The following is a 56,730-nucleotide window of genomic DNA, read 5'->3' as shown; positions in this document are numbered from 1 at the left end:
CGCACGCGATCCAGACCCAGGGCGATGTTCTGGGGATGCAGGCGCTCGCAATAAGCCAGCCAGGCATCCAAGGTGGGAAATATGGTGTGCATACTGGGCGCTATTGTCGCCCACTGTCAGAGGCCCTATGGCTGCCGGCACTTGGCAAATGCGTTACATCTGACTCCAACAGTTTCACAGCTACCGAACACCATGAGCAAGATCACCACCGTCTACGGCATCCCCAATTGCGACACCGTCAAGAAAGCACGCAGCTGGCTCAGTGAGCAAGGTATTACTTACGAATTCCACGACTTCAAGAAACAAGGCGTTCCCGCCGAGCGTCTGCCCCAGTGGATGCAGGCTCTGGGCTGGGAAAAGCTGCTCAACCGCCAGGGCACGACCTGGCGCAAGCTCGATGACGCGACAAAGGCCTCTGCCGTGGATGCGCCCAGTGCCGCCGCCGTGATGCAGGAGCACGCCAGCACCATCAAGCGACCCGTGGTGGAATGGGCCGACGGGAAAATCACCGTTGGTTTCAAGGCCGATGAATGGGATACGCTGCAAAACACATAAGCAACCGCTCACATTTACACATGGCTTTACCTAGTTTTACGGTGCCGAGTGCTTGAATTTACGCAGATCCCCTAAACTTTTTGGTGATCTGATGCGTTAAAGCTTCAGAGACAGGAGAGATGTTGATGAAAACTCTGGCAGTTTTGACTTTGACCGCCGTGGCCGCCACCGGGGCCTATGCCCAGGAGCGCGGCCGCGTGCTGTCCTCGACCCCCATCACCCAGCAGGTCGCCGTGCCACAGCAGGTCTGCAGCGACCAGCCGGTGGCGGTCGCACCTCGCCCCACCGGTGCGGGTGCCGTGGTCGGAGCCATTGCCGGCGGCCTGATCGGCAATGCCATCGGTGGCGGCGGCGGCCGTGCAGCAGCCACGGCAGCCGGCGTGGTCGGCGGTGCCATGCTGGGCAATCAGGCCGAAGCCTCCGGCCCGGTGCAGTACCAGAACATGCGCCAGTGCAGCACGCAGACCTTCTACCAGAACCGTACCGTGGGCTACAACGTGACCTATGAGTACAACGGTCGCAACTACACCACGCAGACCGCCAACCCGCCCGGCCAATGGATTGCGCTGAATGTGCAGCCCATGGCCAACGACCCGGTCTACAGCAACGACGGCTACTACAGCACCCAGACGCCTCCCCAGGGCGCCTACAGCACCAGCTATCCGCAGAACTACGACAGCGGCTATTACGCCCCTCAGCCCGTGGCGCCCACCTACTCGGCGTCTGACTATGTGGCGCCGCTGCTGATTGGCGCAGCCATTGGTGCGGGGGCCTATTACGCCACCCGCCCCCATTACTACCGCCCTGGCTACCGTCCGGGCTGGCACGGCGGCCACGGCGGCCATGGCTGGCGCCGCTGACCCAAGCCGATCCGGCCTTGCAGGCCGCTCAGGAGCCCCGTCACGGGGCTCTTGTTTTTCCTGCCTTTGCCTGGCATTCGCACAGGTGCAAATCCCGTGGCCTAAAATCAATGCTTTTGATCTTCGACCACGCACAGCGTACTTCTTCCATGACCACCGAAACCATCGCAGGCGTCAGCCTCACCACCAAGGCCAATGTTTACTTTGACGGCAAGTGCGTCAGCCACAGCTTCACGCTGGCCGACGGCACCAAGAAGTCGGTGGGCGTGGTGCTGCCTGCAACGCTGACCTTTGGCACCGCAGCCGCAGAAATCATGGAATGCGTGGGCGGCTCCTGCGAATACAAGCTCGACGGTAGCGACGAGTGGAAGAAGTCCTCGGCCGGCGAGAGCTTCCAGATTCCCGCGAACTCAAAGTTCGACATCCGCGTGACCGAGGCTTACCACTACATCTGCCACTACGCGTAATCCGCGCCTGGCCCGGCTTCGGGCCAGACCCGAGAATTTCAAGCCTTTCCAGCCCCAATCGCTTACCCATCAAGCGCTTGCAGCTATCACTTTGAAGAGAAATCTCATGGAAACCATTCTGCAACATGTTCCCGTCGGCCAGAAGGTCGGCATCGCCTTCTCCGGCGGCCTGGACACTTCTGCCGCTCTGCGCTGGATGAAGAACAAGGGTGCCCTGCCCTACGCCTACACGGCCAACCTGGGTCAGCCCGACGAAGCCGATTACGACGAAATCCCCCGCAAGGCGATGGAATATGGCGCAGAAAAGGCCCGTCTGATCGACTGCCGTCCCCAGCTGGCAAACGAAGGCATTGCCGCCATCCAGTCCAGCGCCTTCCACATTTCCACCGGCGGCATCACCTACTTCAACACCACGCCCCTGGGCCGTGCCGTGACCGGCACCATGCTGGTGGCTGCCATGAAGGAAGACGACGTCAACATCTGGGGTGACGGTTCGACCTTCAAGGGCAACGACATCGAACGCTTCTACCGCTACGGCCTGCTCACCAACCCCGCGCTGAAGATCTACAAGCCCTGGCTGGACAGCAACTTCATCGACGAGCTGGGCGGCCGTGCAGAAATGTCGGCCTTCATGACCAAGGAAGGTTTCGGCTACAAGATGTCGGCCGAGAAGGCCTACTCCACCGACTCCAACATGCTGGGCGCCACCCATGAAGCCAAGGATCTGGAGTTCCTGAACTCCGGCATCCGCATCGTGAACCCCATCATGGGCGTGGCTTTCTGGAAGCCAGAAGTCGAAGTCAAGGCAGAAGAAGTCTCGATCACCTTCGAAGAAGGCCGTCCCGTGGCCATCAACGGCAAGGAATACACCGATGCCGTGGAAGTCTTCCTGGAGCTGAACCGCATCGGCGGCCGCCACGGCCTGGGCATGAGCGACCAGATCGAAAACCGCATCATCGAAGCCAAGAGCCGCGGCATCTACGAAGCCCCCGGCATGGCCCTGCTGCACATTGCCTACGAACGTCTGGTGACCGGCATCCACAACGAAGACACCATCGAGCAGTACCGCATCAATGGCCTGCGCCTGGGCCGTCTGCTGTACCAGGGCCGCTGGTTCGACCCCCAGGCCATCATGCTGCGCGAATCCTCGCAGCGCTGGGTGGCCCGCGCCGTGACCGGCACCGTGACGCTGGAACTGCGCCGCGGCAACGACTACTCCATCCTGAACACCGAGTCGCCCAACCTGACCTACGCTCCCGAGCGTCTGTCCATGGAAAAGGTCGAAGATGCGCCTTTCAGCCCCATCGACCGCATCGGCCAGCTGACCATGCGCAACCTGGACCTGATCGACACCCGCGCCAAGCTGGCCATCTACTCGCAAGCCGGCCTGCTGAGCGTGAGCAGCGCCAACGCCCTGCCACAGCTGGGCAACGACAAGAAGTAATTCGGTTCGCCTGCGCGAAAAAGCCGCTGCACTGCAGCGGCTTTTTTCATGCCGAATACGCCTCAATCGCTTGCAGGCAAATCGATTGAAGCTATCAGTATTGAGGCATCAGCGATTGATCTGATGCACCTGCTGCTCCAGCTGCCCCACATAGGCGGCCGTGCTGTTGTCCGACTCCTGGGCACGCTGCACCAGATGTGCCTCCAGCACATCAAGCCGGGCCATCACCTCTTCCTTGTCCCTGGCATGCAGTGCTTCCAGCACACCGCGCAGCTCGGTGAAGCGCGAAGCCTCGGCCTTGTCGGCCAGATCGCGCTGGGCCTGCATCTCCTTGGCGTGACGGCGTGCCTCCAGCAGCACCGAGCCCTGCATCCACAGCACATAGGCGATGAAAAACACGCTCAGCAAAATCGTCAGCGCCAGCATGAGCACGCCCAGCGGTGCCTGGATTTCGGTCACGCCCAGCGAAACTGCGGCAGGGGCCGACAGCGCCGTCCAGTTGAAGGCGGCCAATACGGCAATCAGGGCCACGATGATGGCAATGCAGATGGTGCGAAAGTTCATGCTCTTCTCCTTGTACTCCGGGATGCCTTGTTTTAACCCAAGATCGCATCGGCTTGCGTCAGCAAGCGCCAGAAATGACAAAGCCGCTGTTGCCAGCGGCCCTGTCGTCATGATGCGTTCAGATCAGCGGCATGCGCCGGCTCAATTGGTCTCCGACAATTGCTCGAGGATCGCGGGATTCTCCAGAGTGCTGGTGTCCTGGGTAATCGCTTCTCCCTTGGCCAGCGAGCGCAGCAGGCGGCGCATGATCTTGCCGCTGCGGGTCTTGGGCAGGTTGTCGCCGAAGCGGATGTCCTTGGGCTTGGCAATCGGGCCGATCTCCTTGGCCACCCAGTTGCGCAGCTCGGTCGCAATCTGCCTGGCCTCTTCGCCCGTGGGCTTGCCGCGCTTGAGCACCACAAAGGCGCAGATGGCTTCGCCGGTCAGGTCGTCGGGACGGCCGACCACGGCGGCCTCGGCCACCAGATCGGTCTTGGCCACCAGGGCCGACTCGATTTCCATGGTGCCCATGCGGTGGCCCGAGACGTTGAGCACATCGTCGATACGGCCCGTGATGCGGAAATAGCCGCGGTCTTCGCTGCGCACGGCACCGTCGCCAGCCAGGTAGTAGCCCTTGAGCTCGTCGGGGAAGTAGCTCTTCTTGAAGCGCTCAGGGTCGCCCCAGATGGTGCGAATCATCGAAGGCCAGGGATTTTTCACCACCAGGATGCCGCCGGCGCCATTGGGGATCTCGTTGCCGGCCTCATCGACGATGGCAGCCGTGATGCCGGGCAGAGGCAGGGTGCAGGAGCCGGGCACCAGAGGCGTGGCACCGGGCAGCGGCGTGATCATGTGGCCGCCGTTCTCGGTCTGCCAGAAGGTGTCCACGATGGGGCAGCGCTCGCCGCCCACATGCTTGTGATACCACATCCAGGCCTCGGGATTGATGGGCTCGCCCACCGAGCCCAGCAGACGCAGGCTGGACAGATTCCAGTTCTTCGGGTGGACGCTGGGGTCGGAGTCCGCGGCCTTGATCAGCGAGCGGATGGCCGTGGGTGCCGTGTAGAAGATGCTGCACTGGTGGCGCTCTATCATCTGCCAGAAACGGCCCGCATTGGGGAAAGTCGGCACGCCTTCGAAGACGATCTGCGTGGCACCGGCCGCCAGCGGGCCATAGGCCACATAGCTGTGGCCGGTGATCCAGCCGATATCGGCCGTGCACCAGAAGACATCGCTGTCCCTGACATCAAAGGTCCACTCGAAAGTCTGCTTGGCCCACAGCACATAGCCGCCGGTGGCATGCTGCACGCCCTTGGGCTTGCCAGTGGAGCCACTGGTGTAGAGGATGAAGAGCGGGTGCTCGGCATTGACAGGCACGGCTTCGCACTCGGTGGATTGACCTGCCAGCGCATCGGTGAAGCTGATGTCGCGGCCCGCGACCATATTGCAGGCAGTGGCCGTGCGCTCGTAGACCAGCACGCTCTTGACGGCTTCGCAGCCGCCCAGCGCAATCGCGTCATCGACGATGGCTTTGAGCGGCAGCTCCTTGCCGCCGCGCATCTGGTAGTTGGAGGTGACGACCAGACTGGCGCCCACGTCCACGATGCGCTCCTGCACGGCCTTGGCCGAGAAGCCGCCGAACACCACGGAATGTGTCGCACCGATGCGTGCACAGGCCTGCATGGCCACCACGCCCTCGATGGTCATGGGCATGTAGATCAGCACACGATCGCCCTTTTGCACGCCGCGCGCCTTGAGCGCATTGGCGAACTGGCTCACGCGGGCGAGCAACTCTTTGTAAGTAACCTTGGTGACCTCGCCGCCGTCGGCTTCAAAGATGATGGCCGTCTTGTTCTCCACGGGCGTGCCCATGTGCTTGTCCAGACAGTTGGCGCTGGCGTTGAGCTCGCCGTCGGCAAACCATTTGTAGAACGGCGGGTTGCTCTGGTCCAGCACCTGGGTGAAGGGCTTGGTCCACTTCACGTTCTCGCGGGCCAGCCGTGCCCAATAGCCTTCATAGTCACGTTCGGCTTCGTCGCACAAGGCCTGGTACTGCGCCATGCCCGAGATGCGGGCCTTGGCGGCGAAATCCGCCGGGGGCGGGAACACTCGGTTTTCCACCAGCACGGATTCGATGGTTGATGTCGCAGCGCTCATCGTTTTGTCTCCTGATGCATAAGCAATGAAATAATTGTGGGTGTACTGTCAAGGCTCGGTCTTACACCCCACTGACTGAAATTGACAAGCGGCTTTTGCGTGCCGTCAAATCTGTCATTCGCTCCCATTTTTGCAGCAGAAAGTGCCTGCTTGGTGTTGATTTGCTTGCACTTTTTTCAAAACACCCTGGAACAAACCCTTAGAATCGCGCACCTGCTGCTGCAGAGGCCAGGGCCCACATTACGGCCTGCTCTCGAAGGCGCAGGCAGTCCGGGACGCGGCCCCAGCAAAACCAGTCTTACAAGGTGGCGGCATCCCGTTGCCCACCCATCGCATCCAGTCCGCCCCGAGCACACATCATGAGCCGCACCCCTTCCGACGAAGCAGGCAACTCCACCCACCACACGCCGCATGGCGGCTTCCAGCCCTCTGGCGCATTGCGCCCACTGCCCTCGCTGATCTTTGCCAGCCGCTGGCTGCAGTTGCCGCTGTACCTGGGTCTGATTGCCGCCCAAGGTGTCTATGTCTGGCATTTTCTGCTGGAGCTCTGGCATCTGGTGGAGGCGGTCTTCGGCAATCAGGAAGCCCTGCATGCCCTGATCACCAATATTGGCTACAAAAGCGATGTCCAGATCACCCATCTGAACGAAACCATCATCATGCTGGTGGTACTGGCCTTGATCGATGTGGTCATGATCTCCAACCTGCTGATCATGGTCATCGTGGGTGGCTACGAAACCTTTGTCAGCCGCATGGGCCTGGAATCCCACCCCGACCAGCCCGAGTGGCTGAGCCATGTGAATGCCTCGGTACTCAAGGTCAAGCTGGCGCTGTCCATCATCGGCATCAGCTCCATCCACCTGCTCAAGAGCTTTATCAACGCCGGCAGCTATGAAGTGCAGGTGCTGATGTGGCAGACCATCATCCACGTGGTCTTCCTGCTCAGCGCCCTGGCCATTGCGCTGACCGACAAACTCACCCAAAGCGCTCATCATTGAGACAGCACGTCCTCCCCAAAAAGCCCCGCATGGTTGACCATGAAGGGGCTTTTTTCATGCCCGTGGCAGCGGCAAAACGCGTCAAAAGCTGACAACCGGCAAAAAAAGCCCTCGATAAGCTGCCACGCCTTATCTATCAAGCACTTGCGCCTCCTGTTTTTGCGTATGCAAATGTTTCAATGGCGCGATTTCCGGCGGATGCGGGCGGCAAAGCTTACAGTTTGATTTGACGCATAAAACCCAATTCGATATATTAAAAAGTCATTTACAACCTGCCGTGCAGGTCGTCACCGCATTGTTGAGATGCGGTTGACTCACTTCCCGGCGGATCGTTGTGTCAATTCATGAGCGCTTGCCGCTCTTTGGCGCAGCCCCGTCAACCGGGCCGAAACACGGCCCTGATGTAGGGGGCTCTCCCCGGCCGATATTGCCGGGGTTGGCCTGACAAGAAGCCGTGCAGACGCGTGCCAGTCGGTACCCGCTCTGCCAGCCAGCTGCTTCTTCCAATTTGCCAGCTCTTGCGCACACCTGGATGTGCCATCCGGGCTGAAAACTCGGCGCCATCGCTGCGCCATCTGCATTGCGCAGCCCTGTCCACAAGGCCGGGCTGAGCTGCGGCATCAGGGCTTTTATTTTGGCTTGTGCGCCAGCGCCCACCGGCATTGCCGGCTGTGGGCGCTGGACTGTGTTCCATCTCATCAAAAAGGAGAACGCCACAGTGGCCAAGCAAATCGCTATCGATCATGTCTTCAAGGTCTTCGGCAACGATCCGAAAACCGCGCTCAACCTGGTGAAACAGGGCCGAAGCAAGCAGGAGATCCTCGCCCAGACCGGGCAATCCATCGGCGTGTTCGACGCCGACTTCACCATCGAGGCCGGTGAAATCTTTGTGGTCATGGGCCTGTCGGGCTCGGGCAAGTCCACCCTGGTGCGCATGCTCAATCGCCTGATCGAGCCCACCAGCGGCCGCATCCTGGTCGACGGCCAGGACATCAATACGCTCAATGACAAGGAACTGCGCGCACTGCGCCGCAAGGACATCTCCATGGTGTTCCAGTCCTTTGCCCTCATGCCCCACCTCACGGTGCTGGACAACACGGCCTTTGGTCTGGAGCTGGCCGGCGTGGACCGCGCCACACGCCAGCAGCAGGCGCAGGATGCCCTGGAGCAGGTAGGCCTAGGTGCCTGGGGCGCCTGCTATCCAGACGAGCTCTCCGGCGGCATGCAGCAGCGCGTGGGCCTGGCCCGCGCGCTGGCCTCCGACCCGTCCATTTTGCTGATGGACGAGGCCTTCTCCGCGCTGGACCCCATCATCCGCACCGAGATGCAGTCCGAACTGTTGCGTCTGCAGGAAATCAAGCGCCGTACCATCGTCTTCATCTCTCACGATCTGGACGAAGCCATGCGCATTGGCGACCGCATCGCCATCATGAAGGACGGCATGGTCCAGCAGGTCGGCACACCCGACGAGATTCTGCGCAATCCGGCCAACGACTATGTGCGCACCTTCATTCAGGGTGTGGATGCGGCAGCCGTGTTCAAGGCCTCCGACATCGCTCGTCAGGCGCTGACCGTGATTTCAGAGCACAGCGACCGCGGTTGCCGCGCCGCGCTTCGCCTGCTGGAGGACTCCGACCGCGATTACGCCTATGTGCTCAATGCACGCAAACGCTTTCTGGGCGTGGTCTCGTCGCAGTCGCTGCGCGATGCGCTGCACGGCCACGAGGGAATGCTGGGCCTCAAGCACGCCTTTATCTCCGATGTGCAGCCCATCGCCAGCAGCACGCCGGTGGCCGAACTGTTCGGCACCGTGGCCACTCCAGCCTACCCGCTGCCTGTGGTGGATGAAGAGGGCAAATACCTGGGCGTTATCAGCCGCACCACCATGCTCAAGTTCCTGGATCGTGCCACCCCGCCGGTGCCGCCACCTCAGAAGGAAATTCCGCCCATCAAGCTGGATCAGCACTTCCAGCCCAAGCCCAACACGCAAGCTGCCCAGCACGCTGCGCATTAAAAGAAGGGAGCCGATTTGAACGATAACGCACTGAACAACCCCAACACAGAAACCACCAGCACGGCTTTTGACGACCCGTGGGCCGCAGCCTCTGCGCCCGCCACCGAGCCGGCCAGCGCCAATGTCACTAGCTCGGCGGCAGATGCCGATCCCTGGGCTGCCTCCTATGCCGATGCGGATGCCGGCTCAAGCACCGATGCCTGGAGCAGCGGCGATGCTGCCAGCCAGGCCAGCAGCACCGACTGGCTCAGCGCTCCCTCGCCCACCGATGTGCCCGAGCATGACGGCGGCATAGGCCAGCTCTGGCACCAGATCACCACCGAAGGCCTGCCCGTGCAGGACTCGATCAACAACGGCCTCACCTGGGTGGTTGATCATTTCCGCCCCTTCTTCCAGGCTGTTCGTACCCCCATCGACGCCACGCTCAACGGCGTGACCGATGTGCTGCAGACCATCCCCATGCCCGCACTGGTGCTGCTGATTGCCCTGCTGGCCTGGCAGTTTGCAGGCCGCAAGCTGGCCATTGGCTCGGCAGTTTCGCTGCTGATTGTGGCCCTGCTGGGTATCTGGTCCGAAGCCATGGTCACGCTGGCCCTGGTGCTGACCTCGCTGTTCTTCTGCATCGTGATCGGCCTGCCCGTCGGCATCTTGCTGGCCAGCAGCGACCGAGCCCAGCGCTGGACGCGCCCGCTGCTGGACGCCATGCAGACCACACCGGCCTTCGTCTATCTGGTGCCGGTGGTCATGCTGTTCGGCATCGGCAATGTGCCCGGCGTGATCGTGACCATCGTGTTTGCGCTGCCGCCGCTGATCCGCCTGACCAATCTGGGCATTCGCCAGGTACGCCCCGACCTGATCGAGGCCAGCCGTGCCTACGGTGCATCGCCGGCCCAGTTGCTGTGGAAAGTCCAGCTGCCGCTGGCCATGCCCTCCATCATGGCCGGTATCAACCAGGCGCTGATGCTGTCCCTGTCCATGGTGGTGATCGCTTCCATGATCGCCGTCGGCGGTCTGGGCCAGATGGTGCTGCGCGGCATCGGCCGTCTGGACATGGGTCTGGCCACCGTCGGCGGCCTGGGCATCGTGCTGCTGGCCATCGTGCTGGACCGCATCACCCAGGCCATGGGCGAGCCCAAGCGCGGCAGTGCCCGCTGGTGGGCCACCGGCCCAGCTGGTCTGGCCGTGCGTCTGCTGAGCAACAAGCGCTCGGCGCCGGCTCCCAAGCCCGGCAGCGAAGCCACCAAGCCAGCAACGATCTGAATCAAGAACAAGGAGAACGCATGAGTACAGCCACCAACACTGCCAGCATCCGCCACGGCCTGAGCCACTGGCTGCTTGCCAGCACAGCCGCAGCCTCCATGGCCTTGTCCATGGTGAGCACCGGCGCCTTCGCTGCCGACGAACTGCCGGGCAAGGGCATCAAGGTCCAGCCGCTCAAGAGCTCGATTGCCGAAGAAGCCTTCCAGACCCAGCTCGTCATGAAGGCCCTGGAAAAGCTGGGCTACGAGGTCCAGCCCATGAAGGAAGTGGAATACCCCACGGCCCATATTGCACTGGCCAACGGCGATGCCACCTTCATGGCCAATCACTGGAACCCGCTGCACGCCGACTACTACAAGAATGCGGGCGGCGACGCCAAGCTCTACCGCAAGGGCGTGTTCTCGGCCAATGCGGCCCAGGGCTATCTGATCGACAAGAAGACGGCCGATGCGTACAAGATCACGAATCTAGGCCAGCTCAAGAGCCCCGAAATTGCCAAGCTCTTCGACACCGACGGTGACGGCAAAGCCGACCTGACGGGCTGCACGCCGGGCTGGGGCTGCGAAGCCATGATCGAGCACCAGCTTGGCGCCTACAAGCTGCGCGACACCGTCACTCACAAGCAAGGCACCTATTCGGCGCTGATGGCCGACACCATCACGCGCTACAAGGCCGGCAAGCCCATCCTCTACTACACCTGGACGCCCTACTGGGTGAGCAATGTGCTCAAGCCCGGCAAGGATGTGGTGTGGCTGGAGGTGCCGTTCTCCGCGCTACCCGGCGAACAGTCCGGCACCGACACCAAGCTGGCCAACGGCAAGAACTACGGCTTTATTGCCAACAACCAGCAAATCGTGGCCAACAAGGCCTGGGCCGAGCAAAACCCTGCGGCAGCCAAGCTGTTTGAAATCATCAAGCTGCCCGTTGGCGACATCAACGCCCAGAACTACATGATGAGCCAGGGCCAGAACAAGGCCTCCGACATCGAGCGTCACACCGACGGCTGGATCAAGGCCCATCAGAAGACTTTCGACAGCTGGATCAGCCAGGCGCTGGCGGCTGCCAAGAAGTCCTGATCACAATCTCCGAATCACGGCGACCGCTTGCGCGGCCGCCGTTTTTTTATCGCCGGGCCACCCCAAGATAAAAACGCCCCTCCTGGAGGGGCAGCGAACCACACGCAGTGGGGAGCGTGGGGTGTCATTTTCAATCGGGCCGCAGGCCCACCCAAGCCAAGGAGAGACAAGAACAATGAGCAAGTCTGTGCAGACCCAGACCACAAACCGACGCACCAGGCGCCAGCTGCTGCTGGGCACGGCCGGCGCCGCAGCGCTGAGTCTGGGCCAGTCACCGAGCTGGGCAGCCGGCCAGAATGTGCCTGGCGATGCGCTTCCGGGCAAAGGCATCACCGTGCTGCCCGTCAAGAGCGCTCTGGCCGAGGAGAACTTCCAGACGCTGCTGGTGATGAAGGCGCTGCAGCAACTGGACTACACCGTCAAGCCCTGGGAAGAGCTGGACTACCCGCTGATCCACGTGGCCGTGGCCAATGGCGATGCCAGTTTCATGGCCAACCACTGGAACCCGCACCACGCCGAGTTCTATCAGCAGGCCGGCGGCGACGCCAAGCTCTCGCGCAAGGGCGTGTATGCAGCCGGTGCGGCCCAGGGCTACATGATCGACAAGAAGACGGCCGACGAACACAAGATCACCCATCTCGACCAGCTCAAGGATCCTGGACTGGCAGCCCTGTTCGATATCGACGGCGACGGCAAGGCCAATCTGATCGGCCCCAACGCCGGCTGGGGCGGCGAGGCCGTGGTGGCCCACCAGATCAAGGCTTTCGGTCTGGAAAGCACCGTCAGCTACACACAGGGCAACTATCCGGCCCTGATTGCCGACACGCTGGCGCGCTTCAAGGCCGGCAAGCCCGTGCTGTACTACGCGTGGACACCGTACTGGCTCAGCAATGTGCTGCGCCCCGGCCAGGAAGTGGTCTGGCTGCAAGTACCGCGCTCCTCCATGCCCGGCGTGCAGGCCGGCACCGACACCCGGCTGCCCAATGGCCGCAACTACGGCTTTCCGCTCAACAACGAGTACATCGTGGCCAACAAGCTCTGGGTCGAACAGAACCCGGCTGCCGGCAAACTGTTCGAGATCATGCAGATTCCCATCAGCGACATCAGCCGCCAGAACCAGCTGCTGCGCGAAGGGGAAAGCAAGCCCACCGATATCCACCGCCATGTGGACGCCTGGATCAAGGGCCACCAGAAGACTTTTGACGCCTGGATTGTCCAGGCCAAGGCCGCAGCCCTGAAATCCTGATTCGCCAACGGCGCACCGAACCAAGTTCGGGCGCCGTTTCTTGCATCAACCCTCTCGCTTTTTTCATGCCGATTTCGGGGTAGGCACCCAGCATCCAAGGAGTATTCATGCACCGCGACACGCCCGCACATTCCCCTCTCCCAACCCTGCAGCCCCGATGCCGCTATCTGGTTGCCATCGCCTTGCTGAGCTTTGGTGCTGCTGCCGCTCAAGCGCAAACGAGTTCTGGCGATCTGCCCGGCAAAGGCATCTCGGTGCAACCGCTCAAGGGCACGGTGGATGAGGAAATGTTCCAGACCCTGCTGGTTTCGCGTGCTCTGGAGAAGCTGGGCTACCGGGTACAGCCCGTCAAGAGTCTGGAAAACGGCACCCAGCATGTGGCCGTGGCCCAGGGCGACGCCACCTTTACCGCCACTCACTGGATGCCGCTGCACCGTGCCTTCTATGAGAACAATGGCGCAGACAAAGCCTTCTATCGGGCCGGTACCTATTCGCGCAATGCAGTGCAAGGCTATCTGATCGACAAGGCCACGGCCGAGAAGTACCACATCACCAGCATCACACAGCTCAAGGACCCCAAGCTGGCAGCGCTGTTCGACACCGATGGCGACGGCAAGGCCGATCTGACGGGCTGCAACCCCGGCTGGGGCTGCGAGCTGGCCATCAACAAACATCTCAAGGGGCTGGATCTGGAGTCCAGCATCACCCACAGGCAAGGCAATTACCAGGCCTTGATTGCCGACACCATCACCCGCTACAAAAGCGGCAAGCCCATTCTCTACTATGTCTGGACCCCGTTCTGGGTGAACACCGTGCTGCGCCCGGGCAAGGAGGTCAGCTGGCTGGAGGTACCCAATGTCCCCGGTGCCCGGGGGGAAGACCAGACCCAGCTACCCAATGGCAAGAATTATGGCTTCCAGCTCAATCAGCAGTACATCCTGGCCAACAAGGCCTGGGCCGAGAAAAATCCGGCAGCTGCCAAGCTGTTTGCCGTGATGCAGCTGCCTATAGAGGACATCAACGCTCAGAACATGCGCATGCGCCAGGGCGAGAGCAGCTCGGCCGACGTCAGCCGCCATGTGGACGGCTGGATCAAGGCCCATCAGCAGACTTTTGACGGCTGGCTGGAGCAGGCGCGCGCCGCTGCAAAATAAGGATCAAAAACGGCTGCAGCGCTTTATGGCAAAGCGCTGACAGCCATCAAAAGTGGTTTCGGCAGCGGGCCGCAGCCTACCAATTGGCCTTGGCATTGCGGCAGGCCGCCTGACTGGACAGGGCGACAAAGCGCTCCACCCGCAGCGCCAGCATCTTGCGCCCCTGTCGGGCCAGCACCGGATCAGCCACGGCTCGCTCCACCACCCTGCCCTGCACCTCGGCCAGCATGGCGACGGTGGCGCTGCTGCGCGTGTTCAGATAGGCCTGCTCCAGCAGCACGCTGTCTCCCTCGGGCAGCACGCCGATGATCTGGCCGCTTTCACATTCCTGAAACCGGGCCGTCTCGCCGTCCAGGCTGTACAGGCCCTGCCAGCGCCCGCTTTCCTCGCTAGGCTTTAGGCCTGCGGCGGCAGGGCCGGCCTTCTTGACCTCGGTCTGGGCCTGGGCCTGCTTCTTGCCGGTCAGACCGGTCCAGGTCTTGTCCCAGGTCTGGGAAACCTTGTCCGTCATGCCGGACAAGCTCGAACAGGCGGTCAAACCCGTCACCACAATGACACTGGCCGCCAGGCGCCACAGCTTGCTCTGCATGAATACCTCTGATTTTCCAAAAGCAGGCACGTTAACAGACAGCGGCAGCCTTCAATTGCTGCAGATATCTCTATGCAACAAAGTGTTGCATACATAATCAGCAATCTCTTGAACCAATGCAGCCATGAGCCAACCCACCGCCCCCATCGTCCACGGCACCGAAGATGTGCTGATTGCCCTGTGCAACTCCGTCTCGCGCGTGCTGCAGGTGGCCACCCAGTGCCCGATCCAGTACTCGGGCATGGTGCAACGCATCACCAAGACCAGTCTCAAACCCGATATCGGCTGCTTTGTGCTGATCGATGGCGGCTTTTCTGCGCTCATCATCATCAACTTCTCGGCCGATGCGGCCATGGAGCTATACCGCAGCTATCTGCTGTCCATGGGCATGGCCGAGAGCGATCTGGCCAGTTCCTATACCTCGGACGATGTGAGCAACGTCATGGGCGAACTGATGAACCAGGTCGTTGGCGACTTCACCAGCAAGGTGCAGCGTGAGCTGCAGACCCATATCGCGCAAAGCCAGCCCAAGATGATCCGCCTGAACAAGCAGGTCAATCTGAGCGTGGATGCCAATCTGGATGCCCCGGAAGCGCGCCGCGTGACCTTCTACACAGGCAACAACAACATCTTCTATCTGGAGATGGCGGTGGATCACATGGAGTTCATCAAGATCAAGGACTTCGAGGCCCAGGAAAAACCGGACCCTGATCTTGTCATGGCCCAGGCCCGTGAAGCCCAATCTGGACAAGCGCCTGCCGCTATCAATACTGCTGTAGCCTCCAGCGATACAGACGACCTGCTCAAGTCGCTGGGCCTCTAAGACAAGAGGCCTGCCGTGCCAACGACGGCCCGGGAGCTCGCGTTTGTACGTGATCGGTCTTGCGTCGGCGGCGCTTACCGGCCTTTTTCTGCCGGCAGGCCCGGTCTTACTGCATCTGCCATTGCGAGAATAAAGGCGCGTAGCTTTTGCACATCGTCATCGCTGAGCTTGCCCGCAAAATCGGGCATGCCACGCGAGGTGGCCGGGCCGTTGATGATGAAGCTGCCCAGATTGTCAATCATGGCCACAGGCAGATAGGTCAGGCTGGGCAGGGCTCCGCCCTTGCTGATGCCAGGATAGCCGTGACAGGCAATGCAGTTGCTGTTGTAGAGTGCGGCCCCGGCCGGCACCAGTTGCTGGTCGTACTTGAGCCCACCGATCAGGGCATTCATCTGATAGGCCACCCGTTCCGGCATCGGGGCCTTGCCTCCCAGCACAAAGGTATAGACCGTGCCGGGGCTCTTGAAGTCGGCCACGCGGTCACCGAGGCCAAAAGCACCACCCCAGCCCACGGCAATCGAGACATATTGCCTGCCGTCCAGTTCATAGCTCACCGGTGCCGCAATCACACCGCTGCCCATGGGAGCAGCCCAGAGCTTTTTGCCGCTTCTGGCGTGATAGGCCACCAGCCGCGCATCGGCCGTTCCCTGAAAGACCAGATCACCGGCCGTCGCCAGCGTTCCTCCATTCCAGGGCGAGACATGCTTTTGATGCCAGGCTTCCTTTTGCCGCACCGGGTCCCAGGCGATCAGGCGACCAAAGGGCGGGCTGCTGGGCTCCAGCATCACGCGCCCCGTATTCCAGCCGGTATTGCTCATGAGCTGGCCCGGCGTATTGCTGTTGAAGTCGGTCCAGTTCGGATCGTCGGCCATTGCAGTGGGAATATGCTGGGCCGGAATATAGGCTAGCCCTGTCTGCGGGCTATAGGCCATGGAATGCCAGTTATGCGCCCCCAGAGGGCCGGGAATGATCTCGGCCTTGCCGGCGCTGCGCACGGCCTCCTCCATGATGGGACGGCCGTTGCCGTCATAGCCCCTGGCCCAGTTCACGGGCACAAAGTTCCTGGCGGAGATGAATTTTCCGCTCTGACGGTCGATCACAAAAAAGTAGCCGTTCTTCGGCGCATGCAGCAATACCTTGCGCAGCTTGCCGTCAATTCTGATGTCAGCCTGCACGATATCCTGGGCAGAAGTGAAGTCCCAGTTATCGCCCGGCGTTTCCTGGTAGTGCCATTTGTAGGCACCCGTGTCCGGGTCCAGCGCCACGATGGAGCCCAGATAGAGGTTGTCTCCCCCCGCAGGACTACGCTTGCGGTGCGCCCAGGGTGAACCATTGCCCACGCCGATATACATCTGATCGAGTTCGGGATCGAACACCAGCGAGTTCCAGACCGTTCCGCCACCGCCGCTCTCCCAGTACCTGCCTGCCGGGTCCCAGGTTTTGGCCGCCTCCTCCAGCGCCTTGCTCTCATAAGCCCGAGCCGGATCGCCTGGCACGGTATAAAAGCGCCAAACCTGCTTGCCGGTCTCGGCGTCGTAGGCCGTCACATAACCGCGAGCACCATATTCGGCGCCGCCATTGCCGATATAGACCTTGCCCTTGAACACGCGCGGAGCGCCCGTGATGGTGTATGAAAAATTCTTGTTGTCTATGGTGTCCGTGGACCAGACCTGCCGGCCCGTGGCAGCGTCCAGCGCAATCAGCCGCCCGTCGAAAGCACCCACAAACACCTTGCCCTTGTAAACGGCCACACCGCGGTTGACCACATCGCAGCAGCCTTTGTAGGCCATCTCGCGCGGCACCTGTGGGTCGTAGGTCCACAGCGCCTTGCCCGTACGCGCATCCACCGCATGCACCACGCTCCAGGGGGCGGAAACATACATCACGCCATTCACCACGATGGGAGTGGCTTCCACGCCGCGCGACGAATCGAGCTTGTACGACCAGGCCAGGCCCAGTTGGTCCACATTGCCACTGTGGATCTGCTTGAGCGGGCTGAAGCGATTTTCCTGATAGTTCAGCCCATGGCTGGGCCAGTCCTTGCCGGTCCTGGCATTGGCTTCGATATGAGCGTCATCCACATGCTGCCCAGCCAGCGCCGGCATGGACAGCCAGCCCAGCAATCCTGCAACGGCCAGGCTCACCAAACGCCGGTTTGGCCTGTGGTGGGTGCGGATGCACGCAGGGTTTTGCATAGAGTCTGTCTCCTGTGGTGATGGGTCGTTCTGCCGCAGTTCTCCCGCCAGCTTCGGAAAATTCTTGGGCAAACAGGAGCAGCTCGCATCACAGGCAAATCCGCACTCCGTTTGGACGATGCGTCGCACGTCTGACAAGGTGCCATGTCCGACGACAGCAGGTCACAGCATCCTGGCTTAAAACCATGTTAACAAGATAAATACTGTTTTCGCAATAATTTGAATACCAACTATTTAAATGCATTCGGAATGTCCAGCACCACCTCACTGTCCAGTCGTCAGCGCCAGCTCATGTTTGTCATGGCGCAGGTCAACAAGCAATGGCGTCGCACGCTGGACAAGGTCCTGGCACCCCTGGGTCTGACGCAGGCGCTGTGGCTGCCCCTGGTCCACCTGGAGCGCAGTGCGGGTGCCATGCGGCAAAAGGACCTTGCTCTGGCGCTGGCGCTGGACAGCTCTTCCATCGTGCGCCTGATTGACGGCCTTCAGGCCCAAGGCTGGGTGGAACGCATCGACGATGCTGATCGGCGCGTCAAGCGCATACAGCTCACGACGGCCGGACTAATGCAGGTCGAGACCGTCAAGACCATCGTGGCGGATGTCCGCAGCGAAGTCATGCAGGAGCTGCCCCCCGATCTGCTGGATGCTGCACTGGATGCACTGGAAACCATGCTGGAAAAGATGGCTGCGCTGGAAGCAAGCGCCAGCGAGGGCTCCCAGCCCGAACGCTGAACTAGCGCCACGCGCAACAGAACCCTCACGGCCAGTTCCGGATTTCACTTGTATGCAAAGTCCCGTCACCCCTGTACGCAAAGCGCCGCTCTGGCTGCTGGTCATGGTCACCATCGCCGGCACCATGGCCATGCATATGTTCATCCCGGCTCTGCCCGATGCAGCTCGCCACTTCGGCGCCAGCAGCGGACAGATGCAGCAGACCATCACCGTCTACATCCTCGGCCTGGCACTGGGCCAGCTGATCTACGGCCCCATGTCGGATGCACTGGGCCGCCGCCCTCTGTTGCTGGTCGGGCTGTGTCTCTACACCGTCGCCAGCCTTGCGGCCTTTCTGGCCCCCAGCGCGAATATGCTGATTGGCGCGCGCCTGATTCAGGCTCTGGGCGGCTGCGCCGGCCTGGCACTGGGCCGCGCCATTGCCCGCGACACTGCGACACCGGAAACCGCCGTGGGTAGTCTGGCCTTGCTCAATCTCATGATGATGATTGGCCCGGGCATCGCCCCCTCCATAGGCTCAGGGCTGGATGCACTGTTCGGCTGGCGCATCATTTTTGCGGTGCTGGCGCTCATGGGCGCGCTGACGGCCATCGGAGTCTGGCGCCTGCTTCCTGAGACCGGTCACCCCACCGGCAAGCTGAACTGGCGCACCGTGCGCAATGACTATCGAACCTTGCTGGGTTCACCCCAGTTTCTGGGCTTCGCCATAGGCGGCGGTAGCGCCACCACATCCATGTACGCCTTTATTGCTGCAGCGCCGTTCATCTTCATCGAGCAGTTGCACACCAGCAAGGCGCAGCTTGGAATCTACCTCGGGGTGCTGATGGCCGGCATGGCTGCAGGCAATGCGCTGGCACGCCAGCTCATCAAACGCTGGCCACTGGAGCGGCTGATACTGGGCGGCAATATGCTGAGCCTGGGCTGCGCGGCAGCACTGGTAGTCCTGACGCTGCTGCAGCTGATCAACGTGCCCGCTGTCGTGACATTGATGCTGCTGTTTACCTTGGGTTCCGGCATGACCAGCCCCGCCGCACTCTCCAAGGCTCTGGGCGTGCACAGCGATTTGACGGGATCGGCCGCCGGCGTCTACGGCTTTTCCCAGATGGCCGTGGGCGGTCTGTGCACGCTGGGAGCCAGCCTGGGCAGCAGCCCTGCTCTGTCGGCCTTTGCCGTGCTGCTGATTGCCTGCGTCGTGGGTCAGTTGGGCTTTCGCAGCGCGCTCAGGATGAAACCGGCCTCTAGTGCTTGATGGAAAATCGTAAACAGCTATATATTCAGTAGCAAACAGATTCAAGGAGCACCATGTCATCCATTGCCCAAAGCTGGCAACGCATCAGCGCCTGGTATGCCCAGAACACACCCAAAGACACTCTGGTCTTGGCCGATAGCGCCAGCGAGGCAGAAATTGCCGAGCTGGAAGCCGCCCTGGGTCAGCGCCTGCCGGACGATGTGCGTGAGTCACTGGCCCTGCACAACGGCGCGGCCAATGAGGCCTATCTGCTGTACTTTGGCGAGCTGCTGTCCACACAGCGCATGCTGGAGGTCTGGCAGATGTATGCGGACATGCAAAAGAGCGAAGGCTGGGGGCTTGGCCCGGACTACAACCCTGACTATCTGCAAGGCCCCCTGCGCCCCGTGTACTGGGATGCACTGCGTATTCCCCTGACCGACAACTGCGGCGATGGCGCCATGCTGGACCTTGCGCCAGCGGCTGGTGGCCATGCGGGCCAGATCATCGAGTTTGATCACGAGGCAGGCCCCAAGGGCGTGCTTGCACCCAGCTTCTCGGCCTGGCTGGCGCTGCTGGCCGACGAGCTGGAGCAAGGCAAGCATGTCTATATCGAAGACGCAGGCTGCGTGGCACCGCCGGGCACCTGGTGAAAATCGGCGGTCAAGGCCTGCACGGCATCGTCCACGCTCCAGGCTGAATAGCAGTCGGGGTTGAGCCCGGCATCTGCACGTGCTGCAGCAGCTCGCGCAGACTGTCCTTGACGCGGGCCAGCCGCAGCAGCACAGCCGCTGAGAATGAGGTCGACGACACAATCGCAAAGCGGCTGGTACCGAGCAGCCCATAGACCAGCAAGCCCGCAAACAGCGCAATCACCCCGGCCTGGGACGGCGCACCGGCAATGCCAGAATAGGCCACGGCCTCGGGCAGCAGCAGCCCCGCGATAGACAGGCCCGCAATCCAGTCCGCGCCCACAGGCATCCAGCGCGCAGTCATAAAGGCTTGTGCAGATTGCTGGTCACACCTGAACAGCCGGGCAAAAAGAAAAGAGCCCGGCAGGCGGGCTCTTTTCAGGACGGAACCGGCTTACAGATTGCCGACCATCTGCTCGGGCACGACCCACCGATCGAACTGCTCGGCCGTCACATGGCCGCTGGCAATGGCCGCGTCACGCAGGCTGCTACCCTCCTTGTGCGCCTTCTTGGCAATATAGGCTGCCTTGTCGTAACCGATATGCGTGTTGAGCGCTGTCACCAGCATCAGCGAACGGCCTACCAGTTCGTCAATGCGCGCACGGTTTGGCTCTATGCCCACGGCGCAGTGATCGTTGAAACTGACCATGCCGTCGGCCAGCAGGCGCACGCTTTGCAGGAAGTTGTGCGCCACCATGGGGCGGAACACATTGAGCTCGAAGTTGCCCGAGGCTCCGCCGAAATTGATGGCCACATCGTTGCCGAACACCTGGGCGCAAAGCATGGTCACGGCTTCGGACTGCGTGGGATTGACCTTGCCCGGCATGATGGACGAACCTGGCTCGTTCTCCGGGATCGAGATTTCGCCCAGGCCGCTGCGCGGCCCGGATGCCAGCCAGCGCACGTCGTTGGCGATTTTCATCATGCTTGCAGCCAGCGTCTTGAGAGCGCCATGTGCATAAACCAAGCCGTCGCAGCTCGCCAGGGACTCGAACTTGTTGGGCGAGGTGACAAACGGGGAGCCCGTCAGTCTGGCCAGTTCTGCCGCCACGCCTTCGGCGTAGCCTTTGGGGGCATTCAGCCCCGTACCCACGGCCGTCCCCCCCAGTGCCAGCTCATACAGATGCGGCAATGCGGCCCGCACATGGGCTTCGCCATGGGCCAGCTGGGCCACCCAGCCGGATATTTCCTGACCTAGCGTCAGCGGCGTGGCATCCTGCAAATGCGTGCGACCGATCTTGACGATATCGGCAAAGGCTTCGCTCTTGGCCAGCAGCGTGACACGCAACTTGGCGATGGCGGGCAGCAACTTGTGCTCGATGGCCGTCACCGCAGCCACATGCATGGCCGTGGGATAGACATCGTTGCTGGACTGGCTTTTGTTCACATCGTCATTCGGGTGCACCAGACGGGCTTCACCGCGCTCGCCGCCCATCAGCTCGCTGGCCCGGTTGGCCAGCACCTCGTTGACGTTCATATTGGTCTGGGTGCCGGAGCCGGTCTGCCAGACCACCAGGGGGAACTCATCGGGGTGCTTGCCCGCGAGCACCTCATCGGCGGCCGCATTGATGGCTCTGGATTTTTTCTCGTCCAGCAGACCCAGCGCCTGGTTGACGCTGGCGGAGGCCTTTTTGACCTGCGCCAGCGCAGCAATGATTTCACGCGGTTGCTGCTCGCCGCTGATGTCAAAATTCTGCAGCGAGCGCTGCGTCTGCGCGCCCCAGAGCTTGTTGGCGGGTACATCGATCAGGCCAAAAGTGTCTTTTTCCTGGCGGGTGACTGTCATGGAATCGCTCCTTGCAATACAACTCGGCGCAGCTGGCTGAAGAAATCTGGCTGCCGTTGGCCGCAAACGGAAGTCGACCCACCGCCAGGCAGGCCACTTCCACAACCGGTCCATGCTAGCTCAGCCCGGCAGGCGGCAAGCACAATCGAGGCAACACCCCTGCGCCGGCAAGGCCAGAAATACATAGTTACATTAAATCAATGTCGGACAAAGAATCCGACCGGCCTTGCTGGCCCGCCACATCAATGTTCACTGACCTTTCCACCCCCATCGCCACCACCGTCATGACATCAAGCTACAGCACGATGATGGTGTGTGTCTCCATCGTCATCGCGGTATTTGCCTCTTTTGTGACGCTGGGTCTGGCCCGTCGCATGCGCATGGCCTCGGGCAGAATCGGACGCATCTGGTGGGCCATCGGCGCCATGGTGATGGGCACGGGGGTCTGGGCCATGCACTTCATCGGCATGCAGGCGTTTGAGCTGCCCATCACCCTGGGCTACAGCGGTGCTCTGACGCTGGCATCCTGGGTCGCGGCAGTCGCGGCATCGGCATTGGCCTTTGGAATGGCAACCAGGGCCGAATACCGCTGGCCTCATTTTCTGGGCGCCTCGCTGCTCATGGGCGGCGGCATCTGCGCCATGCACTATCTGGGCATGCTAGCCATCGAGATGTCCATCCCGATTGCCTGGGACTGGCCGCTGGTGGCGGCCTCCGCTCTGATCGCTGTACTGGCCTCGGCCACGGCGCTGACTCTGTTTCGTGCACTTTTTTCGCTCTCCGGCAAGCGGCTGTGGCTGTTCCAGACATTGGCGGCACTGGTCATGGGCTTTGCCATCTGCGGCATGCATTACACCGGGATGTCGGCGGCCAGCTTTGCCAGCGGCTCGGTCTGCCTGAGCGCGGAAGCCCTGAACGGCCCCGAGCTCACCACCATCATCATCATCACCACGGTCATGCTGCTGATTGCGGCGATGTTCAGCACCTTGCTCGATGCGCGCCTGCAAAGCACAGCCTTCAAGCTCAATCAATCGCTGCAGGAAACCAATGCCAAGCTGCAACTAGCCAATACCGAGCTGCGCCAGCGCGCCTTTGCCGATCCGCTGACCAATCTGCCCAACCGGCTGCTGTTCGAAGACCGCCTCATCCATGCCCTGCTGCGCCTGGAGCGCGCCAACCGCTCACGAATCAAGGAGCGGCTGGGAATCTTGTTTGTAGATCTGGACGGATTCAAGCCCATCAATGACTCCTTTGGCCACGCCGCAGGCGATCAGATCCTCATCAGCGCGGCCGAGCGCCTCATGGCGGAAGCCCGCAGCAGCGATACCGTGGCCCGCGTGGGCGGGGATGAGTTCCTGGTGCTGCTGGAGGACACCCAGGACGTGGCCGCCTGCATGGCGGTGGCCAATCGCATTCTCAAGGCGCTTAGTCAGCCCTTTCGCCTAGGCAACAAGGAGCTGCAGATCACCTGCTCCATCGGCATCGTGGCCTTTCCCGACCATGGTGACCGCGACCACCTGATCGCCAATGCCGACGCCGCCATGTACGCAGCCAAACGCAATGGCGGCAACGGTTTTGCAGTGTTCGAGCCGCATATGGGCAGCGATGCCTCCGAGCAGCTGGAGCTGCAAAACGACCTGCGCCATGCCATTCAGCGCGGTCAGATGGAGCTGCATTACCAGCCCAAGATCGATAGCGAGCGCGGCAACATCATCGGGGTCGAGGCGCTGCTGCGCTGGGCTCACCCCGAACGCGGCATGATTGCCCCGGACATCTTCATTCCCCTGGCCGAGCGCTTCGGCATCATCAACAGCCTGGGCAACTGGGTGATCGAAGAAGCCTGCCGCCAGCTGGCCCTGTGGCGCGATATGGGACTGCAGATGCGGGTGGCGATCAATCTTTCCGTGCACCAGCTGCGCGAAAGCGGCCTGGCAGATCGCATCACCCAGACGCTGCTGCGCCACGACGTACAGGCCAGCCAACTGCTCTGCGAGATCACCGAATCCGTGGCCATGGAAGACACCCAGGCCACGCAGCGCGCAATCGAGGAATTGCGCGACATCGGCATCTTTCTCTCTATCGACGACTTTGGCACCGGCTACTCCAGCCTCAACTACCTGCGTCAGTTGCCCGCGCAGCAGCTGAAGATCGACCGCAGCTTCATCCGCGACCTGGAAACCGAGGAAGATGCCCGCGCCGTGGTCCATGCCGTCGTGCGCCTGGCCCATGCCCTGGGCCTGCGCGTGGTGGCCGAGGGGGTGGAAACTGCGGGTCAGCGGGACATCCTGATCGACATGCAATGCGATGAGCTTCAGGGCTACTTCTACGCGCGCCCCATGTCGGCGGACAGCCTGCTGGCCTGGGCAAGAGGCGATCGCCGAGGTGGTCAGGCCGATTTCTCGGCCTCCATCCTCGGCGCACTGACCGGCTGAACGCCGCACAGCACCCACCAGTCATATATAAGACTGGTGGGTTATGGCTGCAAAAATTGTCGTCTGGACCGATAATTGATGGGTTTACCGTGCGCGCCCCACGCGTACAGATTGCAACCCCCGAGAAGCTTCACGATGACCACCTCCATCCGCCAGCAGGACCTGATCGATTCGATCGCAGGTGCCCTCCAGTACATCAGTTACTACCACACGCCGGATTTCATCCAGCATCTGGCCCGCGCCTATGAACGCGAGCAAAGCCCTGCGGCCAAGGATGCGATGGCGCAGATCCTGACCAACTCCAAGATGGCGGCCACCGGCCAGCGCCCCATCTGCCAGGACACCGGCATCGTCAACGTGTTCCTGAAAGTGGGCATGGACGTCAAGTGGGAAGGCTTCACCATGGGGCTGGAAGACGCCATCAATGAAGGCGTACGCCGTGGCTACAACCACCCCGACAACACGCTGCGCGCCTCCGTCGTGGCCGACCCCCAGTTCAAGCGCAAGAACACCAAGGACAACACCCCCGCCGTGATCAATGTGCAGATCGTGCCCGGCGACAAGGTGGACGTAACCGTGGCCGCCAAGGGCGGCGGCTCCGAGAACAAGTCCAAGATGATCATGATGAACCCCAGCGACAACATCGTGGACTGGGTTCTGAAGACCGTCCCCACCATGGGCGCAGGCTGGTGCCCGCCCGGCATGCTGGGCATTGGCATCGGCGGCACGGCTGAAAAGGCCGTCCTGCTGGCCAAGGAAAGCCTGATGGAAGACCTCAACATGTACGAGCTGCAGCAAAAAGCTGCCAGCGGTGCAGAGCTCGACGACGTGGAAAAGCTGCGCCTGGAACTGTTCGAAAAGATCAACGCCCTGGGCATCGGTGCCCAAGGCCTGGGCGGCCTGACCACTGTGCTGGACGTCAAGATCAACATGTACCCCACGCACGCGGCCTCCAAGCCCGTGGCCATGATTCCCAACTGCGCCGCCACGCGCCACGCCCACTTCGTGATGGATGGATCAGGCCCCGTGCACCTGGATGCCCCCTCGCTGGACACCTGGCCCAAGATCGACTGGCACCCCGACTACAACAAGTCCAAGAAGGTCGATTTGAACAATCTGACCAAGGAAGAAGTGGCCAGCTGGAAACCCGGCGACACACTGCTGCTCAACGGCAAGATGCTGACCGGCCGCGACGCTGCCCACAAGCGCATCCAGGACATGCTGGCCAAGGGCGAGAAACTGCCTGTGGACTTCACCAACCGCGTGATCTACTACGTAGGCCCCGTGGACCCCGTGCGCGACGAAGTGGTCGGCCCTGCAGGCCCCACCACGGCCACCCGCATGGACAAGTTCACCGACATGATGCTGTCGCAGACCGGTCTGATCTCGATGATCGGCAAGTCCGAGCGCGGCCCCGTCGCCATCGAGGCCATCAAGAAGCACAAGAGTGCCTATCTGATGGCCGTGGGCGGCGCCGCCTACCTGGTCTCCAAGGCCATCAAGCAAGCCAAGGTCGTTGGCTTCGAAGACCTGGGCATGGAAGCCATCTATGAATTCGACGTGGTCGACATGCCTGTCACCGTGGCCGTGGATGCCGGCGGCACCAGCGCCCACATCACCGGCCCCGCCATCTGGAAGGAAAAGATCGCGACCGGGGAATTCAAGGGCATTGAAGTGGCCGGTGTGTAATCACCCAGCAGGCCCCGCCATAAAGAACCGCCTTCGGGCGGTTTTTTCGTCCCGAAGCTTAAAGAAAGCAGTTGAAATAGGCTGATGGGCCGAATTGGCCTTTTCCCGAGATTTTTCGAAACCCCAATCCAACGCATGCATATCCGAGCAGAACTCCCCACCGATGCCAAGGCCATCGAGCAAGTGACGATCCAGGCCTTCAAGGACGCACCGCATACCGATCACACCGAGCAATTCATCGTGCGTGAGTTGCGCGCAGCCGGGGCGCTTGCCCTGTCCCTGGTCGCAGAGATTGACGAGCAAATCGTCGGGCATGTCGCCATCTCTCCCGTCACCATCAGTGACGGCAGCCTGCACTGGTTTGGCCTGGGCCCCATCTCCGTCATTCCCCAAAGACAGCGACAGGGTATCGGCAGTGCACTCATGCAGGCAGCCATCGGCGCTCTGCAAGCGCAGTCTGCGCGGGGATGCGTGCTGCTTGGCGATCCGGACTACTACCGGCGCTTTGGTTTCCGGACGGTGCCGGGCCTGGTGCTGCCAGGAGTGCCTGCCGAGTACTTTCAGGCCCTGACTTTCGAAGGCCTGCCGCCGCAAGGCGAGGTGAGTTATCACAGGGCCTTCAACGCCCGGGACTGAGCCTGCCGGTTTTGAAAGTCTGTCGGCTCGGCGGCGAGGCGGCATCCACACTCGGCCATCGGCGCAGCACCGATGACAAAGCCGATGTGCTGGCCAAGCCGACATGGGGTACACAGCCGCCATCAGCAAGCAAAGCTTTCGGGGTTCACGGCAACGCGATGCCTAGTCTTCGTCGAAATCAGGGCTTCTTGGTAAATACGAGACACAGATACCAAGCATGCTAATTAAGATATGCGACAGAGTGGGTATTTGTCTGACGCCGTCCAGAATGATTTGCATCGCAAGCACAAGGAGTTCAGCATGAGCCATGTCGCAGCAAAGATGGTGACCGGTGCGCTGGTGGCGCTCTCGGGCTTTGCTTCCGCACAGACTCAGCAGCCATCGGCTGCGCCCAAACCGCTGCCCTCCCCTGCGACTCAGGTATTGGTCCCCCAGGGGGTCTATGCGCAGATCGACACCAGACTGGGGCAGGAGGCGCTTCGCTTGCTGTCGCAGGGTACGCCTCAGCAGCAGCAAGCCGTGCTCGAGCGCATACGCGCCGCGCCCGAGCGCTTTCAACCGCCCGTGTTCTATGTGCTGTCGCAAACACTGTTCAAGGCAGGTCTGCGGGACGAGGCTGCCTTCTGGTTCTACGCCGGCCAGCTGCGTGCCCGCTTCGACGCCAATCGCTGCGCCGACGTCACTGCCAGACAAGCGGTCGATGTGATGAATCAGAGCTATGGAGCCCCCATCAACCGCCATCTGTTTCAGGATCTGGACAAGGCTCAGGAGTTGATCGCCAAGGTTGTGGACTGGGATCGCCGCACACCCCACGCCTACGACCCGCACTGGATCAATCTGCACGGGATGCAGGCGGTGCAGGCCTCCCGGGACCCGCAACTGGCCGCCAGGCTGACGATGGAATCGCTGAGCCTGCCAGCCGCGCAGTGGCCTAGCCTGGCCGAGCAGACGCGCACCAAGTATCTACAGGGCTATCAGGAAGCCATCAGCCAGCTCAAAGCCGAATCAAAATCCAAGTGAACGATCGCTTCCGGCCCGCCGAAATCAAAGTCAAAGGTTCTATATCCCTTATGTAGAAATCGCTTGCGGCTACTCTTTTTGAATAATCTTCCGGCAAAACTCCACGCAATCTTGATGGCAGCCCCTATTGGCGCATGCCCTGTTTGCTCTACGATGACTCAGACCTCTGCACCCTGGGCCACTGCAATGCCACTCAAAAGGAGTCCTCATGCACAAGATTTTTGCGCTGTTGACGACCACCGCCCTCGTCGCCTTGCTGACCGCCTGCCTGGTACCTGAGCGCTTCTCCGCCAGCGTGGAAGTGCAGGCCGATGGCAGCTACAGCTACCGCTTTGACGGCACGGTGGTGAATGCCCTGGCCGTGATGAAGCTTAGAAAACAAGGTGTGCTGAGCGAGAAAGATCACCAGGAGCTGGCGGCGCAAGCGCAGCAACTGAGCCGCGAACCCGAGGTCAGGAAAGCCGTCTACAAAGGCAATGCTCGCTATGCGCTGGAAATTGCCGGCCAGCGAAAGCCCGGTGAAGGCCTGCAACTGCTGGACATGTTCACCGTGCAGACCGACAGAAACGGCGTGATGACGATTGCCGCCAAACCGCTCAAGGACAAGGAAAAGAGAGACTTCGCGCAACTGGGCATCACCATGAACGGCAGCCTGAAGGTCAGCCTGCCCGGCAATGCCGAGGTACTCTCGCAAAACGCCAGCTCCACGCCCACGCTGGGCCTGGGCGCGTACAGCTGGAAAATCGGCAGCCTGAACGTACGACCCGAGATCAGGCTGCGCTTAAAACCGTGAAGGCTGTCGCAGTGCTCGGACTTGGCATTTCGGGAGAAGATGCCTGCACGATTTCCCGTGTCTGCCCGCCAAGACCCTTATGACCCCAAACCTTCCATCGACAGCCCTGCAACTGCCTTTTTCCCAGGCCTGCGAAAACAATCAGGCCGCTATTCTCGAAGTGCTGAAGTCCGCTTTTCAGCACAGCCGGCATGTGCTGGAAATAGGCTCCGGCACCGGGCAGCACAGCGTGTACTTCGCACCGCGCCTGCCGCAGCTGGTCTGGCAGACCAGCGACCTGGCCGACAGTCATGCAGGCATCCAGGCCTGGCACGCCGCCCATGGAGCACCCAATCTGCGTGCTCCGCTAGAGTTCGACCTGGCAGCCGATGCCTGGCCCGCAACCACGGATCCATCAGGCTTTGATGCCGTCTTTACCAGCAACACCTGCCATATCGTGGCCTGGCCGCTGGTGCAGCGCATGTTTGATCTGGTGGGCTCGCACTTGCTCGAAGGAGGCGTGTTTGCCATCTATGGCCCGTTCAACTACGGCGGCCACTTCACCAGCGACAGCAACCGCGCCTTCGACGCCTGGCTGCGCCAGCGTGATGCGCGCAGCGGCCTGCGCGATTTTGAAGCCATCGTGGCCCTGGCCGGTCAGCACGGCCTGCAGCTTGAACTCGATCAGGCCATGCCGGCCAATAACCGCACGCTGGTCTTTCGCAAACGCTGAACTCTTACACCATGGCCGCCATCTTTGCCTACCAATGCAGCAAATGCGATCAGATTCACGAAGGATCGCCAAGCTTTGCTTTCGATGCCCCTGCACCCTACCGACGCCTGAGCGAGCAAGAACGCGAGGAATGGGCCGAGCTGAGCGACGAGCTCTGCGTCATCGCCCACCCCGAAGGCACGCAATACTATGTGCGCGCCCTTCTGGAAGTGCCGATCCATGGCCTGGACGAGCCCTTTCTCTGGGGCATCTGGGTGTCGGCCAGCGAAGCCAGTTTTCAGCGCTATCTGGACTCCTTCGACAAACCTCCCGAAGACCCGATTTTCTTTGGCTGGCTGTCCAATCTGATTGCCGTCTACCCCACGCAAAAATCACGCCCGGCCGATGTGCATATCCAGGCCGACGGCACACGCCCGCGCGTGGTGCTGCACCGCTGCGATGAGGAAAGCGATGCGCTGGTCGTCGATCAGCATGAAGGCATTTCGATCGCGCGTGCCCAGCAACTGGCCGAGCAATCGCTGCATGGCATTTAAGCCAAACATGGCCCAAGCGCTGGCTCATCAAGAGCTATCTTCATGCATTGATGGGCAACAAAAAACCGCCAGAGGAAAATCTTCTGGCGGTTTCTGGCCGTTTGGTGATCAGGCGTGACTGCTTATCCGTTGCTCCAGCCAGTCTGGTAGAACTGCTGGATGAAAGACCAGGCCTCGGCCGGATCGTCAGTGTAGCGGAACAGGTTCAGATCCTTGGCGGAAATGGTGCCCTCTTCCACCAGCACGTCGAAGTTCAGCACCCGCTTCCAGAACTCCGTGCCGAACAGGATCACGGGCACGGGCTTGCTCTTGTGGGTCTGCACCAGCGTCAGCACTTCAAACAGCTCGTCCATGGTGCCGAAGCCGCCAGGAAAGGCCACCAGCGCCTTGGCGCGCATCATGAAATGCATTTTGCGCAGTGCAAAGTAGTGGAACTTGAAACTCAGCCCCGGCGTGATGTAGGGGTTGCCATGCTGTTCATGCGGCAGATAGATGTTCAGCCCCACATTGGGAGCACCCGCATCATGCGCGCCGCGGTTGGCCGCCTCCATGATGCCGGGGCCACCGCCCGTGCAGATGTAGAAGCGCTCGCTGGGCGCCTGCTTCATGCCTTCGGTCGCCACGATGCGCGCAAAGGCGCGTGCCGCCTCATAGCGCTCGGCATTGCGCATGCCGCGTTCGGCCAGCGCCATGCGCTGGGTATCGCCGCTGGCCTTGGCTTGCGCAAGCTGCTCGCGCGCCTGCTCCATATCCACAAAGCGTGCGCTGCCGTAGACAACCACAGTGTGCTCGATGCCGCGCTCGATCTGGGTCAGATCTGGCTTGAGCATTTCCAGCTGCATGCGGATGCCACGGGTTTCGCGGCGGAACATGAACTCCGGATCGGCGAATGCAAGGCGGTTGGATTGAGGTTCCAGCTCTTTGCCGTTATGGGCCTGGTTGTGCAGCTCGGCCCAGGCATTGGCCAGATCGGTATCGGACAGGGGTGAAGAAATTTGCATGGACCCTCGGTTCTTAGAATGCTGAGCAGCACGGACTACAGCCATCCCTAAAGATTTCGTAGCGCTGACCGCCCATCCGTCAAGTACTTCAAGCTCAAATGCACCTGTAGTGCAGATGATGCTTGCACTATACGCTCACAAAGCTATAGCTCTGGAGAGTATTTCGCCTCTAAACGCTGAAGCAGTTTGCCGCAATAGTGGCAAATGGTCTGCCAGCTTAACGGCTGAACCCGATGCTCCAGCTGAGCATACCCATGTAGGTCATGAACAGAGAGCCGACCAGATGCACACAGGCCCAGCCCAGGGCTGCGGCCAGGCGCTGCTGCTGCAGCAGGCCGATGACCTCGGCCGAGTAGCTGGAAAACGTAGTCAAAGCACCGAGAAAGCCGGTGATGATGGCCAGTTTCCAGACCGGATCCAGCTGGGGCATGGCCTGAAACAGCGCGATGAAGACGCCGATCAGATAGCCGCCGATCAGATTGGCGGCAAGAGTGCCCCAGGGCATGCTGGCTCCGGCACTCAGCCACAGTCCCAGCCCCCAGCGCGACAGGGCGCCCAGGCAGGCACCGATGCAGATGGCAACAATATTGAGCATGGCTGCCAATCTAGCGCAAGACTGCGGCCCTGAAAGGCTTGGGCGGCAGGATTTCAGGCTTTATGCGCCGCAGGCTTTTCATCGGCCTCGGCGGCCTCTTCCTCGTCCAGGGGTTCGTTGCGCACCAGGTTGCTGAGCGTGGGCGGTACGCTCTCTCCTGCCCGCCGCGAGCGAAACAGCGCAGCGCGCATGAGGAAGATGGTGGTGATGGGCACGGTCACGGCAATGAAGATGGCAATCAGCACCGAGTGCATGACAAAGCCCTGGCCGCTGACGGAAAAGTAGATCCAGGTGGCATGCATGATGAGCCAGCAGCCCATGGTGGCGATGATGGAGGGCGCGTGCACGCGCTCGAAATAGCTTTTGAGCCGCAGCAAGCCCACGGAGCCCATGAGAGCAATCAGCGAACCACCGAAGACCAGGGCCGCCACCAGAATCTGGGCCCACAGCGGCAGATCCACGCCAATGACCTCGGTACTCATTCGATCACCTCGCCGCGCAACAGGAACTTGGCCATGGCCGTGGAGCCGACGCAGCCGAACAGAGCCACCAGCAAGGCTGCCTCGAAATAGTTGGTGCTGTCATACAGAATGCCCATGACCAGCATGGCCAGCATGCCGTTGAGATACATGCAGTCCAGCGCCAGCACGCGATCCTGCGCATGCGGCCCCTTGAGCAGGCGCAGCACCGAGCAACCCATGGCCGCCAGCAGCATGACCAGAGATGCCATCAGCACCCAATAAAACCAGGGGTTCATTCAAAAATCTCCATCAGCAGGCTCTCGTAGCGGGACTTCACAAAGTCGGCCATCTGCTTGGCATCCTCCACCTCCAGCGCATGCAGCAGCAGCATGGAGCGGTCACGCGAAATTTCGGCCCAGGAAGTGCCGGGCGTCAGGCAGACGATCATGGCCAGTACTGCCAGCCCGTTGGGATCGCGCAGCTCGAGCGGAATATGGACAAAGGCCGCCGGGTGCTTGCGCATGCGCGGCAGCAGCAGAAAACGCACCACATTGAAGTTGGAGACCGAGGTGTCGCAGACCACACGGAATGCCAGCTTAAGAATGCTCAGCGGATGGCTGACCCGCACCGGCAAGGGGCGCAGGCCGCGCAGCAGCACGGGAATCAGCAGGCCCAGGATCAGGCCCAGCAAGATCTGGCCGGCACTGACCGAGCGGTTGAGCAGCAGCCACAGCACCAGCAGAGCTACCGACAGCAGCGGTGCCGGGAAGATGGATTTCATGATGTTCTTCATGGGCGGCCCTCCTCTTTCTGAGCCGAGGCGGCGGTCTGGGTAGCGGCATCCTGCGCAGCTTCGCTTTCATCGCCGATACCGGGGACGGGCTCCGCCTGCATTTCCAGCGCGGCAGCACGTGCCGCCGCCTCGGGACCCGCAGCCTCCTGAGCCTTCTTCTCCTTGGGCGCAGGTACCGGAGCAAGACCCAGGACGGTACGCACATAGACATCGGGCGAATGCAGGGCATTGGCCGCTCGCTGGGTATAGCGCATCACATCATCAGCCTTGACCGTCAACACCACACAGCACAGCAGCAGTGCAACGATGGGCAGGCCTTCCGCCACCTTGAGTGATGGCGCGCTCTGCTCCGGATTGGCCCAGAAATGTCGGATACCGGCGCGCGTGAGTGCCACCAACGCCATCAGACCGGTGATGATGAGCAGGGCCACCATGCTCCAGCCCAGCGGACCGGCCTTCACACCACTGGATGTCCCCATGCCCAGCGGATTGAGCAGGCTGGTCAGCATGGCGAATTTGCCGAGAAAGCCGGCCAGAGGCGGCAGGCCCGAGATCAGCAAGGTGCAGGCCATGAAGCTCAGACCCAGAAAAGCCGCCGCTGCCGGGAAGGCCCGACCGATCATGAGCTCTTCATCATCGTCGAGATTGAAGCCTTCGGTGGGCAACAGCTCTGCATTGAGGAATGGCGCTTCATCGTCCTCATAGGGCTCGCCCGCGTCATCATCCACGCGCCAGCGGTCCACCACATCGGCGATCAGGAATAGGGCCGCAACTGCCAGCGTGGAGCCCGGCAGGTAATACAGCAGGCCGGCTGTCAGCAGATTCTGGCCAAAACCCGTCGCGGCCAGCAGGGTACCGGACGAAAGAATGGCGGCGAAGCCCGCCAGATGGGTCAACCGTTGCGAGCCCAGCATGCCTATCGCACCAAAGGCCATGGTCAGCATGCCGCCCACGATCAGCCAGGTACTGCCAAACAGGGCCGATGCCCCGGCTTCCGAGCTGAACAGCAAGGTCCACAGGCGCAAGATGACATAGACACCCACCTTGGTCATGAGCGCAAACAAGGCTCCCACCGGCGCAGTCGCCGCACTGTAGCCAGGAACCAGCCAGAAATTCAGCGGCCACAGCGCCGCCTTGATCAAAAATGCCGTTCCCAGCACACCCGCTGCCGCATGCAGCAGGCCGCGGTCAGCGTCCTGCACCTGCGGAATGGCGCGGGCCAGATCGGCCATATTGAGCGTTCCGGTAATGCCGTAGAGCATGGAGACGCCGATCAGGAACAGCGAAGACGCTGCCAGATTGATGGCGATATAGTGAAGGCCGGCCTGAATGCGCGTGCTGCCGGAACCATGCAGCAGCAAACCGTAAGAGGCTGCCAGCATGATCTCGAAGAACACGAACAGATTGAACAGATCGGCCGTGATGAAGGCACCGCTGAGCCCCATCAGCTGCAGCTGGAACAAGGGGTGGAAATGCACCCCGGCCTTGTGCCAGCGCGCAGCGGAAAACACCAGCGCCGCCAGTGCCACCACATAGGTGACCAGCAGCATCAGAGCAGTCAGCCTGTCCAGCGCCAGCGCGATGCCAAAGGGCGCCGGCCAGTTGCCGGGCATATAGACCGACATGGTGACGGCAGAGCCCGCCTGGTTGGTCCAGCCCAGCAGCATGACCACGATCACCAGACTGATCGTGGTGGACAGGATGTTCATGCCCAGCTTCAGGCGCTGACGCTCTTCACGCAAAAACAGCATCAGCGCTGCCGTCAGCATGGGCAGCATGATGGGAGCCAGCATCAGGTGCGGCATCAAACGCTCGGTCCACCCGGTCATAGCATTTCCTGTTCGGTACGCGAGTGCACGCCATCCACATGGTCGTTTCCAGAAGCGCCGCGCGATGCCAGCAGCACGACCAGGAACAGCGCCGTCATGGCAAAGCCGATGACGATGGCAGTCAGCACCAGGGCCTGAGGCATGGGGTCTGCATAGTGCGACAAATCGGTCGGCACACCGTTTTGCAGCACCGGCACCTTGTTGATCGACAGGCCCTGGCGCCCCATGGAGAAGATGAACAGATTGACGGCATAGGACAGCAGCGCCAGCCCCATGATGACCTGGTAGCTACGCGGGCGCAGCAACAACCAGACGCCCGAGCCGGTGAGCACACCGATGGCAATGGCCAAAACGATTTCCATTACATACCTCCCCTTGCCAGTGCTGCAGCTGTGGCTGCCTGCACCTCGGCCTCGGCCTTTTTGGCCTCTTGTTCCTGCTCTTCCAGCAAGCGTGCATGGAAGCGGTGTCCGCGCACCGATTGGTGGGCTATCGCCGTCAGGATCAGCATGGTGGAGCCCACCACCAGCGCAAACACCCCGATATCGAAGAAGGTGGCGCTGGCGAGATGCACATGTCCCACCAACGGCAGCGAAAAGTCAAAGCTGTGGCTGGTCAGGAAGGGGTAGCCAACGGCCACCGAGCCCAGGCCTGTGCCCAGCGCAAAAAGCAGACCTGCGGCAATCCAGCGACGTGGATACAGCGGCAGATGCGCCTCCACCCAATGCGTGCCCGAGATGATGTATTGCATCAGCAAGGCGACCGAAAACACCAGCCCGGCCACAAACCCGCCGCCAGGCTGGTTATGGCCGCGCACAAAGATATAGGCAGCCACCAGCGTCGCAAACGGCAGCAGCAATCGCACCAGCACGGCTGGCACCATCAGGTAGCCCACGGCTGTATCGCTGGCATTGCGCGGGTTGAGCAGGTCGGTCTGCAAATCGCCAGGCACATAACGCTGCTGCTCCGGGATGTCCATGGCCTCGCGTGCCGGACGGAAGCGGCGCAGCAGCGCATAGATGACGATGGCCACAATGCCCAGCACCACGATTTCGCCAAAGGTGTCAAAGCCGCGGAAGTCCACCAGCATCACATTGACCACATTGGTGCCGCCACCGCCGCCCAGCGCGTTTTCGAGGAAAAAGGTGGAGGTGCTTTCATAGAAAGGCCGGCTCATCATGGCAAACGCCAGCCAGGCCATACCGCCACCAGCAATCAGCGACAGCACCAGATCGCGCAGGCGGCGTGCCTTCGCCCTGGCATCGGCGTTATCGGCCGTGCGCATATTCTTGTCCCGCTTGGGCAGCCAGCGCAGCCCCAGCAGGATCAGCACCGTGGTGGCGACTTCCACCACCAGTTGAGTCAGAGCCAGATCGGGAGCCGAGAACCAGAGGAAGGTCAGCACCGTGCACAGGCCCGTGCCGCCGAGCATGATCAATGCAGTCATCCGGTGGTACTTGGCTTTCCAGGCCGTGCCCAGCGCACACAGGCAGCCAATCGCCCAGAGCAGGACAAAAGCCGAAGACACGGGCAAAGTGCCGCGATTGCCCAGCTTCATGCCCCATAGCCACATTGGCAATGCTGCTGCCACCAGAGCAACGCAGACCAGCCACAGCATCTGCCACTGCAGGCGGCGCGTGGACAGATTGCGGCGCCCCGCCCGGCCCAGCCAGGTGATGCGAGCCAGCAGACTCTCAAAAATCCTGCGACCGCTGACACGGCCCAGCACGGGCGTCGTATCAAAGTGTCCGACCGTGCGCTGCCAGCGCAGCATGGTGTAGAGCAAGATACCGCCAGCCAGCGCCACCAGGCTCATGATCAGCGGCATATTCCAGCCATGCCAGATGGCCAGGCTGTACTGCGGCAAGTCACCGCCTACGACTGGAGTTGCAGCGACAGCCAGAAAACCGCCCACTGCCCAGGCCGGGAAGATGCCGACGATCAGGCAAGCCAGCACGAGCAGCTCCACCGGTACACGCATCCAGTGCGGCGGCTCGTGCGGCTCGTGAGGGAGATCGTTTGCCTGGGGCCCAAAAAAGACATCGAACGTAAAGCGCAGCGAATAGGCCACGCTGAACATGCCCGCCACGGTCGCAACCACGGGCAGCACAGTCTTGACCCAGGGTGCTGCATCCAGATAGACGGTCTCGGCAAAGAACATTTCCTTGGAGATGAAGCCGTTGAGCAAGGGCACGCCGGCCATGGCGGCACTGGCCACACAGGCCAGCGTGGCCGTGATCGGCATCATGAAGCGCAGGCCCGAGAGACGCCTGATGTCACGCGTGCCGCTTTCATGGTCCACGATGCCAGCAGCCATGAACAGCGAAGCCTTGAAGGTCGCATGGTTCATGATGTGAAACACCGCCGCCACGGCGGCCAGCTTGCTGTTCAGGCCCAGCAGCAAGGTAATAAGACCCAGGTGTGAAATCGTCGAATACGCGAGCAAACCCTTGAGATCATGCTGGAACATCGCGCAATAGCCGCCAATCAGCAGCGTCATGGCACCGGCTCCACCGACCAACCAGAACCATGCATCGGTGTCTGCCAGCACCGGCCACAGCCGTGCCAGCAGAAACACACCGGCCTTGACCATGGTGGCCGAGTGCAGATAGGCCGACACGGGCGTGGGAGCCGCCATGGCGTTTGGCAGCCAGAACTGAAATGGAAATTGAGCACTCTTCGTTAGCGCACCAAGCAAAATCAGCACCAATGCCAACAGATAGAGGTGACTATCGCGAATCTGCTGCCCTGCAGCCAGAACATTGTCGAGGTCATAGCTGCCCACGATATGACCCAGCACCAGCATGCCCACCAGCATGGCCAGCCCGCCCGTTCCCGTGACCGTCAAAGCCATGCGTGCGCCCCGGCGCGCATCCTTGCGGTGATACCAGTAGCCGATCAGCAGGAACGAAAAAAGACTGGTCAGTTCCCAGAAAAATACCAGCTGAATGATGTTTCCCGAGAGCACCACCCCCGCCATGGCCCCCATGAAGGCCAGAAAAAACGAGAAAAAGCGCGGTACAGGATCAGTGGGCGACATGTAGTAGCGCGCGTAAAGCACCACCAGCGCACCAATGCCGAAGACCAGCATGGAGAACAGCCAGGCGAACCCGTCCATGCGGATCACCAGATTCAGCCCCAGCGCCGGCAGCCAGGAAATCTCCTGCCTGAGCACCGCTCCATCGGCCATTTCCGGGAACAGCATCCCTACCTGAATTGCGCATATCAGCGCAATGACACCCGCGAGTGTTGATTCAGTATTGCGCGCATTCGCAGGCAATAAAGCAGCCAAAAGGCTGCCTGCAAAAGGTAGGAGGATGAGGTATATCAAGGGCATGGGCGGATCATTCTAGAGGTTGACGTTATTTTTTCCGCTATAAAAACCTGAGCATTTCACAGACTTTAGACCACAGTTCACCTTTAGTTGATGACAGAAAATCCATCAAAACAGCGGGTTGCATGCAGATAAAGAAGTGCTTCCACAGCCGCCCTTGCGCGCGGCACCGGTGTCATACATCTGCTGCAAACCATTTTTGCCAAACTCAATCAATCTGCCAACCCATGCATGTACGCAGCTATCGCCCCGGAGATGAAGTCGCGCTATGGCAGGTGTTTCACGATGCTGTTCATCAGCTGGCAGTGAATCACTACAGCCAGGTGCAGCTTGACGCCTGGGCGCCACAACATCCCGACTGGATGGAGTGGCGCCAGCGCATCCAGGCACTCAAGCCTTTTGTCGCTATCTGCACCAATGACTCACCCATGGGTTATGCCGATCTGCAGGCCAATGGCTATATCGACCACTTTTTTGTAGCCCCGCAATATGCGCGCCAGGGCGTGGGCCGATTGCTGCTTGCACATATCGAACAAGCAGCACGGCAAAACGGCCTGTCTGAGCTGACCGCCGATGTCAGTCTCAATGCCCAGGCTTTCTTCGCTCATTTCGGCTTTGAGCTACAGCGCCAGCAAATCCCCGTCGTACGTGGCATTGCCCTGAGCAACGCGCGTATGCGAAAAACTCTTTGAACCTGGCTCAGATCAAACTACCGGCAGCACCCCAACCGATGCAACAAGCATGAACTGGCTCTGGAAACCTGAAACATCCAATCCACAGAAATGGCTGATCGTCGCTTTCATGGCGGTGATGGTGGGCGCACTCGCCCCCATTTTCTGGCGCAGCTTCATACCCGATGCGCATTGGCAGCTGATCGCGCTGTATCTGGCGCTGGCACTTACGGCAGCCGCCGGCATCTGGCTGCTGCGACTCCATAGGCTGGGACTTTGGCAACCGGCAGGCCCCTGGCTCAGCTACGGCCCCATCAAGCGCTGGCTGATGGCCTTGCTATGCACCGCTTTCATGGCTTTCATGCTCTGGCTCAACCTGGCAGCCACCCTGCCCATGGCCTATACGGCGGTCCTGGGAAGCAATACCAGCATGCAGACCATTGCCGAGAAAAAACGGGGCACAGGCCGCCATGCCTGCCGCCATCAGCTCAAGCTGCCCGAAGTCGACTACCTGTTTTTCGAGTTCTGCATTGATGAAGATGGCTACGACAGCCTGCCATCTGCCCCATTGCCCGCCTCGCTGTCCATGCGCGAAAGCTACTTCGGCAGACTTGTGGACAGCATTCGTCTGGCGGCCCCACAGCAAAAAGATGAGCACTGATCGCTGTGCCACAATAAAAAAACATCTGATTGACTACTGAAACTACCAGTAAACAAGAGCTTTCAGCTCCTTTTTTATCTTTTCAAGCCGCCATGCAAATTCTTCTGCCGCCACTGATGCTGATTTCCGGAATGGGCTTTGTACTCAGTGCAATCACACATTTGGCAGCATTTGCAGGGCAGATCGATGCACTTGAAACACACTTACCTCAAGATATCCTGGAGACATTCACAAGCGCCATGACCATCGGGATTTTTGCCGTCTGGATGCCTGCGGCACTGATTGCTCAGCGCATCAACAACGGCAATCGCCTGCAGTTTTCCTGGAAGAAGGTGCTCGCAGGCTGCCCCTCCTGGATGCGCAACACTGCCTATGCGGTCTTCATTTACGCTTTTGCCAACTTTTTTCTCGGCATTGCGGGCGGCATGGCGGAGCAGCAGCACGGCTTGCGCGTGTTCTCGGGCCACTGGATGATCTTCTACGGCATGGCATTTTGCATCTTCTTCTCGAGCTGGAACCTGCCTTCCATGCTCAAGACCCGCCACTGCCCGGCCGGGCATGAAGTCGGTCATGGTGATAATTTCTGCCCGGTCTGCGGCTTGCCTGCAGCCCAGGACAGCCCGAATCCCTGATAAACCATAGCCCTGGAGGCGCCGCCAGCACCCAAAGCGGCGCATACTGACGGCCGCACCATCGCCTCCACCTACCTCTTGCACCATGCCCACTCCTCACTCCCCCATCGGTATTTTTGATAGCGGTGTGGGCGGCCTCAGCGTGCTGCAGGCACTGCGCCATGAGCTGCCGCACGAGCAGTTTGTCTATCTGGCCGACAGTGGCAATGCACCCTATGGCGATGCACGCGGCGATGCGTTTGTGCAGGAGCGCAGCCTGGCCATTGCGAAATACCTGCTGGAGCAGCACGACATCAAGATTCTGGTGATTGCCTGCAATACCGCCACCGCTGCGGCCGTGGAACTGTTGCGCGAACGCCTGCCGCAACTGCCCGTCATTGGCGTGGAACCGGCGATCAAACCTGCCTCTTTTTCCAGCCAGACCCATCATGTGGGCGTGATGGCCACCCGGGGCACCATCTCCAGCCAGCGTGTGGCACGCCTGGTGTCGGAGCATGGCCAACGCGCCGAGTTTCACCTCCAAGCCTGCGACGGCCTGGCCAGGGCGATCGAGCAAAGCACGGAGCAAGCATTGCCCGAGGATGCAAGCGCCACGGAGATCAGAGCGCTGTGCGCAAAGTACACAAGCGCTTTGGGGGGTTTCGGCCTTAAGACAGGACAGATGGATACGCTGGTGCTGGGCTGTACCCACTATGTGTTCGTCAAGGACGATTTGCGTGCCCTGCTGGGGCCCGATATCCAGTTCCTGGACACGGGGGCCCCCGTGGCACGCCAGACCCGGCGCATGCTGGAGCAGCGCAATCTGCTGGGAGCCGAGACCGATGGATCATTGCAGCTGGCCCAGGCCGAGCAAATTCAGCTCATGACAACCGGCCGCCTGACGGCCATGCAAGCCGCGGCCCAGCGCTGGCTGGATCTGCCCGCAGGCTGCAGCCTGGCCGTCAACGTGTGCTCGCCAAGCGCAGTGCCCACCCCCGTCTGATCTGCGCCATCAGCTCCAGAGCAGCTCGCCGCCCTGATCCAGATAACTGAGATAAAAACGCACATCGAACTCCAACTGATGGTAATCAGGCTCCATATGCGTGCATAACTGATAGAAAGCCTTGTCGTGATCCATGATGCGGATATGCGCGAGCTCATGCACGCAAATCATGCGCAAAAAGGCATCTGGCGCCTGCTTGAACATGGCCGCCACATGAATCTCGTGCCGGGCATTGAGCCTGCCGCCATGCGCAATCGCGCGCCGCGTATGCAGACCCAGGGCATTGCGCACCACATGAATCTTGCTGTCGTAGGCCACCTTGTGCAACTGCCCTGCATTGCGCAGATATTGCGCCTTGAGCGCATCGACATAGTCATAGAGCGTCCTGTCCGTGCGAACCGCGTGGGCCTGCGGATATTTGCGCAGCAGCCAGTCACCGGCCCTGCCTGCAAGCAGCCAGTCGCGCACCTGATTCTGCAGCGATGGCGCGTAGCCCGAGAGATAGGGCAATGCCAGAGGTATGGATGCATTCACCCCTTCTTCGCCCATGCTGGCGCGCGCAGCCCTGTCCTTGCGCAGCTGCTGGGTAACGGCTCCTGAATACTTGGGGGTAGGAATGGGCTTCATGACAAAAGACAAGCCCTCCGCCACAGTCTCGGGACTGCAGCACAGAGGGCTTTGACAGCGGATGATCGAAGGAATCAATGCAGATGGCGCGGGCGGCGATTGCCGCCATGACCGGAGGCCGAGCCCCCCGATCCACCACGCGGCGGCTTGCCCAGCTCCAGCGAGCTGACCAGGGCTTCGAAGCGCTGCGAGAACAGCTTGTCGATCTCCTGCACCACTCCGCCGAGCTCTGCGCCGTCAAAGTGACGCTCCATCATGTTGATGACATCCTGCACCAGCAGATCGCGCTGCACCTGCATGATGGCTGCGGGATTGGGGCCGACAAACAGCATCAGGAAGTCATCGCGGCTCTGGGCCTCCGCAGGAGCCTCTTCCTCGTCGAACTCGGTGTCGTAGAAGGTCACTTCGATCGGCGAGCCCTGCTCGGCCAGCTCGTTGAGCCCCATGCACATATCGTCCAGGGACTGACGAAAATCATCGTCACCACGCACGGTCCAGCACATCTGCAGCAGGTGCTCCTTGGCGTCGAACTGAATGCCGGGCTCTTCTTCATAGAGACTTCCCTCGCCGTCGGTCAATGAGCGCGCGCCAGCATAGGCCCACAAGGGACGCAATGCATCTTGCAGCTGCTCATACGTAACATCAGCACGGAGCAGAACCTGTCCGTGGACATGAATTTCAAAAGCAGCGTTGTAACTAGACATCTTTTTTCTCTGGGAGTGCAGGCCTCGTCAGCATGACAGAACTGCAAGCCATATTGCATCGAAGCCAGGACTTTTCCAAGCGCCTTGGCCAAGCCTGACGCCCACAGCCCTACGGCATCGCAGTGGCTGAATTTTCCCACCTTCAGCAAGACTGCGGGCAGCAACGGCTACTCAAGTCACAAATAAAAAAAGCCCGCTACACAAGATATAGCAGGCTTTTCAATTCTGGTGCCCCGAACCGGAATCGAACCGGTACGCTTCGTTAAAAGCGGCAGATTTTAAGTCTGCAGTGTCTACCAATTTCACCATCGGGGCCCACTTCACAACCGGCGCAGGGCGCCAGCGAGAAGTATTGCATCAGCCATGCGACCAAAGCAATAAAAAAGGGAAGCTTTTGCTTCCCTTTTCAAAATCTGGAGCGGGAAAACGGGTTCGAACCGTCGACCTATACCTTGGCAAGGTATCGCTCTACCAACTGAGCTATTCCCGCATTTCTGCAAAGCCGTTCGCCTTACAGAGCAGACTTGAATTATAGCCACGATTTTGAGCCGATTTCCGAAAACCGCGTGGCTTTTTCAGATGCCCTGTTCAGGCCGGCTGTGAAGCAGGCGCGAGCCGGCTCTTGACGATCTGCAGCAGATCACGCTTTTGCACCTTGTTGGAGGCATTGACGGGCAGGCCATCGAGCTGCAAAACAAAGCGCGGAACCTTGTAGTTGGCCATATTGGCGCGGCACCAGGCGATGAAGGCATCCTGGTCCAGTGCCACGCCGTTGCATGTCACCACGCAGGCACAGCCTACCTCGCCCATGCGCTCGTCGGCCACCCCGACCACGGCAACCTGTGCCACCTCGGGGTGGTTGGACAGTATGCGCTCGATTTCTGCGGGGTAGCAGTTGAAGCCGCCCACGATGAACATATCCTTGAGGCGGTCGGTAATACGCAGGTAGCCGCGCTCGTCAAGCACTCCCACATCGCCTGTATGCAACCAGCCATCGGCATCAATGGTTTCTGCCGTGGCCTTTTCATCCTCGAAGTAGCCCTGCATGATGTGATAGCCGCGCAGCAGCACCTCCCCCGCTTCGCCCGGAGCAACAGGCTGTCCTTGCTCGTCCACACAGCGCACCTCGGTCCCGGGCAGGGCCTTGCCACAGGTATTGGCCACGGTTTCCACATTGTCGGAGGGCTCGCAGAGCGTGGCACAACCGCCGCACTCCGTCAGGCCGTAGGCCGTGGTGACATTCATGATGCCCAGCTCCTCACGCATGCGCTTGATGAGAATGGGAGGTACTGTGGAAGCACCGGTCACGGAGGACTTCAGCGAACTCAGATCGAAATTCTTGAGCCCCGGATGCGCCAGCATGGACAGGAACAAGGTAGGCGGCCCGGGCAGGAAGCTGATACGGTCGCTCTCGATGCGATGCAAGATGGCTTGCGCATCAAATACCTGCTCGGGATAGACGGTGGAGCCCTGCAGCAAGGCTGCCACCCAGCCGGCCTTGTAGCCAAAGGTGTGAAAGAACGGATTGACGATCAGGTATCGGCTGCCTTCGGTCAAACCCACCACATCCGACCAGGCCTTGAAAGCCAGGATCGTCGGGCGGTGCGCGCACATCACTCCCTTGGGGCGTCCCGTGGTGCCGGAAGTGAACATCAGATCGGCCGTATCGTCGGGTTTGATCCGGGCTTCACGCTGCTGCTGGGCTTCGGCAGTCGTGCCATCGGCCCTGGCCATGAACTGCGCCCAGTTCATATCTGCGCTGGGTAGCACCTTGCCACCGAGTACCACCACCTGCTGCAGTGTGACAGGACGCAGGCCGTTCAGCAGATCCGGGTAGTAGTTGTTCAGGAAGTCGCCCACGCACACCAGCACCCTGGCACGGCTGCGTTCGAGAATATCGGCAGCCTCGGCGCCCTTCATGCGGGTGTTCAAGGGCACCAGTACGCCGCCCGCAGCATGCACACCGCAGGCGGCAACGATCCACTCGCTGAGATTCGGTGCCCACAGAGCCACACGGTCGCCGGCCTGCACGCCCAGGCTCATCAAGGCACGTGCGGCCAGGCGGCTCAGCTGCTGCAGCTGGGCATAGCTGATGGACTTGCCGTTTTCGACAATCGCCGCGCGACCGGCAAAGCGGCTGACCACGTCAGCCAGCATGCCGGGCAAGGTCAGCGAAGACTCGGGCATCGCGTTCTGGTTGGTATTCGACATAAGTTACTCCGGAAATTTGACGCGCAGCTTTTCGCTGGTGGGCACGGATTGACAGGCCAGCGTCCACTTCTTGGACAGATCCTTGGCATCCAGCACTTCGTTGTGTCGCAGATGTACGCTGCCGTCCTGCACCTGGCACATGCAGGATGCGCACATGCCGGCCTGGCAGGAGTAGGGCACATTGATGCCGGCGCGCAGTCCGGCCTCCAGAATGGTCTCCGTGCCACTGCAGTTGAATTCGTATTCCTCGCCGTCCAGACGCAGCTGCACCAGGGCCTGGTCGACAGCAGCCTCCACGGGAGCAGTTGCCTCCTGCATCAGTTGCAGAGTCTCCTCGTCAGGCAGAGAGACAAAGCGCTCCACATGTACCTGCTCGGCAGGCATGCCGGCCTCGATCATCGCGGCCTGTGCGGCATCCATGAAGGGGCCCGGCCCGCAGATAAAGGCCTGGCCAGCATCGGCCACCCAGGGCGTGGCCCAGGCTGCGAGCTGCTTCTGCGAAGGCGCGCCTTGCACAGAGTCCAGCCAGTGAATGACCTGCAGGCGATCTGGGTACTCGGCCGCCAGCTGCTGCAGGTCCTTCTTGAAGATCACCGAGCGCTCATCGCGGTTGGCATAGAACAGCACCACATTGCCCTGATGCTGCTTGAGTACGGTGCGCAAGATGGAGAACACCGGTGTGATTCCGCTGCCACCGGCCAGCAGCAAAAAGTTCTGAGACAGATTCCGGGGCGAGAACAGGCCCGAGGGAGGCATCAGCTCGATGGAATCACCCACCTGAACCCTGTCGCAAACCCAGTTGGAGCCTCGTCCCTTGTCGACGCGCTTGACAGTCACCCGCAAGGCATCGTCGAGCATCGGGGCACTGGACATGGAGTAGCAGCGAGGCACATAGCGGCCCTCGATAGGCAGTCGCAGAGTTAGAAACTGGCCGGGACGATAGCTGAATTGCTCAGCCAGAGCCTCTGGCACCTCAAACACAATTGACTTGGTATCGTGCGTCTCGTCAATCACCGCGCGCACGCGCAGCGGGTGATACCGCGATGCGGTTGTTGTGGCTTCACTGCTCATTTCTTCTTACCCCTTACTCACTCACTCTTTTGTGCAACCTTGCACTGGCGCCCCGGCACAAGATCGTCCCCAATCCACGGGGTCAGGAACTGACGCTCTCCACAGCGCTTGCCCGCGGACACACTGCCTGGGCAGCAGGGGACTCGTCCCCTTCCAGTGCAGCCGCCTTGCCCGCTCGACGGCCCGAGAACACGCAGTCGGCCAGGGACAAGCCGCTCACATAACGCGAGGAAGCCACACCAATGGCGGTGCGCCCCGCGGCATACAGCCCGGGAATGTCATAGCCGGCACCGTCAATCACTGCACCGTTGTCCTCGTTGACCTTGAGACCCCCCAGGCTCAGGACGGCCAGCGGGAACATCTTCTGGCTGATGGAGATATCGATGGCAAACAGCGAGCCGCCCTTGAACTCATGACGCATGTCCTGGGACTTGCCCAACGGGTCTTCGGTCTCACCGCGTGCAGCGGCATTGGCGCGATCGAACTGGAGCTGCAGCACTGTTGCATCCATGCGAAGCTTTTTGGCCAGGTCGGCGACAGATTTGCCCTTGATCGCGACCTTGTACATCAGCGCCAGCGCGGGCATGGACTGGAAGGCCCACAAACCGCCAAACAGGCACTGCCACGCAGCCTGCCTGCGCAGCTTGCTATCAATGATGAGCCAAGCCTGTCCCCCCTGCTTTTCCATCATCTCGTAGCCGAGCTTGGCACCGTAGACCTGTTCATTGCAGAAGCGCTCGCCTTTGGTGTTGACCACCAGACCCTTGGGCCAGACCGAGGGTGGGGTGATGAAGCGCCAGGCCGAAATATTGTTCAGGTCCTGAGCGATCCCTCCCACGGATTGCCCGAGGCGCAGACCAGAGCCATCGCAGCCCGCAGCACCGGTCAGCCAGCCGGGCTTGTAAGCCGGCGCATGCCTCTCCAGCAACTCCGAATTGAAGATATAGCCGCCAGTGGACAGCACCACACCTTTGCGAGCACGGATGTAGCGCTTCTCGCCGATCTCGCTTTCGATCTGCGCAGCCTCACGACGCCCCGCCTGGGCACGTGGTGCCTGATACAAACGCCACTTGGCCACCAGCTCATCGAGCTTCTTGTGGCGCTCGGTACGTGGATCGCCTTCGGGCAACACCATCACCTCCACGCCCAATACACGGCCACTGTCCTTCTCGCGCACCAGGCGCTGAACGCGGGCCTGCGTCAATGTGCGGGCTCCGTGCGCCAATGTGGATTTTTGCAGCGCGGCAAAGAACGTCGCTCCCGACTGCCCCTTGGCCACCACGCGATGACCGCGCGGTGCAGGCTTCTTGACCAGTTGCGGGTTGCCGTAGGCGGGCACCACTTCGTTGCCCGAGTAGTACAGATACATGCCATCGGTCGGATAGGAGGTCTTGTACGCAGGCATGGTCGACGCAAAGGTAGCGCCCTGCTTTTCCAGCCAATTCAGGTTGGCCACGCTGTCGCGGCTGAAACGAGCCAGTGTCTCGTCACTGACCACACCATTGACCTCATGCTTGAGGTAGGCAGTCATGGCTTCGGGTGAGTCCTCGAAGCCCGCCTCCTTCTGGTACCTGGTACCGCCACCGGCATAGACCACCCCACCCGACAGCACACTGGCACCACCGCCACTGAAGCGATCGATCACCAGAACTTCGGCCCCCTGCTCGCGCGCCTCAATCGCTGCACTGGCACCTGCGCCTCCCCAGCCGACCACCACCACATCGCTTGCATCGGACCACTGAACCTCATCGGCCGACCCCACATCCAAGACTGCACCCACAGGATTGATGGTGCTGACATGCTTTTTGAAATTGGACATCTCTGCGCCTCCAGATCAAACCGTCTTGCCCAGCAGATGCGGGTTCTCGAGGGGCAAGGGCTTACCCACCATGTCAGCCACGGCGCGAAAGGCAAAAGTCATGGCAGGCCCCAAGGTGGAACCAGCGCCTGCGTAGGCCGGCCCCATGACGGAGGCGGAGTTGTTGCCCACGCAGTACAGCCCCTCGATGATCCTGCCTTGCGTGTCGAGCACACGTCCCTCTCTATCGGTGAGCAGCCCTCCCTTGGTTCCGATCTCTCCGGGCCACAGGCGCATGGCATAGAAAGGACCTTTCTCGATGGGGCCGAGGTTGGGATTCTTGAGACGCGGATCGCCGTAGTAGCGGTCAAACACATTGCCGCCCCGGTCAAAGTCCAGATCCTTTCCGGTTCTGGCGTATTCGGTCATGCGGCGCGCACTGTCCTGCAGGCCAGCAGCGTCCACGCCGATCTGGCGCGCCAGATCTTCCAGCGTCTCGCCCTTCCAGTAGACATTGTTCAGCCAGCTCTTGCGTACCTTGCTGTCCGGCACGGCCGAGCCAGGCATCAGCGGCCCCATGGGGTTTTGCGCGCGGAAGCTGGCGTCGAACACAATCCATGCAGGCACGCCGCCATTGCCCTTGGCATGTTCGGCCAGCATGGCCTGCTGAAATTCCGGATAAGGGCCGGACTCGTTGAGAAAGCGCTGCCCTCTGCTGTTGACAACCATGCACCCCGGCAGCGAGCGCTCCACGAAAATGCCGCGAAAGGCCGGCTCCTTGGGAACATCCATGGTGGGCACGCCCCAGGACCAGTCCATCAGCGCCAGCTGCGCGCCCACGGCCTGACCAGCCCGGTGAGCATCACCGGTATTGCCTCCCACTGGGGTGGCCGTCCACTCTGCCTTGGTGGGCTTGTTCAGATACTGGTCACGCATCTCCTGGTTGCGCTCAAAACCACCAGCCCCCAACAACACGCCACGTCTGGCGTTGATCTGCTGGCGCTGACCATTCCTTTCAACGATGACACCCGTCACACGGCCCGATGCATCCTTCACCAGCTCCTTGAGCGGAGAGCTGCGCCACATCTCGACACCGACCTTGTTGGCAGCAGTCAGCAGGCCTGCCACCAGCGCCTGGCCGCCCGTCATGCGACGATCGCGCCTGGTCTTGTTGCGCCAGGGGTAGTCCAGAAAATACTTGAGCATGATGCCCAGGATGGTGAAGCGCGACTTGAGCTCGCGCGAGAGCATGGAATGCGCCTCGAAGGCACTGATGCTCATGCGGCCGAACAACTGATTGCCGGGAGGGCCCGGGCGCATGGTTTCCAGCGCCGTCAGGCCCAGCCTGGCGGCATTGAAGTCAACCGGATCCATGGTGCGACCGCCGGGCCTGGAGCCTTCGATATGGGGGTAGTAATCCGCATACTTGGCCATGGCGCGATAAGGAATCCCGATCTGGCGCAGATACTCGGCCATCTTGCTGGCGGTTTCCACATAGGCCAGCACGCGGTCATCCGTCGCCATGCCTCGCACACAGCGCTTCATATAGCCAAATGCGGTTTCCAGATCGTCCTTGATGCCGGCGGTCTTCTGATCGTAATTGAGCGGAATCCAGATGCCGCCTCCCGACAGGGCCGAAGTGCCGCCGAACAGCTCCGTCTTCTCCACCACCAGAGTCTTGAGGCCCTGCTCCTGCGCGCGAATGGCGCCCAACATGGCACCAGCCCCCGACCCCACGACGATCAGGTCATATTCTTGTTCTGCCATACCTTGTCTCCGTCAATCTTTTGTTTTATGGATGGACTCTCGCAAATACACGCTGGCGGCAGCCTCCGCTGTGAGAGCGCTGCCGCAGCTTGGCCTGAATTCAATCAGACAAAGGGCTCCTGGTTGGGAATGCCCAGCACATGCGAGCCATAGGCGCGCACATAGGCATCCGTGTTGTTCGCAATGTGGGTACGTCCCTGATGGATGTCGCGGAAGATGCGCTCGATGGGGTTGTTCTTGAAAGTACCGCTGGCTGCGCAGGCACGCATCAGCTCATTGGCATGAAAGCCCGTCAGCTTGGGAACGTATGACGCCTGAGCACGCTGCAGCAGACGCTCCTCCAGCGTCAGCTGAATACCAGTCTTGGCCGCATCCACAATGCGTGCGTAATTGCGGAAGAGAACCATCTTGAGCTGGTCCAGCGCAATCGTGGCTTCGGTCACGGCCGTCTGGGCGTTCACGTCCTCGGCCATCCTGTTGCCATGCTTTCCAACGTGCGCCGTCGCGCGCTCGGTGAACGACGCGATGGCGCTTTCCAGCGCGCCCAGGCAGGCGGTGGACACCGCACGCTGGAACACATGGGTAAAGGGGATGCGGAACAGCCAGCTGGTGTTTTCCATGCGGCCGGGGCAGCCCACATCGCTGTGGTCGTTGGTGTACTGGATGCGATGTGCCGGGACAAACGCGTTTTCCACCACGATGTCATGACTGCCTGTACCGCGCAGGCCCAGCACATCCCAGTTGTCCTCAATGCGGTAGTCCGCCTTGGGCACCAGAAAAGTCACATGCTCCAGGCCAGGCGTGCCATCACGCTTGGGCAGCAGACCGCCGAGAAACAGCCAGTCGCAATGCTTGGAGCCGGTGGAAAAGCTCCAGCGACCGTTGAACCTGAATCCGCCTTCCACGGGCTCGGCCTTGCCAGTAGGCATATAGGTCGAGGCGATGCGCACGCCGTTATCCTTGCCCCACACATCTTGCTGAGCCTGGTCGGGGAAAAGCGCCAGCTGCCAGGGGTGAACGCCGACCACCCCGTAAATCCAGGCCGTGGACATGCAGCCCTTGGCCAGCTCCATCTGCACGCTGTAGAACACACGGGGATCCATTTCATAGCCACCCCAGCGCTTGGGCTGCAGCACACGGAACAGACCCGCCTCAGCCATCTCCTGAACGGTTTCGTCGCTGATCTTTCCTTCGCGATCCGCCTGCTGCGCGCGTGCCGCCAGCTTGGGCGCCAGGGCCTTGGCACGCTCGATCACGGCCAGCGCATCAGGGGTGAGGTAGTTATCTGTCATTGTGTTCATTCAGGTCTCCAGTTGCCGCTCCACCGGACGGCTTGTGGTGTGGTGGGCAAGGCCTTTTCGCCTATGACAGAAATGCTCTCACCATGCAATTTTCCGTTCATCGTCCGATCAGACTAACGATGAAGCAGGCGTTTGCGGACTTCTCCAAAGCCTGATCTCGCACCTCAAAAACACGGAGCCTAGGACAAACACCAAGCCCTGTTTTGCGCTGCTAGTCCATGTGAAGGATTCATAAAAGCCCTGTTCGCAGCACTCTTGCACCAAGGAGACATTCACCCCATGCAAAGCACTGCAGCAACCTTCGACCCCAAAGACTTTCGCCGCGCCCTGGGCATGTTTGGTACCGGGGTCACCATCGTCACCACCCGTGCAGAGAATGGCGAGCCTGTAGGAATCACCGCCAACAGCTTCAACTCGGTTTCGCTGGAGCCCCCCATGGTTTTGTGGAGCCTGGCCAAGAACGCCCGCAGCCTGCCTGTGTTCCAGAACGCCGACACCTGGAATGTGCACATCCTCTCCAACGAGCAAGAAGCCCTGTCGAACCGCTTTGCCCGTGCTGGCGAAGACAAGTTCTCCGGCCTGCCGCTGGACTCCGAGGCAGCCCATGCCCCGCTGCTGCAGGACTGCAGCGCGCGCTTCAGGTGCAAGACGGCATTTCAGTATGACGGCGGCGACCACATCATCTTTGTGGGCGAGGTGACCGACTACGACGCCAACCCACACCCTCCCCTGCTCTACGTGACCGGCGGTTACGCCCTGGCTTCACGCAAAGCCAACGCCGTGGCCAGCGAACCGGCCGCAGACACCAATACCGCCTACTCGGAAAACCTGATCGGATATTTGATGGGCCGCGCGCACTTTCAATTCCTGAGCGGCTTGCGCAAGCCCATGGCGGCTTACGGCATGACCGATGCCGATTTTTACGTGCTCTCGCTGCTGAGCATCCAGCAGCCTCAGTCGCCTGCCGAAATTGCGTCTCACATGGCCTACACCGGCACCGACATCGGAGCCGTGGCCCTGCAGTCGCTGATCAGCAAGGGCTGGGTGGAAGAAAGCCGCGAGCGCGCCGAGTCGCTGCAGCTCACGCCCCTGGGCAACGAAGCCATCTTGCGTGTGCTGGCCGCAGCCAAAGCTGTGGAAACCGATCTGATAGCAAGCCTTGGCGAGATGGAAGCAGCCACGCTGCGCAATCTGCTCAAAAAGGCGATTGCCGCCACCGATCCCGGCCTGCCCAAGCTCTGGCAAGCCAGGGCTTGATAAGCCTCGTCATCCAAGATTTCTCACCCGAAGGCAGGAGACAGCCTTCGCCTATCCACTCCAAGCATAAAGAACAGAGATGAGCCAATTTTCCATCCCAGAAGGCAAGTATGTGGACATCGGCAATGTGGCCGGTCATCCTCAGCGCGTTCACTACCATGAGCAAGGCTCTGGCGACCCCGTGATCTTTTTGCACGGCGCTGGCACCGGTGCCAGCGGCTACAGCAACTTCAAGGGCAACTACCCCGAGTTTGCTGCGGCCGGCTTTCGCTCCATCGTTCCCGACCTGCTCGGTTACGGCCTCTCGTCCAAGACCGAGGAGCCCAGGCAGTACGACATGGATTTCTTCATCGCCGGCGTCAAAGGTCTGGTGGAGCAGCTGGGCCTGAAAAACATCACCCTGCTGGGAAATTCGCTGGGCGGTGCCGTGGCGCTGGGCTATGCGCTCAAGTACCCCGAGGACGTCAAGAGCCTGATCCTCATGGCACCCGGTGGCGTGGAAGAGTTTGAAGCCTATATGGCCATGCCCGGCATTGCCAATATGTTCAATGTCTACAAGTCGGGCAAGACCGGCCCCGAAGCCATGCGCGCCGTCATGAGCATGCAGGTGGTGGACCAGTCGCTGCTGACGGAAGAAATCATCAATGAACGCGCCCCGATTGCGCTGACCCAGACCGAGGCCTCGCGCCAGCGCCTGTACATCCCCAATATGACCGAGCAGCTGCCTGACCTGAAGTGCAATGTGCTGGGGTTCTGGGGCATGCAAGATGCCTTCAATCCCGTGGGCGGTGCCGACAAGCTGGCCAAGGGCATCAAGCACTGTCGCGTGGTGCTGGTCAACCAGTGCGGCCACTGGGTGCAGGTCGAGCATCGCGAGATGTTCAACCGCACCTGCATAGACTTCATGAAAAACGGTTGAAGCCATGAGTGACAAGCAATTCATCGAACAGCAAGGCCAGCGCCTGTATGACGCGCTGCGCACCGCCAGGACGCTGGCTCCGCTGACCGAAAGCCACCCCGAAATGACGGTGGAAGACGCCTATCACATCTCCTTGCACATGCTGCGCCTGCGCGAAGCATCGGGCGAACGTGTGATCGGCAAGAAGATAGGCGTGACCTCCAAGCCCGTGCAGGACATGCTGAATGTGCACCAGCCCGACTTCGGCTTTCTCACAGACAGCATGCAGTTTGAAGACGGCGCAGCCGTCTCGCTCAAAGCATCCGGCCTGATCCAGCCCCGCGCCGAAGGCGAAATTGCCTTCATGCTCAAGAAGGATCTGCAAGGCCCGGGGGTGACCAAGGAAGACGTGCTGGCCGCCACCGAGTGGGTCGCCCCCTGCTTCGAGATCGTCGATTCGCGCATCAAGGACTGGAAGATCAAGATCCAGGACACCGTGGCCGACAACGCTTCCTGCGGCGTCTTCGTGATCGGCAAGCAGCACACAGATCCGGCTTCACTGGATCTGGCCGCTGCCGCCATGGAAATGCGACGAAACGGCCAGCCCGCAGGCTCTGGCCTGGGCAGTGCCGTGCAGGGCCACCCTGCTGAAGCCGTAGCCTGGCTGGCCAACACATTGGGCGCTTTTGGCATTCCTTTCAAAGCCGGTGAAGTGATTCTCTCTGGCTCTCTCGCACCCCTGGTGCCCGCCGCCGCCGGCGACCGTTTCGACATGGTCATCGAAGGCATGGGTACTTGTTCCATTCAATTCACCGAGTAAGAAACCATGACGCAAAAAAAGATCAAGTGCGCACTGATCGGCCCCGGCAATATCGGTACCGATCTGCTCATGAAACTGCAGCGTTCCCCCATACTGGAGCCTGTGTGGATGGTCGGCATCGACCCTGAGTCCGATGGTCTCAAGCGTGCCCGCGAGATGGGCATCAAGACCACGGCCGACGGTGTGGATGGCCTGCTGCCCTTTGTCAAGGAAGACGGCATCCAGATCGCCTTTGACGCTACCAGCGCCTATGTCCACGCCGAAAACAGCCGCAAGCTCAACGAGCTGGGCGTGCTGATGATCGACCTGACGCCTGCAGCGATCGGCCCCTACTGCGTGCCCAGCGTGAATCTGGCCGAGAAGGTTGCGGAAAAGGCCATGAACGTGAACATGGTCACCTGCGGCGGCCAGGCCACCATCCCCATGGTGGCTGCGGTTTCGCGCGTGCAGGCCGTGAGCTACGGAGAGATCGTGGCCACGGTATCGAGCCGCTCGGTCGGCCCCGGCACGCGCAAGAACATTGACGAGTTCACGCGCACCACATCTGGCGCGGTCGAGAAAATTGGCGGCGCCCAAAAAGGCAAGGCCATCATCGTCATCAACCCCGCCGAGCCGCCGCTGATCATGCGCGACACCATCCACTGCCTGACGGTGGATACGCCCAAGCCTGCCGAGATCGAAGCCTCGGTGCACGCCATGATCAAGGAAGTGCAGAAATACGTGCCCGGCTACAAGCTGGTCAACGGCCCCGTGATCGACGGCAACCGCGTCTCCATCTATATGGAAGTCGAAGGCCTGGGCGACTACCTGCCCAAGTACGCGGGCAATCTGGACATCATGACCGCCGCTGCGGCGCGCACGGCCGAGATGTTTGCCGAAGAAATCCTCGCCGGCCGTTTCGAGTTGGCCGAAGCCGCTGTTGCCGTCTGATCCAGGAGAAGAACATGTCCCTCAAAGGTAAGAAGATCACCGTTCACGACATGACGCTGCGTGACGGCATGCACCCCAAGCGCCACCAGATGACCCTGGAACAGATGAAGTCCGTGGCCACTGGACTGGATGCCGCTGGCGTGCCCCTGATTGAAGTGACCCATGGCGACGGCCTGGGCGGCAGCTCGGTCAACTACGGCTTTCCTGCTCATACGGACGAGGAGTACCTGTCCACCGTCATCCCGCTGATGAAGCAGGCCAAGGTCTCGGCCCTCTTGCTGCCCGGCATCGGCACTGTCGATCACCTGAAGATGGCCCACGAGCTGGGCGTCTCCACCATCCGTGTGGCCACGCATTGCACCGAGGCCGATGTCTCCGAGCAGCACATCGCCATGGCCCGCAAGATGGGCATGGATACCGTGGGCTTTTTGATGATGGCCCATATGAACAGCGCCGAAGGCCTGGTCAAGCAAGCCAGGCTGATGGAAAGCTACGGCGCCAACTGCATCTACATCACCGACTCGGCCGGCTACATGCTGCCGGACGACGTGAAGGAACGCCTGTCCGCCGTGCGCCAGGCTCTGAAGCCCGAGACCGAACTGGGTTTCCATGGCCACCACAACCTGGCCATGGGCATCGCCAACTCTCTGGCTGCAGTGGAAGTCGGTGCCAACCGCATCGACGCTGCGGCTGCCGGCCTGGGCGCCGGTGCGGGCAACACGCCGATGGAAGTGCTGGTAGCCGTGTGCGCGCGCATGGGCATCGAGACCGGCGTGGACGTGTTCAAGATCCAGGACGTGGCCGAAGACCTGGTCGTACCGTTGATGGACTTTCCCATCCGCATCGACCGCGACGCGCTGACCCTGGGCTACGCAGGCGTCTATGGCAGCTTCCTGCTGTTTGCCAAGCGTGCCGAAGCCAAGTACGGCATCCCCGCACGCGAGCTGCTGCTGGAGCTGGGCCGCCGCGGCATGGTGGGCGGCCAGGAAGACATGATCGAAGACACGGCACTGACCATGGTGCGCGAGCGCCAGAGGCAGGCTGTGGCAGCCTGATACTTCTGACTTCAGGCTCTCTTTGCCACTTTGATCGGGTTCAGCGGCTGCTTGGGGCAGCCGTTGAACCCTTTTTTTGCGACATCGGCCTGAGCATCAGGCCTCTATCCATCCAGGCCAGCCTGCCCGGGCTACATGGCACACCTTTTCTAGAAGCGATAGCGCGCCACCACCTGGGCCGAGCGCGGTGCGCCCGGCAGGTTGAGGTTGGGCGAGCTGCCATGACCGGCCACGATGTAGCGACGATTCAGCAGATTGTTGAGCTTGAGCTGCACATCCCAGGGGCCCATGCGGTAGTAGGCCATGGCATCCACTGTGGTGTAGCCTGGCAAGGTCACGGTATTGCCGGGATTGGCGAACCGGGCGCCGACATAGTTCAGCCCCCCACCCAGGCCGAAGCCGTGGCCCAGTGCCTTGGTCACCCATAAGTTGGCGCTTTGCCTGGGCGTCAGCGTGGGGCGCTTGCCCTGGACCGGCTGGCCGGAATCGACGGCAGGCGATGTGGTCATCTCGCCATCGAGGAATGCATAGCCGGCCCAGACCTGCCAGCTCGGTGCAATCTCTCCGGCAAACGTCAGCTCCAGCCCATTGGTGCGCTGCACGCCCAGAGGCACGACGGTGTTGCTTGTGGGGTCGACGCTCTTGATATTGGTGCGCTCGAGCTTGAACAGCGAGGCCGTGACCGAAGCCTTGCCGTCCGGCAGATCCCATTTGACTCCGACTTCCTGGCTGGTGGTTTTCTCCGGCGCCAGCTGTGCATTGTTGGCAGCCAGCGCAAAGGTTTCACCTGAAGGCTGGAAGGACTTGCTCCACGATGCATAGTAGGACCACGCCGACGAGGGCTGATAGACCAGCCCGACGCGCGGACTCCAGGCAGTGTCCGTACGGCTCAGATCCGGCTTGCCGGGCTGACGCTCATGCGTTTCCTGCTGGAAGCGGTCATAGCGCACACCAGCCAGTGCCTTCCACTGAGGACTGATGGTGACCAGATCCTGCAGGTAGGCGCTGGCCACCTTGAAGACGCTGTGATTGTCCGCCGCAGGCTTGCCGTCGATGCGCAGCGGCAAAGTCGGCAGCACCGGATTGAACAGCGAGACCGTTGCCACATTGGCTCGGCTGTATGACAGCAGATCCTTGCTCTGTCGGCCGAATTCAAAGCCGTACAGCAGCTGATGCTTCATCCCGGCGAACTCGAGCTTCTGGCTCAGCTCGGTCTGGTTGAAAAATCCGCTCTCGTCACGCTGCACATTGCCGCGCGTCAACGATGCCGTCATCGCCTTCTCATTGACCGAGCCCACCAGCGTGTTGTTTCTATCCAGCGAATAATCGTAGTAGCGCAAGGCATTGCGCAAGGACAGGCTGTCGTTGATCCGGTGATTCAGCGTGGCCCCCAGCGATGCCACTTCGGCACGGCTTACATCCACATCCCTGGCATTGGCCGCGCCGTAATAGGTGCCGGGCGACACATTGACTGGCCGGCCCTGGTACGCGGGGATACCGAAGTCCGTGAGGCGGCTGTCCTTCAGATAGTCGGCCTGCAGCAGCACGCTGGTGTCCGAGCTGGGCTTGATCAGCACCGATGCCGCAAGCGCCTTGCGATCGAGAAATTGCTGGTCGCGGTAGCTGTCGGCGCGCTCGACGGCTCCGGTCAGGCGATAGGAGACCGCACTGTCCTGCGGCGCGCGCGCCAAGTCGAAC

53 protein-coding genes, 2 tRNA genes and 1 pseudogene (2 of these 56 running past the window's edge) are annotated in these 56,730 nt (G+C 61.1%); 31 read left to right on the top strand and 25 right to left on the bottom strand.

The window, feature by feature from the left end; translation table 11 throughout:
- Positions 1-92, bottom strand: partial view of a bifunctional tetrahydrofolate synthase/dihydrofolate synthase gene (gene folC / locus Cth01_RS19620; protein WP_045840142.1) — the start only. The gene continues 1,234 nt to the left of window position 1, outside the view; only the first 92 of its 1,326 coding nucleotides appear in the window; the start codon lies at positions 90-92; the stop codon falls past the left edge of the window.
- Positions 93-192: 100 nt separating this feature from the next.
- On the opposite strand from folC, the gene Cth01_RS19615 reads away from it, so the two are divergent.
- The 4 genes from Cth01_RS19615 to argG all read left to right on the top strand — a co-directional run bounded on the left by Cth01_RS19615 (position 193) and on the right by argG (position 3,326).
- Entirely contained in the window at positions 193-555 is a 363-nt protein-coding gene (locus tag Cth01_RS19615; protein WP_034360488.1) for an ArsC family reductase, read from the top strand.
- Between the two features lie 125 nt (positions 556-680).
- The gene (locus tag Cth01_RS19610) at positions 681-1,415 is read left to right on the top strand and encodes a glycine zipper 2TM domain-containing protein (RefSeq protein WP_045840156.1); all 735 of its coding nucleotides are present in this window, start codon (positions 681-683) and stop codon (positions 1,413-1,415) included.
- Between the two features lie 149 nt (positions 1,416-1,564).
- Positions 1,565-1,882 carry a pyrimidine/purine nucleoside phosphorylase gene (gene ppnP / locus Cth01_RS19605; protein WP_003057202.1) on the top strand — a complete coding sequence of 106 codons (318 nt, stop codon included), beginning with the start codon at positions 1,565-1,567 and terminating at the stop codon, positions 1,880-1,882.
- Positions 1,883-1,988: 106 nt separating this feature from the next.
- Positions 1,989-3,326 (top strand): argininosuccinate synthase, encoded by a 1,338-nt coding sequence (gene argG, locus Cth01_RS19600; protein WP_045840141.1) that lies wholly within the window; start codon positions 1,989-1,991, stop codon positions 3,324-3,326.
- A 108-nt stretch (positions 3,327-3,434) separates the two neighbouring features.
- On the opposite strand, the gene Cth01_RS19595 is transcribed toward argG, so the two are convergent.
- Entirely contained in the window at positions 3,435-3,890 is a 456-nt protein-coding gene (locus tag Cth01_RS19595; protein WP_034360486.1) for a hypothetical protein, read from the bottom strand.
- A 141-nt stretch (positions 3,891-4,031) separates the two neighbouring features.
- Positions 4,032-6,026: an acetate--CoA ligase gene (acs, locus tag Cth01_RS19590; RefSeq protein WP_045840140.1), complete on the bottom strand. Its 1,995-nt coding sequence runs from the start codon at positions 6,024-6,026 to the stop codon at positions 4,032-4,034.
- Positions 6,027-6,385: 359 nt separating this feature from the next.
- Between acs and Cth01_RS19585 the strand changes: the two genes are divergently transcribed.
- From Cth01_RS19585 to proX (Cth01_RS19560), 6 genes are all read left to right on the top strand, one after another.
- Positions 6,386-7,024 carry a YqhA family protein gene (locus Cth01_RS19585; RefSeq protein ID WP_012837574.1) on the top strand — a complete coding sequence of 213 codons (639 nt, stop codon included), beginning with the start codon at positions 6,386-6,388 and terminating at the stop codon, positions 7,022-7,024.
- A gap of 718 nt (positions 7,025-7,742) precedes the next feature.
- A complete protein-coding gene (gene proV / locus Cth01_RS19580; RefSeq protein ID WP_139032104.1) occupies positions 7,743-9,038 on the top strand; it encodes a glycine betaine/L-proline ABC transporter ATP-binding protein ProV in 1,296 nt (431 codons plus the stop codon).
- A 15-nt stretch (positions 9,039-9,053) separates the two neighbouring features.
- Positions 9,054-10,298 (top strand): glycine betaine/L-proline ABC transporter permease ProW, encoded by a 1,245-nt coding sequence (gene proW / locus Cth01_RS19575; protein WP_080746223.1) that lies wholly within the window; start codon positions 9,054-9,056, stop codon positions 10,296-10,298.
- A gap of 20 nt (positions 10,299-10,318) precedes the next feature.
- Positions 10,319-11,374: a glycine betaine/L-proline ABC transporter substrate-binding protein ProX gene (gene proX / locus Cth01_RS19570; RefSeq protein ID WP_034378545.1), complete on the top strand. Its 1,056-nt coding sequence runs from the start codon at positions 10,319-10,321 to the stop codon at positions 11,372-11,374.
- A gap of 175 nt (positions 11,375-11,549) precedes the next feature.
- The gene (proX, locus tag Cth01_RS19565; RefSeq protein WP_052703393.1) at positions 11,550-12,620 is read left to right on the top strand and encodes a glycine betaine/L-proline ABC transporter substrate-binding protein ProX; all 1,071 of its coding nucleotides are present in this window, start codon (positions 11,550-11,552) and stop codon (positions 12,618-12,620) included.
- A 107-nt stretch (positions 12,621-12,727) separates the two neighbouring features.
- A complete protein-coding gene (proX, locus tag Cth01_RS19560) occupies positions 12,728-13,774 on the top strand; it encodes a glycine betaine/L-proline ABC transporter substrate-binding protein ProX (protein ID WP_045840138.1) in 1,047 nt (348 codons plus the stop codon).
- Between the two features lie 76 nt (positions 13,775-13,850).
- Here proX (Cth01_RS19560) and Cth01_RS19555 read toward each other — a convergent pair whose 3' ends face one another.
- Complete coding sequence (locus Cth01_RS19555; protein ID WP_034360474.1) at positions 13,851-14,363, bottom strand: hypothetical protein; 513 nt, start codon at positions 14,361-14,363, stop codon at positions 13,851-13,853.
- A 124-nt stretch (positions 14,364-14,487) separates the two neighbouring features.
- Here Cth01_RS19555 and Cth01_RS19550 point away from each other — a divergent pair, with 124 nt between their 5' ends.
- Complete coding sequence (locus Cth01_RS19550; RefSeq protein WP_003061066.1) at positions 14,488-15,186, top strand: DUF3334 family protein; 699 nt, start codon at positions 14,488-14,490, stop codon at positions 15,184-15,186.
- 74 nt (positions 15,187-15,260) lie between these two features.
- Here the strand turns inward: Cth01_RS19550 and Cth01_RS19545 are convergent, their stop codons facing one another.
- Positions 15,261-17,381 carry a PQQ-dependent dehydrogenase, methanol/ethanol family gene (locus tag Cth01_RS19545; protein WP_428839335.1) on the bottom strand — a complete coding sequence of 707 codons (2,121 nt, stop codon included), beginning with the start codon at positions 17,379-17,381 and terminating at the stop codon, positions 15,261-15,263.
- Between the two features lie 249 nt (positions 17,382-17,630).
- Here Cth01_RS19545 and Cth01_RS19540 point away from each other — a divergent pair, with 249 nt between their 5' ends.
- From Cth01_RS19540 to Cth01_RS19530, 3 genes are read left to right on the top strand one after another with little or no spacing between them, the layout of a single operon-like run.
- On the top strand, positions 17,631-18,113 hold the full coding sequence (locus tag Cth01_RS19540) for a MarR family winged helix-turn-helix transcriptional regulator (RefSeq protein WP_034378540.1): 483 nt from the start codon (positions 17,631-17,633) through the stop codon (positions 18,111-18,113).
- A gap of 52 nt (positions 18,114-18,165) precedes the next feature.
- Entirely contained in the window at positions 18,166-19,362 is a 1,197-nt protein-coding gene (locus tag Cth01_RS19535) for a multidrug effflux MFS transporter (protein ID WP_034360465.1), read from the top strand.
- Between the two features lie 53 nt (positions 19,363-19,415).
- A complete protein-coding gene (locus Cth01_RS19530; RefSeq protein ID WP_045840137.1) occupies positions 19,416-19,994 on the top strand; it encodes an SMI1/KNR4 family protein in 579 nt (192 codons plus the stop codon).
- A 124-nt stretch (positions 19,995-20,118) separates the two neighbouring features.
- Here the strand turns inward: Cth01_RS19530 and Cth01_RS19525 are convergent.
- Positions 20,119-20,337: pseudogene (locus Cth01_RS19525) on the bottom strand (SulP family inorganic anion transporter); the annotation flags it as partial.
- A 90-nt stretch (positions 20,338-20,427) separates the two neighbouring features.
- Entirely contained in the window at positions 20,428-21,819 is a 1,392-nt protein-coding gene (gene fumC / locus Cth01_RS19520; protein ID WP_034360456.1) for a class II fumarate hydratase, read from the bottom strand.
- Positions 21,820-22,064: 245 nt separating this feature from the next.
- Between fumC and Cth01_RS19515 the strand changes: the two genes are divergently transcribed.
- The 8 genes from Cth01_RS19515 (at position 22,065) to Cth01_RS24460 (ending at position 29,752) form a co-directional block, all read left to right on the top strand.
- Positions 22,065-24,251, top strand: a complete 2,187-nt coding sequence (locus tag Cth01_RS19515; protein ID WP_233425233.1) for a putative bifunctional diguanylate cyclase/phosphodiesterase — start codon at positions 22,065-22,067, stop codon at positions 24,249-24,251.
- A gap of 135 nt (positions 24,252-24,386) precedes the next feature.
- On the top strand, positions 24,387-25,940 hold the full coding sequence (locus Cth01_RS19510; protein ID WP_003061052.1) for a fumarate hydratase: 1,554 nt from the start codon (positions 24,387-24,389) through the stop codon (positions 25,938-25,940).
- A 135-nt stretch (positions 25,941-26,075) separates the two neighbouring features.
- Complete coding sequence (locus Cth01_RS19505; protein WP_045840135.1) at positions 26,076-26,576, top strand: GNAT family N-acetyltransferase; 501 nt, start codon at positions 26,076-26,078, stop codon at positions 26,574-26,576.
- Between the two features lie 300 nt (positions 26,577-26,876).
- Positions 26,877-27,596, top strand: a complete 720-nt coding sequence (locus Cth01_RS19500; RefSeq protein ID WP_034360541.1) for a hypothetical protein — start codon at positions 26,877-26,879, stop codon at positions 27,594-27,596.
- A gap of 208 nt (positions 27,597-27,804) precedes the next feature.
- The gene (locus Cth01_RS19495) at positions 27,805-28,389 is read left to right on the top strand and encodes a hypothetical protein (protein WP_034360448.1); all 585 of its coding nucleotides are present in this window, start codon (positions 27,805-27,807) and stop codon (positions 28,387-28,389) included.
- 79 nt (positions 28,390-28,468) lie between these two features.
- A complete protein-coding gene (locus Cth01_RS19490) occupies positions 28,469-29,101 on the top strand; it encodes a DUF938 domain-containing protein (RefSeq protein WP_034360444.1) in 633 nt (210 codons plus the stop codon).
- 11 nt (positions 29,102-29,112) lie between these two features.
- The gene (locus Cth01_RS19485; protein ID WP_034378532.1) at positions 29,113-29,634 is read left to right on the top strand and encodes a DUF2199 domain-containing protein; all 522 of its coding nucleotides are present in this window, start codon (positions 29,113-29,115) and stop codon (positions 29,632-29,634) included.
- Entirely contained in the window at positions 29,624-29,752 is a 129-nt protein-coding gene (locus tag Cth01_RS24460; RefSeq protein ID WP_255777528.1) for a hypothetical protein, read from the top strand. The genes Cth01_RS19485 and Cth01_RS24460 overlap by 11 nt, the downstream gene beginning before the upstream one ends.
- Before the next feature lie 4 nt (positions 29,753-29,756).
- Here the strand turns inward: Cth01_RS24460 and Cth01_RS19480 are convergent, their stop codons facing one another.
- The 8 genes from Cth01_RS19480 to Cth01_RS19445 form a co-directional block, all read right to left on the bottom strand.
- On the bottom strand, positions 29,757-30,635 hold the full coding sequence (locus Cth01_RS19480; protein WP_034360441.1) for an LOG family protein: 879 nt from the start codon (positions 30,633-30,635) through the stop codon (positions 29,757-29,759).
- Between the two features lie 217 nt (positions 30,636-30,852).
- On the bottom strand, positions 30,853-31,230 hold the full coding sequence (gene crcB / locus Cth01_RS19475) for a fluoride efflux transporter CrcB (RefSeq protein ID WP_045840134.1): 378 nt from the start codon (positions 31,228-31,230) through the stop codon (positions 30,853-30,855).
- Between the two features lie 53 nt (positions 31,231-31,283).
- Positions 31,284-31,712: a monovalent cation/H(+) antiporter subunit G gene (gene mnhG / locus Cth01_RS19470; RefSeq protein ID WP_045840133.1), complete on the bottom strand. Its 429-nt coding sequence runs from the start codon at positions 31,710-31,712 to the stop codon at positions 31,284-31,286.
- Entirely contained in the window at positions 31,709-31,987 is a 279-nt protein-coding gene (locus Cth01_RS19465; protein WP_003057255.1) for a K+/H+ antiporter subunit F, read from the bottom strand. Before Cth01_RS19465 ends, mnhG begins: the two co-directional genes overlap by 4 nt.
- The gene (locus tag Cth01_RS19460) at positions 31,984-32,484 is read right to left on the bottom strand and encodes a Na+/H+ antiporter subunit E (RefSeq protein ID WP_034360432.1); all 501 of its coding nucleotides are present in this window, start codon (positions 32,482-32,484) and stop codon (positions 31,984-31,986) included. The genes Cth01_RS19465 and Cth01_RS19460 overlap by 4 nt, the downstream gene beginning before the upstream one ends.
- Complete coding sequence (locus Cth01_RS19455) at positions 32,481-34,313, bottom strand: monovalent cation/H+ antiporter subunit D (protein ID WP_034407379.1); 1,833 nt, start codon at positions 34,311-34,313, stop codon at positions 32,481-32,483. Before Cth01_RS19455 ends, Cth01_RS19460 begins: the two co-directional genes overlap by 4 nt.
- A complete protein-coding gene (locus tag Cth01_RS19450; protein WP_003061035.1) occupies positions 34,310-34,675 on the bottom strand; it encodes a Na+/H+ antiporter subunit C in 366 nt (121 codons plus the stop codon). Before Cth01_RS19450 ends, Cth01_RS19455 begins: the two co-directional genes overlap by 4 nt.
- On the bottom strand, positions 34,675-37,650 hold the full coding sequence (locus Cth01_RS19445) for a monovalent cation/H+ antiporter subunit A (RefSeq protein WP_045840132.1): 2,976 nt from the start codon (positions 37,648-37,650) through the stop codon (positions 34,675-34,677). The genes Cth01_RS19450 and Cth01_RS19445 overlap by 1 nt, the downstream gene beginning before the upstream one ends.
- A 224-nt stretch (positions 37,651-37,874) precedes the next feature.
- Here Cth01_RS19445 and Cth01_RS19440 point away from each other — a divergent pair, with 224 nt between their 5' ends.
- The 4 genes from Cth01_RS19440 (at position 37,875) to murI (ending at position 40,593) form a co-directional block, all read left to right on the top strand.
- Positions 37,875-38,339: a GNAT family N-acetyltransferase gene (locus tag Cth01_RS19440; RefSeq protein WP_045840131.1), complete on the top strand. Its 465-nt coding sequence runs from the start codon at positions 37,875-37,877 to the stop codon at positions 38,337-38,339.
- Positions 38,340-38,388: 49 nt separating this feature from the next.
- A complete protein-coding gene (locus tag Cth01_RS19435) occupies positions 38,389-38,979 on the top strand; it encodes a hypothetical protein (protein ID WP_045840130.1) in 591 nt (196 codons plus the stop codon).
- A gap of 29 nt (positions 38,980-39,008) precedes the next feature.
- A complete protein-coding gene (locus Cth01_RS19430; RefSeq protein ID WP_233425232.1) occupies positions 39,009-39,611 on the top strand; it encodes a hypothetical protein in 603 nt (200 codons plus the stop codon).
- Between the two features lie 85 nt (positions 39,612-39,696).
- Positions 39,697-40,593 carry a glutamate racemase gene (murI, locus tag Cth01_RS19425; RefSeq protein ID WP_045840129.1) on the top strand — a complete coding sequence of 299 codons (897 nt, stop codon included), beginning with the start codon at positions 39,697-39,699 and terminating at the stop codon, positions 40,591-40,593.
- Between the two features lie 9 nt (positions 40,594-40,602).
- Here murI and Cth01_RS19420 read toward each other — a convergent pair whose 3' ends face one another.
- From Cth01_RS19420 to Cth01_RS19380, 9 genes are all read right to left on the bottom strand, one after another.
- A complete protein-coding gene (locus tag Cth01_RS19420) occupies positions 40,603-41,220 on the bottom strand; it encodes a M48 metallopeptidase family protein (protein ID WP_034360414.1) in 618 nt (205 codons plus the stop codon).
- A gap of 74 nt (positions 41,221-41,294) precedes the next feature.
- On the bottom strand, positions 41,295-41,924 hold the full coding sequence (locus tag Cth01_RS19415; protein WP_003061017.1) for a DUF6806 family protein: 630 nt from the start codon (positions 41,922-41,924) through the stop codon (positions 41,295-41,297).
- A gap of 226 nt (positions 41,925-42,150) precedes the next feature.
- Positions 42,151-42,239 (bottom strand) — tRNA-Leu (locus tag Cth01_RS19410).
- Between the two features lie 99 nt (positions 42,240-42,338).
- Positions 42,339-42,414, bottom strand: a tRNA-Gly gene (locus tag Cth01_RS19405).
- Positions 42,415-42,512: 98 nt separating this feature from the next.
- Positions 42,513-44,135, bottom strand: a complete 1,623-nt coding sequence (locus tag Cth01_RS19400; protein WP_045840128.1) for a FadD3 family acyl-CoA ligase — start codon at positions 44,133-44,135, stop codon at positions 42,513-42,515.
- 3 nt (positions 44,136-44,138) lie between these two features.
- On the bottom strand, positions 44,139-45,206 hold the full coding sequence (locus tag Cth01_RS19395; RefSeq protein WP_012837543.1) for a ferredoxin--NADP reductase: 1,068 nt from the start codon (positions 45,204-45,206) through the stop codon (positions 44,139-44,141).
- 82 nt (positions 45,207-45,288) lie between these two features.
- On the bottom strand, positions 45,289-47,025 hold the full coding sequence (locus Cth01_RS19390) for an FAD-binding protein (RefSeq protein WP_045840127.1): 1,737 nt from the start codon (positions 47,023-47,025) through the stop codon (positions 45,289-45,291).
- 15 nt (positions 47,026-47,040) lie between these two features.
- Positions 47,041-48,771 (bottom strand): FAD-dependent oxidoreductase, encoded by a 1,731-nt coding sequence (locus Cth01_RS19385; protein WP_045840126.1) that lies wholly within the window; start codon positions 48,769-48,771, stop codon positions 47,041-47,043.
- A 104-nt stretch (positions 48,772-48,875) separates the two neighbouring features.
- Positions 48,876-50,063, bottom strand: a complete 1,188-nt coding sequence (locus tag Cth01_RS19380) for an acyl-CoA dehydrogenase family protein (protein WP_045840125.1) — start codon at positions 50,061-50,063, stop codon at positions 48,876-48,878.
- A gap of 288 nt (positions 50,064-50,351) precedes the next feature.
- Between Cth01_RS19380 and Cth01_RS19375 the strand changes: the two genes are divergently transcribed.
- From Cth01_RS19375 to tesG, 5 genes are all read left to right on the top strand, one after another.
- Positions 50,352-51,329 carry a flavin reductase gene (locus tag Cth01_RS19375; protein WP_003071341.1) on the top strand — a complete coding sequence of 326 codons (978 nt, stop codon included), beginning with the start codon at positions 50,352-50,354 and terminating at the stop codon, positions 51,327-51,329.
- A gap of 79 nt (positions 51,330-51,408) precedes the next feature.
- Positions 51,409-52,248, top strand: a complete 840-nt coding sequence (locus Cth01_RS19370; RefSeq protein ID WP_034360372.1) for an alpha/beta fold hydrolase — start codon at positions 51,409-51,411, stop codon at positions 52,246-52,248.
- Between the two features lie 4 nt (positions 52,249-52,252).
- A complete protein-coding gene (gene tesE / locus Cth01_RS19365) occupies positions 52,253-53,047 on the top strand; it encodes a 2-hydroxyhexa-2,4-dienoate hydratase TesE (protein ID WP_034360369.1) in 795 nt (264 codons plus the stop codon).
- Between the two features lie 6 nt (positions 53,048-53,053).
- Entirely contained in the window at positions 53,054-53,977 is a 924-nt protein-coding gene (gene tesF, locus Cth01_RS19360; protein ID WP_004341179.1) for an acetaldehyde dehydrogenase TesF, read from the top strand.
- Between the two features lie 14 nt (positions 53,978-53,991).
- Entirely contained in the window at positions 53,992-55,032 is a 1,041-nt protein-coding gene (gene tesG / locus Cth01_RS19355) for a 4-hydroxy-2-oxovalerate aldolase TesG (protein WP_045840124.1), read from the top strand.
- A 149-nt stretch (positions 55,033-55,181) separates the two neighbouring features.
- Here the strand turns inward: tesG and Cth01_RS19350 are convergent, their stop codons facing one another.
- Positions 55,182-56,730 carry the 3' portion of a TonB-dependent receptor gene (locus Cth01_RS19350; RefSeq protein WP_045840123.1) on the bottom strand. 551 nt of this gene lie beyond the right edge of the window, so 1,549 of the gene's 2,100 nt are visible here — the last part of the coding sequence; the start codon falls outside the window, past its right edge; its stop codon occupies positions 55,182-55,184.

The organism is Comamonas thiooxydans, from assembly GCF_000964545.1.
Classification (GTDB): Bacteria; Pseudomonadota; Gammaproteobacteria; order Burkholderiales; family Burkholderiaceae_C; genus Comamonas; species Comamonas thiooxydans.
This window is presented reverse-complemented; position numbering and strand designations above follow the sequence as displayed.

What these genes read in the sequence shown, in the direction of transcription:
- Cth01_RS19465 (WP_003057255.1), bottom strand. Translation starts at nt 31,987, where the DNA reads ATGAACCCCTGGTTTTATTGGGTGCTGATGGCATCTCTGGTCATGCTG.
- Cth01_RS19440 (WP_045840131.1), top strand. Translation starts at nt 37,875, where the DNA reads ATGCATGTACGCAGCTATCGCCCCGGAGATGAAGTCGCGCTATGGCAG.
- proX (WP_034378545.1), top strand. Translation starts at nt 10,319, where the DNA reads ATGAGTACAGCCACCAACACTGCCAGCATCCGCCACGGCCTGAGCCAC.
- Cth01_RS19595 (WP_034360486.1), bottom strand. Translation starts at nt 3,890, where the DNA reads ATGAACTTTCGCACCATCTGCATTGCCATCATCGTGGCCCTGATTGCC.
- Cth01_RS19435 (WP_045840130.1), top strand. Translation starts at nt 38,389, where the DNA reads ATGAACTGGCTCTGGAAACCTGAAACATCCAATCCACAGAAATGGCTG.
- Cth01_RS19400 (WP_045840128.1), bottom strand. Translation starts at nt 44,135, where the DNA reads ATGTCGAATACCAACCAGAACGCGATGCCCGAGTCTTCGCTGACCTTG.
- Cth01_RS19540 (WP_034378540.1), top strand. Translation starts at nt 17,631, where the DNA reads ATGTCCAGCACCACCTCACTGTCCAGTCGTCAGCGCCAGCTCATGTTT.
- Cth01_RS19370 (WP_034360372.1), top strand. Translation starts at nt 51,409, where the DNA reads ATGAGCCAATTTTCCATCCCAGAAGGCAAGTATGTGGACATCGGCAAT.
- Cth01_RS19495 (WP_034360448.1), top strand. Translation starts at nt 27,805, where the DNA reads ATGCACAAGATTTTTGCGCTGTTGACGACCACCGCCCTCGTCGCCTTG.
- Cth01_RS19530 (WP_045840137.1), top strand. Translation starts at nt 19,416, where the DNA reads ATGTCATCCATTGCCCAAAGCTGGCAACGCATCAGCGCCTGGTATGCC.
- proX (WP_045840138.1), top strand. Translation starts at nt 12,728, where the DNA reads ATGCACCGCGACACGCCCGCACATTCCCCTCTCCCAACCCTGCAGCCC.
- Cth01_RS19585 (WP_012837574.1), top strand. Translation starts at nt 6,386, where the DNA reads ATGAGCCGCACCCCTTCCGACGAAGCAGGCAACTCCACCCACCACACG.
- tesG (WP_045840124.1), top strand. Translation starts at nt 53,992, where the DNA reads ATGTCCCTCAAAGGTAAGAAGATCACCGTTCACGACATGACGCTGCGT.
- Cth01_RS19445 (WP_045840132.1), bottom strand. Translation starts at nt 37,650, where the DNA reads ATGCCCTTGATATACCTCATCCTCCTACCTTTTGCAGGCAGCCTTTTG.
- Cth01_RS19450 (WP_003061035.1), bottom strand. Translation starts at nt 34,675, where the DNA reads ATGGAAATCGTTTTGGCCATTGCCATCGGTGTGCTCACCGGCTCGGGC.
- Cth01_RS19550 (WP_003061066.1), top strand. Translation starts at nt 14,488, where the DNA reads ATGAGCCAACCCACCGCCCCCATCGTCCACGGCACCGAAGATGTGCTG.
- Cth01_RS19385 (WP_045840126.1), bottom strand. Translation starts at nt 48,771, where the DNA reads ATGGCAGAACAAGAATATGACCTGATCGTCGTGGGGTCGGGGGCTGGT.
- Cth01_RS19610 (WP_045840156.1), top strand. Translation starts at nt 681, where the DNA reads ATGAAAACTCTGGCAGTTTTGACTTTGACCGCCGTGGCCGCCACCGGG.
- ppnP (WP_003057202.1), top strand. Translation starts at nt 1,565, where the DNA reads ATGACCACCGAAACCATCGCAGGCGTCAGCCTCACCACCAAGGCCAAT.
- Cth01_RS19515 (WP_233425233.1), top strand. Translation starts at nt 22,065, where the DNA reads ATGTTCACTGACCTTTCCACCCCCATCGCCACCACCGTCATGACATCA.
- Cth01_RS19480 (WP_034360441.1), bottom strand. Translation starts at nt 30,635, where the DNA reads ATGCAAATTTCTTCACCCCTGTCCGATACCGATCTGGCCAATGCCTGG.
- Cth01_RS19415 (WP_003061017.1), bottom strand. Translation starts at nt 41,924, where the DNA reads ATGTCTAGTTACAACGCTGCTTTTGAAATTCATGTCCACGGACAGGTT.
- Cth01_RS19555 (WP_034360474.1), bottom strand. Translation starts at nt 14,363, where the DNA reads ATGCAGAGCAAGCTGTGGCGCCTGGCGGCCAGTGTCATTGTGGTGACG.
- Cth01_RS19395 (WP_012837543.1), bottom strand. Translation starts at nt 45,206, where the DNA reads ATGAGCAGTGAAGCCACAACAACCGCATCGCGGTATCACCCGCTGCGC.
- Cth01_RS19500 (WP_034360541.1), top strand. Translation starts at nt 26,877, where the DNA reads ATGAGCCATGTCGCAGCAAAGATGGTGACCGGTGCGCTGGTGGCGCTC.
- Cth01_RS19490 (WP_034360444.1), top strand. Translation starts at nt 28,469, where the DNA reads ATGACCCCAAACCTTCCATCGACAGCCCTGCAACTGCCTTTTTCCCAG.
- Cth01_RS19615 (WP_034360488.1), top strand. Translation starts at nt 193, where the DNA reads ATGAGCAAGATCACCACCGTCTACGGCATCCCCAATTGCGACACCGTC.
- Cth01_RS19380 (WP_045840125.1), bottom strand. Translation starts at nt 50,063, where the DNA reads ATGACAGATAACTACCTCACCCCTGATGCGCTGGCCGTGATCGAGCGT.
- Cth01_RS24460 (WP_255777528.1), top strand. Translation starts at nt 29,624, where the DNA reads ATGGCATTTAAGCCAAACATGGCCCAAGCGCTGGCTCATCAAGAGCTA.
- crcB (WP_045840134.1), bottom strand. Translation starts at nt 31,230, where the DNA reads ATGCTCAATATTGTTGCCATCTGCATCGGTGCCTGCCTGGGCGCCCTG.
- Cth01_RS19455 (WP_034407379.1), bottom strand. Translation starts at nt 34,313, where the DNA reads ATGACCGGGTGGACCGAGCGTTTGATGCCGCACCTGATGCTGGCTCCC.
- fumC (WP_034360456.1), bottom strand. Translation starts at nt 21,819, where the DNA reads ATGACAGTCACCCGCCAGGAAAAAGACACTTTTGGCCTGATCGATGTA.
- tesF (WP_004341179.1), top strand. Translation starts at nt 53,054, where the DNA reads ATGACGCAAAAAAAGATCAAGTGCGCACTGATCGGCCCCGGCAATATC.
- mnhG (WP_045840133.1), bottom strand. Translation starts at nt 31,712, where the DNA reads ATGAGTACCGAGGTCATTGGCGTGGATCTGCCGCTGTGGGCCCAGATT.
- Cth01_RS19510 (WP_003061052.1), top strand. Translation starts at nt 24,387, where the DNA reads ATGACCACCTCCATCCGCCAGCAGGACCTGATCGATTCGATCGCAGGT.
- tesE (WP_034360369.1), top strand. Translation starts at nt 52,253, where the DNA reads ATGAGTGACAAGCAATTCATCGAACAGCAAGGCCAGCGCCTGTATGAC.
- Cth01_RS19545 (WP_428839335.1), bottom strand. Translation starts at nt 17,381, where the DNA reads ATGCAAAACCCTGCGTGCATCCGCACCCACCACAGGCCAAACCGGCGT.
- argG (WP_045840141.1), top strand. Translation starts at nt 1,989, where the DNA reads ATGGAAACCATTCTGCAACATGTTCCCGTCGGCCAGAAGGTCGGCATC.
- Cth01_RS19390 (WP_045840127.1), bottom strand. Translation starts at nt 47,025, where the DNA reads ATGTCCAATTTCAAAAAGCATGTCAGCACCATCAATCCTGTGGGTGCA.
- Cth01_RS19460 (WP_034360432.1), bottom strand. Translation starts at nt 32,484, where the DNA reads ATGAAGAACATCATGAAATCCATCTTCCCGGCACCGCTGCTGTCGGTA.
- proX (WP_052703393.1), top strand. Translation starts at nt 11,550, where the DNA reads ATGAGCAAGTCTGTGCAGACCCAGACCACAAACCGACGCACCAGGCGC.
- Cth01_RS19505 (WP_045840135.1), top strand. Translation starts at nt 26,076, where the DNA reads ATGCATATCCGAGCAGAACTCCCCACCGATGCCAAGGCCATCGAGCAA.
- acs (WP_045840140.1), bottom strand. Translation starts at nt 6,026, where the DNA reads ATGAGCGCTGCGACATCAACCATCGAATCCGTGCTGGTGGAAAACCGA.
- Cth01_RS19535 (WP_034360465.1), top strand. Translation starts at nt 18,166, where the DNA reads ATGCAAAGTCCCGTCACCCCTGTACGCAAAGCGCCGCTCTGGCTGCTG.
- murI (WP_045840129.1), top strand. Translation starts at nt 39,697, where the DNA reads ATGCCCACTCCTCACTCCCCCATCGGTATTTTTGATAGCGGTGTGGGC.
- Cth01_RS19420 (WP_034360414.1), bottom strand. Translation starts at nt 41,220, where the DNA reads ATGAAGCCCATTCCTACCCCCAAGTATTCAGGAGCCGTTACCCAGCAG.
- Cth01_RS19375 (WP_003071341.1), top strand. Translation starts at nt 50,352, where the DNA reads ATGCAAAGCACTGCAGCAACCTTCGACCCCAAAGACTTTCGCCGCGCC.
- Cth01_RS19485 (WP_034378532.1), top strand. Translation starts at nt 29,113, where the DNA reads ATGGCCGCCATCTTTGCCTACCAATGCAGCAAATGCGATCAGATTCAC.